Source organism: Actinomadura gamaensis (genome assembly GCF_042652125.1).
GTDB lineage: Bacteria > Actinomycetota > Actinomycetes > Streptosporangiales > Streptosporangiaceae > Spirillospora > Spirillospora gamaensis.
In genome coordinates, this window is sequence record NZ_JBHSIT010000023.1 from 1 (window position 1) to 44,175 (window position 44,175).

The 44,175-nt window shown below is 72.0% G+C and carries 35 protein-coding genes and 1 pseudogene; 19 read left to right on the forward strand and 17 right to left on the reverse strand.

What is annotated here, in order from left to right; genetic code table 11:
• Window positions 1-68 precede the first annotated feature (68 nt).
• Window positions 69-1,070, reverse strand: coding sequence for a hypothetical protein (locus ACFPCY_RS42425; RefSeq protein WP_378265485.1), 1,002 nt, complete (start codon window positions 1,068-1,070; stop codon window positions 69-71).
• A 305-nt stretch (window positions 1,071-1,375) separates the two neighbouring features.
• Here ACFPCY_RS42425 and ACFPCY_RS42430 point away from each other — a divergent pair, with 305 nt between their 5' ends.
• Window positions 1,376-1,591: a helix-turn-helix domain-containing protein gene (locus ACFPCY_RS42430; RefSeq protein ID WP_122197810.1), complete on the forward strand. Its 216-nt coding sequence runs from the start codon at window positions 1,376-1,378 to the stop codon at window positions 1,589-1,591.
• A 365-nt stretch (window positions 1,592-1,956) separates the two neighbouring features.
• On the opposite strand, the gene ACFPCY_RS42435 is transcribed toward ACFPCY_RS42430, so the two are convergent.
• The 4 genes from ACFPCY_RS42435 to ACFPCY_RS42450 all read right to left on the reverse strand — a co-directional run bounded on the left by ACFPCY_RS42435 (window position 1,957) and on the right by ACFPCY_RS42450 (window position 6,780).
• Complete coding sequence (locus tag ACFPCY_RS42435) at window positions 1,957-3,279, reverse strand: DUF2786 domain-containing protein (protein WP_378265487.1); 1,323 nt, start codon at window positions 3,277-3,279, stop codon at window positions 1,957-1,959.
• A 339-nt stretch (window positions 3,280-3,618) separates the two neighbouring features.
• A complete protein-coding gene (locus tag ACFPCY_RS42440; RefSeq protein ID WP_378265489.1) occupies window positions 3,619-3,891 on the reverse strand; it encodes a hypothetical protein in 273 nt (90 codons plus the stop codon).
• Window positions 3,892-4,393: 502 nt separating this feature from the next.
• Entirely contained in the window at window positions 4,394-5,500 is a 1,107-nt protein-coding gene (locus tag ACFPCY_RS42445; protein WP_378265491.1) for a winged helix DNA-binding domain-containing protein, read from the reverse strand.
• 92 nt (window positions 5,501-5,592) lie between these two features.
• Window positions 5,593-6,780, reverse strand: coding sequence for a low temperature requirement protein A (locus tag ACFPCY_RS42450; RefSeq protein ID WP_378265493.1), 1,188 nt, complete (start codon window positions 6,778-6,780; stop codon window positions 5,593-5,595).
• 356 nt (window positions 6,781-7,136) lie between these two features.
• Here ACFPCY_RS42450 and ACFPCY_RS42455 point away from each other — a divergent pair, with 356 nt between their 5' ends.
• The 4 genes from ACFPCY_RS42455 (at window position 7,137) to mctP (ending at window position 11,446) form a co-directional block, all read left to right on the forward strand.
• On the forward strand, window positions 7,137-7,745 hold the full coding sequence (locus tag ACFPCY_RS42455; RefSeq protein WP_378265495.1) for a hypothetical protein: 609 nt from the start codon (window positions 7,137-7,139) through the stop codon (window positions 7,743-7,745).
• 968 nt (window positions 7,746-8,713) lie between these two features.
• Complete coding sequence (locus tag ACFPCY_RS42460; RefSeq protein WP_378265497.1) at window positions 8,714-9,340, forward strand: hypothetical protein; 627 nt, start codon at window positions 8,714-8,716, stop codon at window positions 9,338-9,340.
• Window positions 9,341-9,599: 259 nt separating this feature from the next.
• Entirely contained in the window at window positions 9,600-9,830 is a 231-nt protein-coding gene (locus tag ACFPCY_RS42465) for a DUF3311 domain-containing protein (RefSeq protein ID WP_378265499.1), read from the forward strand.
• Entirely contained in the window at window positions 9,827-11,446 is a 1,620-nt protein-coding gene (mctP, locus tag ACFPCY_RS42470; RefSeq protein WP_378265501.1) for a monocarboxylate uptake permease MctP, read from the forward strand. The genes ACFPCY_RS42465 and mctP overlap by 4 nt, the downstream gene beginning before the upstream one ends.
• Window positions 11,447-11,526: 80 nt before the next feature.
• Here mctP and ACFPCY_RS42475 read toward each other — a convergent pair whose 3' ends face one another.
• Entirely contained in the window at window positions 11,527-12,099 is a 573-nt protein-coding gene (locus ACFPCY_RS42475; RefSeq protein WP_378265503.1) for a TetR/AcrR family transcriptional regulator, read from the reverse strand.
• A 63-nt stretch (window positions 12,100-12,162) separates the two neighbouring features.
• Here ACFPCY_RS42475 and ACFPCY_RS42480 point away from each other — a divergent pair, with 63 nt between their 5' ends.
• Window positions 12,163-13,137 carry an SDR family NAD(P)-dependent oxidoreductase gene (locus ACFPCY_RS42480; protein ID WP_378265505.1) on the forward strand — a complete coding sequence of 325 codons (975 nt, stop codon included), beginning with the start codon at window positions 12,163-12,165 and terminating at the stop codon, window positions 13,135-13,137.
• Window positions 13,138-13,165: 28 nt separating this feature from the next.
• Here ACFPCY_RS42480 and ACFPCY_RS42485 read toward each other — a convergent pair whose 3' ends face one another.
• The 3 genes from ACFPCY_RS42485 to ACFPCY_RS42495 are packed head-to-tail and all read right to left on the reverse strand — an operon-like array spanning window position 13,166 to window position 15,447.
• Window positions 13,166-13,903 carry an SDR family NAD(P)-dependent oxidoreductase gene (locus ACFPCY_RS42485; RefSeq protein WP_378265507.1) on the reverse strand — a complete coding sequence of 246 codons (738 nt, stop codon included), beginning with the start codon at window positions 13,901-13,903 and terminating at the stop codon, window positions 13,166-13,168.
• A 49-nt stretch (window positions 13,904-13,952) separates the two neighbouring features.
• Window positions 13,953-14,705, reverse strand: a complete 753-nt coding sequence (locus ACFPCY_RS42490; RefSeq protein WP_378265509.1) for an SDR family oxidoreductase — start codon at window positions 14,703-14,705, stop codon at window positions 13,953-13,955.
• Between the two features lie 22 nt (window positions 14,706-14,727).
• Window positions 14,728-15,447 carry an SDR family NAD(P)-dependent oxidoreductase gene (locus ACFPCY_RS42495; protein ID WP_378265511.1) on the reverse strand — a complete coding sequence of 240 codons (720 nt, stop codon included), beginning with the start codon at window positions 15,445-15,447 and terminating at the stop codon, window positions 14,728-14,730.
• Window positions 15,448-15,605: 158 nt separating this feature from the next.
• Here ACFPCY_RS42495 and ACFPCY_RS42500 point away from each other — a divergent pair, with 158 nt between their 5' ends.
• Together ACFPCY_RS42500 and ACFPCY_RS42505 are read left to right on the forward strand one after the other, a co-directional pair.
• Window positions 15,606-16,628, forward strand: a complete 1,023-nt coding sequence (locus ACFPCY_RS42500; protein WP_378265513.1) for a sigma-70 family RNA polymerase sigma factor — start codon at window positions 15,606-15,608, stop codon at window positions 16,626-16,628.
• 13 nt (window positions 16,629-16,641) lie between these two features.
• Entirely contained in the window at window positions 16,642-17,580 is a 939-nt protein-coding gene (locus ACFPCY_RS42505; protein WP_378265515.1) for an oxygenase MpaB family protein, read from the forward strand.
• On the opposite strand, the gene ACFPCY_RS42510 is transcribed toward ACFPCY_RS42505, so the two are convergent.
• Window positions 17,561-18,634 carry a phosphotransferase family protein gene (locus tag ACFPCY_RS42510; protein WP_378265517.1) on the reverse strand — a complete coding sequence of 358 codons (1,074 nt, stop codon included), beginning with the start codon at window positions 18,632-18,634 and terminating at the stop codon, window positions 17,561-17,563. The two genes, ACFPCY_RS42505 and ACFPCY_RS42510, sit on opposite strands and share 20 nt — an antisense overlap.
• Window positions 18,635-18,905: 271 nt before the next feature.
• On the opposite strand from ACFPCY_RS42510, the gene ACFPCY_RS42515 reads away from it, so the two are divergent.
• Together ACFPCY_RS42515 and ACFPCY_RS42520 are read left to right on the forward strand one after the other, a co-directional pair.
• The gene (locus ACFPCY_RS42515) at window positions 18,906-20,570 is read left to right on the forward strand and encodes a hypothetical protein (protein ID WP_378265519.1); all 1,665 of its coding nucleotides are present in this window, start codon (window positions 18,906-18,908) and stop codon (window positions 20,568-20,570) included.
• Window positions 20,567-21,769 carry an ARPP-2 domain-containing protein gene (locus ACFPCY_RS42520; RefSeq protein ID WP_378265521.1) on the forward strand — a complete coding sequence of 401 codons (1,203 nt, stop codon included), beginning with the start codon at window positions 20,567-20,569 and terminating at the stop codon, window positions 21,767-21,769. Before ACFPCY_RS42515 ends, ACFPCY_RS42520 begins: the two co-directional genes overlap by 4 nt.
• Window positions 21,770-21,980: 211 nt before the next feature.
• On the opposite strand, the gene ACFPCY_RS42525 is transcribed toward ACFPCY_RS42520, so the two are convergent.
• The gene (locus ACFPCY_RS42525) at window positions 21,981-22,799 is read right to left on the reverse strand and encodes a PIG-L family deacetylase (protein ID WP_378265523.1); all 819 of its coding nucleotides are present in this window, start codon (window positions 22,797-22,799) and stop codon (window positions 21,981-21,983) included.
• Between the two features lie 61 nt (window positions 22,800-22,860).
• The gene (locus ACFPCY_RS42530; protein ID WP_378265525.1) at window positions 22,861-24,432 is read right to left on the reverse strand and encodes an amino acid permease; all 1,572 of its coding nucleotides are present in this window, start codon (window positions 24,430-24,432) and stop codon (window positions 22,861-22,863) included.
• Window positions 24,433-24,580: 148 nt separating this feature from the next.
• Here ACFPCY_RS42530 and ACFPCY_RS42535 point away from each other — a divergent pair, with 148 nt between their 5' ends.
• The 4 genes from ACFPCY_RS42535 (at window position 24,581) to gltX (ending at window position 28,272) form a co-directional block, all read left to right on the forward strand.
• Entirely contained in the window at window positions 24,581-25,075 is a 495-nt protein-coding gene (locus ACFPCY_RS42535) for an HAD domain-containing protein (protein WP_378265527.1), read from the forward strand.
• Window positions 25,076-25,251: 176 nt separating this feature from the next.
• Complete coding sequence (locus ACFPCY_RS42540; RefSeq protein WP_378265529.1) at window positions 25,252-26,013, forward strand: SDR family NAD(P)-dependent oxidoreductase; 762 nt, start codon at window positions 25,252-25,254, stop codon at window positions 26,011-26,013.
• Window positions 26,014-26,205: 192 nt separating this feature from the next.
• Window positions 26,206-26,787, forward strand: a complete 582-nt coding sequence (locus ACFPCY_RS42545) for a TIGR03086 family metal-binding protein (protein ID WP_378265531.1) — start codon at window positions 26,206-26,208, stop codon at window positions 26,785-26,787.
• Window positions 26,788-26,859: 72 nt separating this feature from the next.
• The gene (gene gltX / locus ACFPCY_RS42550) at window positions 26,860-28,272 is read left to right on the forward strand and encodes a glutamate--tRNA ligase (protein WP_378265533.1); all 1,413 of its coding nucleotides are present in this window, start codon (window positions 26,860-26,862) and stop codon (window positions 28,270-28,272) included.
• 413 nt (window positions 28,273-28,685) lie between these two features.
• Here the strand turns inward: gltX and ACFPCY_RS42555 are convergent, their stop codons facing one another.
• The 3 genes and pseudogenes from ACFPCY_RS42555 to ACFPCY_RS42565 all read right to left on the reverse strand — a co-directional run bounded on the left by ACFPCY_RS42555 (window position 28,686) and on the right by ACFPCY_RS42565 (window position 35,222).
• Window positions 28,686-29,660, reverse strand: a complete 975-nt coding sequence (locus ACFPCY_RS42555) for an urease accessory protein UreH domain-containing protein (RefSeq protein WP_378265535.1) — start codon at window positions 29,658-29,660, stop codon at window positions 28,686-28,688.
• Window positions 29,661-30,420: 760 nt separating this feature from the next.
• Window positions 30,421-30,838: pseudogene (locus tag ACFPCY_RS42560) on the reverse strand (response regulator); the annotation flags it as partial.
• Between the two features lie 94 nt (window positions 30,839-30,932).
• Window positions 30,933-35,222, reverse strand: coding sequence for a hybrid sensor histidine kinase/response regulator (locus tag ACFPCY_RS42565; RefSeq protein ID WP_378265537.1), 4,290 nt, complete (start codon window positions 35,220-35,222; stop codon window positions 30,933-30,935).
• 295 nt (window positions 35,223-35,517) lie between these two features.
• Here ACFPCY_RS42565 and ACFPCY_RS42570 point away from each other — a divergent pair, with 295 nt between their 5' ends.
• From ACFPCY_RS42570 to ACFPCY_RS42580, 3 genes are read left to right on the forward strand one after another with little or no spacing between them, the layout of a single operon-like run.
• Entirely contained in the window at window positions 35,518-37,890 is a 2,373-nt protein-coding gene (locus tag ACFPCY_RS42570; protein ID WP_378265539.1) for a SpoIIE family protein phosphatase, read from the forward strand.
• Window positions 37,891-37,920: 30 nt separating this feature from the next.
• Complete coding sequence (locus tag ACFPCY_RS42575) at window positions 37,921-38,247, forward strand: STAS domain-containing protein (protein ID WP_378265541.1); 327 nt, start codon at window positions 37,921-37,923, stop codon at window positions 38,245-38,247.
• Window positions 38,247-38,627: an ATP-binding protein gene (locus ACFPCY_RS42580; RefSeq protein WP_378265543.1), complete on the forward strand. Its 381-nt coding sequence runs from the start codon at window positions 38,247-38,249 to the stop codon at window positions 38,625-38,627. Before ACFPCY_RS42575 ends, ACFPCY_RS42580 begins: the two co-directional genes overlap by 1 nt.
• A 209-nt stretch (window positions 38,628-38,836) precedes the next feature.
• Here ACFPCY_RS42580 and ACFPCY_RS42585 read toward each other — a convergent pair whose 3' ends face one another.
• A complete protein-coding gene (locus ACFPCY_RS42585) occupies window positions 38,837-40,186 on the reverse strand; it encodes a class II 3-deoxy-7-phosphoheptulonate synthase (protein ID WP_378265545.1) in 1,350 nt (449 codons plus the stop codon).
• 220 nt (window positions 40,187-40,406) lie between these two features.
• Window positions 40,407-41,420: a sigma-70 family RNA polymerase sigma factor gene (locus ACFPCY_RS42590; protein ID WP_378265547.1), complete on the reverse strand. Its 1,014-nt coding sequence runs from the start codon at window positions 41,418-41,420 to the stop codon at window positions 40,407-40,409.
• Between the two features lie 132 nt (window positions 41,421-41,552).
• Here ACFPCY_RS42590 and trxA point away from each other — a divergent pair, with 132 nt between their 5' ends.
• Both trxA and ACFPCY_RS42600 read left to right on the forward strand, forming a co-directional pair.
• The gene (gene trxA, locus ACFPCY_RS42595; RefSeq protein ID WP_378265549.1) at window positions 41,553-41,906 is read left to right on the forward strand and encodes a thioredoxin; all 354 of its coding nucleotides are present in this window, start codon (window positions 41,553-41,555) and stop codon (window positions 41,904-41,906) included.
• Between the two features lie 99 nt (window positions 41,907-42,005).
• Window positions 42,006-42,938: a putative RNA methyltransferase gene (locus tag ACFPCY_RS42600; RefSeq protein ID WP_378265551.1), complete on the forward strand. Its 933-nt coding sequence runs from the start codon at window positions 42,006-42,008 to the stop codon at window positions 42,936-42,938.
• Window positions 42,939-44,175: the final 1,237 nt, after the last annotated feature.

The following is a 44,175-nucleotide window of genomic DNA, read 5'->3' on the forward strand; positions in this document are numbered from 1 at the left end:
CGTGCGGTGGGTTGGGGCGGATGGCGGATGGCGTGGTGGATGTCGGGTGGTCTGGGCCGGGGCGTCGGTTAGGCGACCAGGTAGGGGGCTTCGGTTAGGGCTTCGTCGGAGGGGGCTGAGAGGACGTCGCGCATGTCGGGCGGGAGGGTGGGGGAGAGGAGCCAGTCGTTGATCGTGCCCTGGTGGGACGGCGGAGGGCTCACGGTGAGGAGGTGGGGCGTGCGCGGAGTCAGATGGACGGGGAAGGCGGTCGTGGGACGCGGGGAGTGAGGAGAGGCGCCCCAGTAGGCGTCGAAGTCGGTGGCGGTGATGGCGAGGTCGGAGGGCAGGGTTCGGTTGCGGTCGGCGGGGCCGGTGGCCAGCCAGGACCACAGGTCGGTGAGGAGCCGGCGGGCGGTGGCGCGCAGGACGTTCAGGGCGGGGAGGTCGTGCGGGCAGGCGACGTTCGCGATCTCGAGCTCGGGGAGGCCGAAGCGGCGCAGCCCGCGGGTTCTGAGGCGGACGCAGGCGCAGGCGTTGACGCCCTCGGGGTCGAGCTCCGGGTCGGGGGCGGTGCAGCGGCCGTTGGCGCGGTAGGGCGGGAGGACGTCGCCGAGCCACTGGTCGCCCAGGACGAAGCGGGGCCGCTCGGCCGGGCCGGGACGCGGAATGGTGGCGGACGTGGGTGCCCAGAGGACGTGGCCGGTGACCATGTCGGCGACGACGCCCCCGGTCAGGCGCGCGATCGTGTAGGCGGCGGAGCGCGCGACCTGGACGGCGCGCGGCTGGTCGGTGACGGGGGCGCAGGTGGTGACGACGGCGATGCGGGCGGCGGTGTGCAGGGCGGTCTCGGCGCCCGCGTGCTCGGGATCGGGCGCCTTGATCCTGGCGGGATCCCAGCGGTACCAGCGCGCGTCCTCGTTGTCGATCTCCAGCTGCGGGGTGCCGAGCCGGCCGCCCAGATGGTCGGCGAAGGCGCCGTCGGCCTCTTCCTTGACGAGGTTGACCAGGTCGACGGGGAGCCTGGCGGCGGCCACGACGAAGCGGGACGTCGTGGTGGTCGGAACGGGAAACGTAATCATTTCGGCCATGACGGGCGCGTCCTTTCGGGAACGGGTGAGTCGCCTCCAGCGTCCTAGGTGGCCCGCGACCGGCGACAGTGGAACCGCGTTCTGTGGATAACTCCGCAGCGGGGTGGGGATGCTGATCGCTGGGGATTCTCCAACTCCGACACGCCGTCTGCCATCGAATCGACCACGTGTGGTCGAGAACATGGCGAATCGTGCGGAGTGGCGACCGGTTTGCGGGGAATGTGTACGTTGGGGTAGATCATCAGTGCTGTGAACTGCGGGGACGTTCCCCGCCGCGCAGCGCGGTAGTCATCCAGGAGGTATTCGTGACCCGCACACTGTCGAGGGGCACCCGCGTGACCGGTGCCGAGCGCACCAAGCTGGCCGCGGAGCTCGCGCCCCGGTACGCCGCAGGGGAGAGCATTCGGGATCTGGCCGCCGAGACCGGACGGTCCTACGGCTTCATCTACAACGTTCTCAAGGAGGCCGGCGTCCCGCTGCGGGGCCGCGGAGGCAACACCCGGCGTAAGAAGAGCAGCTGAGTCGGGGCTGCTCTACCGATTTCCGAGGACGCAACGTCTTCCCGTGACCTGCCGATGGAGCCAGGCGCGTGGAGTCGCTGCCGTCCCCGCGCGGAGTCGCGGTCGGCCCACGGAAGCGAAGCGACGCCCTACGGGCCCGTGAAACCGCGGATGCGGACGTCGGCCGGTCAGGACGTGCAAGCCGCCTGCCACCTCTGGTCGGGAGGGCGGTCGGCCGACCTCAAGTGAAAAGCCCGTGGCGGCATCGGTGCGTTGTGGCGGACGTGCCGATCGCTCGGGTCCGTCGCCTCGCGGTGGCTTGTGAGGCGATCGGTTGACCGGATGGAAGCGCGCCGAGCGTTGGACGAGGCGCGGCAGGAGCCCGCTCAGCGCGCCTGGGACGGTGTGGTGATCTGGTCGTTGGCGTGGAGGGCGGCCAGGTCGGCGGCGGCGCGGCCGGCGATCCAGCCTTCGTAGTTGGAGACGCGGCGCGTCCGGCCGCGGGTGAGAGCGGGGAAGAGGTCGCTCACCGCCTGGTCCACGGCCTGCTCGCGGGCGGACAGGACCGGAAGGAGGTCCTGGTTCGCGGCGGCCTCCCGCGTGGCGCGAGTGCTGGCGGCGTGAAGGCGTTCGCCGATGCGAGCGGCGTAGGCGTTCAGGAAGGCGTGGCGGAAGGAACGCGTCCGCGAGCGGCCCAGAGTGTCCTGGTGCGAGCCCGCGCGGACCATCGCCGAGGTCGCCTGGACCAGCAGGGACGTATAGAGCATTTCCGTCGCGGCGAGGTCTGCGGGGAAGCCGAGGACCGTGGAGAGGCCCAATTCCCGGTGCCATACGGCGCGACATCGGTTGGCCTCGGCGACGACGGTCAGTAGGACCGCCTTAGGGGACTCGTAGGGCGCGTCCACCGGAATGCGGCAGCCGTCCGGACCGGTCGGACCGTCCTCGGCGGCGGAGAGCAGCGCGTGGTCGATCGAGTGTTTCGTGATGAGTTCCTGGGCGCGGGCGCTGAGCGCCTCGGCCTCCTCTGGGAACTCGGTGGATTCCGCCTTGGCCAGCAGCGCCCGGATTCTGCTCAGCATCCGCTGATCGGTGGCGGCGGAGGAGTTTTGCCTCCGGGACGGCTCGTTCCGGACGGCCGTCCCCGGTAGCGGCCCGATCAGCGCCAGCCGCGGCAGGACGGTCAGCAGGCGCAGCAGCTCCAGCGCGGCGGCCACGCAGGCCGAAAGGGGAACGTCTTCGCGGGCGCGCCAGGTTTCGAGGCGGTCGCTGTCCGCCTCCCACCAGACGTCCGCGCCGAGTGCCTCGAGCTGGGCGCGCCAGCGGGCGTCCACGGTAGCGGCGCTGTAGGTCTGCATTTCGTCGGCGATGGCGTCCACCAGCAGGGAGCGGTGGCGTCCGGCGAGCTCGCGCGCGGAATGGCGGGCCAGGTCGGTGGGCAGCCAGCCGCGTTCCCAGGCGGTCCGGACCGACGCCCGCAGGCGCCGGGTGAGGGCCAGGTCGACGATCCTGGGGTCGTCCGAGAGGCGGGCGAGTCGCTCGACGCACAACGACCAGGCCGTCGCGTCGTCCAGGGCGAGGGCGTTCAGGGCGGCGTCGATCAGCCGCTCGGCCGTGTCCCGCTCCGACGCGGCCCGCGGGTCCGGACCGTCCGGATCGGTCGTCCCGCGTCCGCACGAGTGCGACGCGTACCGCCGCCGCGAATCAGGCACGCCGTGCTCCTCCCCACTCGCTCCTCCTGCATCCTGTCACGAGGCGACCACAGAACGCGCCCACCCCAGGCAGGGGACCGGATTCAGCACCCTCTCGTCTCGATCTTGGATGGCGCGACCCCGGACGACTGTGGCACCCGTCACGTTCCGCGTGTGAAGGGGCGGAACGGGACAGCCGCCCGGGTCGTGCGACCCGGGCGGCTGTGCAGGTGTGGACGGTCGGGGCCTTGCGGATGCGAACGATCGAAACTGTGCGGGTGTGCACGATCGAAACTGTGCAGGTGCGGACGATCAAAATCGTGCGCGTGCGGACGATCGAAACTGCGCGAGGCCGGACGGTCAGGAAGGTGCGGATCCGTCTCCGCGCAGCTCCTCCACCACGACGCTCTGGTATTCGCGGGTGGTGTCCGGGGCGTAGGTGAGCCGGGCGAGCGCGCGGCCCAGCGGGTCGCGGATCTCGAACCGGTAGTGCTCGTGCGGCTGGCCGACGTGGGCGACCGCCTGGTCGTGGCGCAGCCGGCACATCGTGTCGATCTTCTCCAGCGCGATCTCGAGACTTCCGGCCTCGGTGATGCGCCGTGGGGGCTCGCCTGTCTCCCAGATCTCGAACATCGTCGCGTCCTGTCGGCGGTACGGGGTGGGGCGTCGGGCCGGGGCAGGCGGCGCTGGGGGTGTGGGGTGGACGTCCGCGCCGGCGACGGCCGTGGGGCCGCCGGGCGCGGAATCGTGCGTTAGGGGCATGTCAGAACTCGCCAGGAGTCATGGGGCCGGGTCGCGGGGTTGACCCAGACAGCTTGCGCGCAATTCGTGAATCTTTCAATCAGTCCAGGTCTCGGGTTGATCACTATTGGCGGCGGTGTGCGCGCGGGCGGTGACATCGGCGTGCCGGGCGGGCCCTTTCCGCAGGTGGCGGGCGGTCGATAGGGGCGCGGCATTGAACCGAATTCCGTTCGGAGGTGGCCGCGGTGGATTACCGGATCGTTTCGATCGTCCGAGACCACGCGCGCACGCGCGCAGGTGAAGCCGCTCTCCCGGGGACGGACGCACCGTCACCTATGGCGAGCTCGACGACAGGTCCAGCCGCCTGAACCGCGCAGCCGGGCGGCCCAGGCGCTCAACCCTCCGCCGGGGCGGCGACTTCGATCTGCTGATCTGTGGCGTCCGGCTCGGCGAAGCGAAGGAGAGATTCGCCTTCGCTGGTCAGCGCGGTGACCGCCGCGCGGGTGAGTGGCTCGAAAGGGCGCAGCCACAGCGTCGCGGTCTTCCGCTTACGCTCCAGTTCCCAAAGGCCTGCGGCGAAGCCATCCCATAGGAAAACGGCCCGGACGCGCAGATTCTTGGTCGTCAGCAGCGGACGGTAGGCGTCGGCGATGATCCGCCGCCGGTCAGCGTGGGCGAGGACGAGGTTGTCGAACTCGGGCAGGAACCGCGCCGGGACGGGCATGTCCTCGTCCGGGCGCGGCGCCTCGGGGAGATCGAACAGCTCCCGGCCGCGTTCGTCCTGGAACGTCCGGAGCTTGGGCCGCAGCCGTTCCAGCGCCGCCCCGCAGGCCGCCAGCCCCGACCAGGTCTGCGCGTCCGCGGCGGTGGCTGGACCGAAGGCGGCCAGGTAGCGCAGCACCAGCGCCTCGTCGTTCGGGACGTCCGAAATCGGGGTGTCGAGCCAGGTGTCCGCCAGCGTGAAGGACGCCGTACGCGGGAACCCCCAACGATCATCGGTCGGGACCATCGTCAACGGCAGCCACATCCGGACGGCGTATCCGAGCGCCCGGTCGTTGACCTCGGGAAAGTCCTCCTGGAGCAAGGCGCGGATCTCGTTGAACGTGCGGGGGCCGTCCGCGAGGTGACGGCGGGCCGCTTCGAGCACCGCCGGACGGTCGAGACCGGCCGCACGATCACCGAGGACCTTCAACGCCCCGTCCAGCATGGGCTGGAGCGTCGTGCGCAGCGCCGCATAATCGCGCGCTGACATCAGATGCAGCGTCCCGCGCAGGGACGTCGCCCGCACGACGGACCGGTCATGGAGGGCGGCGTGCAGGTCCCGGGCGTGGAAGCCCTCCAGCCGCGACCACAGGCCGAGGAACGGCGGTTTCGGCTCCTGCGCCTGGAGCCCGCCGAGACGCTCGACCGCCCCGGCCACCGGGACGGTCTCGCGCGCCAGCAGCATCTGGCGCGCGAGCGTCGCCCGGTTGAGCGCACGCAGGCTGAGGATTTCGGTCATGGGACGGTCCTTCCACTCGATCGGAGCGACCCCGATTTCGATTGGAGCGACCCTAATGCCGTCCAGGTCCGATCAGGACCTTCGCGGGCGCCTCAGCTCGCGTCCGGCCGGGGCCCCTTCGTACCGTGTGCCCAGATGCTCAACACGATCTGCAGCGCCATCAGGGCGCCGGTGATCGCGACGGCGTGCCCGGACCAGGAGAAGGCGATCGCCAGCAGCCCGATCACCGGCATGCCCCACGTGTACGGCGCGTCCGGCCCGTGCGGGCGCACGAGCAGCCACCACACCACCAGCAGATAACAGAACACCGGGACCGTCAGCGCCAATCCCGCCGTGACGGCCGGGATGTGGGCCTCGTGCGTGGCGCGGGCGGCGTTCACGGCGATCCCCGCGCCGACGGCGGCGCCGGACGCGTAGATCACGTAGTGCCCGTAGCCCCAGGCGATCGACCGGCGCAGGTCGGTGAGCAGGCCGGCCGAGGACATCGAGAAGTACACCCACCACATCCCGAACACGGTCACCAGGCCCCCGGCCGCGATCGTGTACAGCTCGACGGACGCGTCGCCCGCCAGGGCCTCCCGCACCGCGCCGGTGGACGACAGCACCGTCTCGCCCAGCACGATGATCGTCAGGAGCCCGTACCGCTCGGTGATGTGGTGCGGGTGCCAGGTCGTCCGCCCGGCGGACTCGGCCCACGGCGGCACGAGCAGCTCGGCGACGATCCCGGCAGCGATCAGCCAGGGCTGCCAGCTCTCGGGGGCGGCGAACGCCACGACGAGCCAGTAGACCGCGCAGGCTCCCTCGCCGAGGACGAAGCGGCGCATGGTCGTCCGGCGCGCCGGGTCGCCGCCCGAGGCGCGGAGGCGCTGCGACTCCAGGCCCAGCCGCATGATCGCGTAGCCGATCGCCAGCACCCGCAGATCGCGGTCGTCGAACGCGCGCGGGACGCCCGCCGACAGCACCAGCGCGCCCGCCATGACCACCATGGTGGCCAGCCGGTAGTAGGTGTCGTCGGTGTCGTAGGCGGAGGCGAACCAGGCGTAGTTCAGCCACGACCAGTTGATCGCCGCGAAGATCAGCAGGAACGCGAGGACGCCGGAGAGGACGTGGCCCCCGGCGAGCGCGTGCTCCAGCCGCGCGGAGTCCGCGCCGACGGCGACCACGAAGCAGAGGTCGAAGAACAGCTCCAGCGAGGACGCGACCCGGTGCCTCTCGGCCGGGTCGCGGGCCTCCATCCGCCGCCGCCACGGACGGCCGACGATCACGGGTCGCTCGGTCATGAGCGCATCGTAAGGAATCGGTCACCTGCGATCACGGTTCGGCACCCGCCCGCCTGTCGCGTTCCCTCCTGGCCGGATCTTTCCACCCGGCCGCGGTCCGCCGCCGAGAATGATCTCCACCCTCTCCCGGAGTCCGGCGGACCCCGCGCACATGATCAAGTCGGCGCTGGTGGCGGCGGGTGCGGGACGTTCGAACCGGCGCGCAGGGCCCGTCCGGAAGGGGCTGGAACGAGCGGCCGGGACGGCGGTTACGCCAAAAGTTCCGTGAATCTGCACGTGCATCAGATCTTGCACCTGCACGCTATTCCTAGCAGGATTGCGCGGGACCCCCGCACGTGAACTCCCCGGAGATCGCGATGACCGCACACCTGAGCGACAGCGACCGACAGGCGCTCCGCCTCGCCCACGACCTGCGCGAAGAGCTGGCCCGGAACCTTCCGGACCGCAGCGCGGCACCATCGATCTCCCCCTACGTCGACCCCGCCGGACGGCCCAGCGTGCTGGTCCGGCTGGACGACGAGACCGCCCGCGCTCTGATCGCGGTGCTGGGGGACCGGCGGGTGCCACCGGCGCAGGAACCACGCCGAACGGACGGCTCGCTACCCGCCCCGCCTCAAGCGACGGGGCCCCAGCAGACCTACGGCGGCCCCGACCCGCACTATGGCGGCCCTGAACACCCCTCGGCGTCGCCTTTCGCGGCCCAGCCGGGGGTGCACTTCACGGCCCAGCCCGCGGGCGCGATGCCACCCGGCGCGCCGTTCGCGGACGCTCCGGGCATGCCGTCCCCGTTCCACGACGGATCGGTCATGCCGGACCCGTTCGCGGCCGCCCCGTCCGTGAACACGGGCGGTTACCCGGCGCCGGCGCCGGGGGTGAACACCGGCGGCTATCCGACTCCGGCGGTGAACACCGGCGGTTACCCGGCCCCCGCCGTGAACACGGGCGGCTACCCCACCTACCGCTGAGGCCGCGCAGGCCGCAGAACCGCCGAAGCGGCGGACATCGAACGGCCGAAGCCCGAAGGGCCGAAGCGGCAAAGTCAAAAGGCCGCAGAGCCGAAGGGCCGCGGAGCCGAGGGGCCGCAGAGGAACGCGGGCCGCGGAGGTCAAGGCACGGGAAACCCACGCCAAGGAAGCCGGGGCGTGGAGAGAACGCCGGAAACTCGCCGAACCGTAAAGAGAGGGGCGGCGAGTGGTGATGGCCCGGCGAGGGACGGCCGCATGATCGGAAAGGCGATCCCCGGCCACTGAGCGGGGATCGGCGGGGCCGTAGGGCCCGCGAGGAACGGCCGTAGCGCCGGCCACATCGCGCGACGAAGCAAAGCCCGGGAAGGCGGAAGTTTCCCGGGCTTTTGCGTGTTGAGAACCGGACCGGCGCACCGTCGAGGCCGTCCCCACCAGGGGCGACGCCGGGCCGGGGAACCGGCCGGACGATGTGACCCGGCTTACAGTCAGGCAATAGTAAAACGCCGGAAACCCTTGTCCGCAAGGGATCCGGAAAGAAGATCTACCTTTCAAAAGGTAAAGAAGGCCAGGATTTGGCAGAACCATGGTATTGCCACGTATAGTGGTCCATGGCTGCGGGTCAAGGACCATTGACCCGGCCTTTCTGAAGCCGTCACGCCCCGTCCGCCAGACGGGGTCCCCCGGCGCCGGCACGCGGGCGACCATGCAACGTCCGCACAGGTAGAGCCCGAGCGCTCCAGACCGGTGCCCCCCGCACACATCCCGTCCCGCCGTCGCGCGGGTCGTCGACGCGGCCCCCTGATGGGCACGCGCGGATTCTCTCTCCCCGCCGTCGCGGGGGCATTCCAACGCGGGTTCTCCGTCTCCGATGGCTTATCCCGAGCGTCGTCTCGGGGCCGTTTCCCAGTCCCTTCCGGGCTTCCGCCCGGCCGGAAACGGCTGTCCAGTCCACCGAACGAAGGATTTCCATGCAGAAGCGTGCGCTCAACATCGCCGTCACGGCTCTCACCGGTTCGACCCTGGCCGGGTTCCTGGTCGCGGGCGTGGCGATGTCCGGCGACGACACCCCCGAGCGCGGGCAGGTCACCGCCCAGCACTCCCAGGCCGACCTCGAGCTCGCCGCCAAGCAGGGCGACTCGGGCAAGAAGGCCGACAAGAAGGCGTCGGCGCAGAAGAAGGCCGCCCAGACCCGCAAGGCCCAGCCGAAGGCGCTGCTGGCCGGCTCCACCACCGCGTCCTACTTCTGGGACGACGGCTCCGGCGTGAACGGCGACACCGGCGCCCCCGCCGGCGGCGAGCCCATGCAGAAGGGCCTGTTCGCCAGCCCGAGCTGGCCGCTCGGCACCAAGGTCAAGGTCAGCTACAACGGCCGCAGCGTCACCGGCTTCATCGGCGACCGCGGCCCGGGCGAGCCGTCCCGCAGCGGCGTCATGCTCGACCTGGACACCTACACCTTCCGCTACCTGCTCGACGGCGGCAAGCCCGCCAGCAAGTACGAGACCGGCACCGACGCCGGCCACCTGCAGGGCGTCAAGTGGCAGGTCCTCTCCTGGGGCTCCGGCGCCGGTAGCCGGGGCATGCCGTCCGCCATGTGACGACCCGCCCCGGACCGGCCGGCGATGAGCCGAACGGCCACGTGACGAGCGGCGCCGACGCCGACGTCACGTGACGGCCGCCACGGAGCGGCCACAGAGCGCGCCGAAGGGCGTTCCACCGACGATCGGTCGGCGGAACGCCCTTCGCGCGTTCCCGGGTGATGCCGAGGACTGGTTTCGGACGGCCCGAACCTTCAGGATGGCGGATGCGCGCGTTCCCCCCTGGCGCGCGCCGTTCCCCCAACGGAGGTTGTCACCCGTGACCGAACCGCCCTCCACCGGACCGGGCCTCGCCGGCAAGATCGTCGCCGGTGTGCTGCTCGTCCTGCCGTTCCCCGTCTACCTGGCCGTCCCGTCCTACGCCAAGATCACCCCGCGGCTCGCGGGCTTCCCGTTCTTCTACTGGTGGCAGCTGGTCTGGGTGGTGCTGACCGCCGCCTGCATCGGCACGGCCCACCTGCTGACCCGGCGGAGGGGCGGCGCGCGGTGAAGGACGTCAAGGGCATCGAGCTGACGATCTTCGTCTTCTTCTTCGCGGCCGTCACCGTCGTCGGGTTCGCCGCCGCCCGCTGGCGGCGCGGCCAGACCCTCATGCACCTGGACGAGTGGGGCCTCGGCGGACGCAGCTTCGGCACCTTCGTCACCTGGTTCCTGCTCGGCGGGGACCTCTACACCGCCTACACCTTCGTCGCCGTGCCCGCCGCCGTCTTCGCGGGCGGGGCGATGGGCTACTGGTCGGTCCCGTACGCCGCGATCGCCTACCCGATCGTCTTCCTGGTCGGACCGAGGCTGTGGTCGGTGTCACACCGCCACGGCTATGTCACCACCGCCGACTTCGTGCGCGGACGGTTCGGCTCGCGGGGTCTCGGCCTGGCGGTGGCGCTGACCGGGATCCTGGCGATGATGCCGTACATCGCGCTGCAGCTCGTCGGCATCCAGGCGGTGCTGACCGTGATGGGCGTCACCGGCTCCGGCCTCGCCCGGGACCTGCCGCTGTTCATCGCCTTCGCGCTGCTCGCCGCCTACACCTACACCTCCGGCCTGCGCGCCCCCGCGCTGATCTCCTTCGTCAAGGACACGCTGATCTACCTGACGATCATCGTGGCGGTGCTGTACATCCCGTCCAAGATCGGTGGATGGGGGCACATCTTCGACGCCTCGCAGGCGTCGCTGGCCAAGCCGAACCCGGCGACCGGCAAGCCGTCCGGCTCGCTGATCACCACCAACATGACGCACTGGGCGTACGGGACGCTCGCCCTCGGCTCCTCGCTCGCCCTGTTCATCTACCCCCACACCGTCACCGGCGCGCTCGCGGCCGGACGGCGCGACGTGATCCGCCGGAACGCGGCGCTGCTGCCCGCCTACTCGCTCGTCCTCGGCTTCCTCGCCCTGCTCGGCTACATGGCGCGCGCCACGCCCGAGGTGGCGCAGGGCGTCGCCAAGGCCAAGAACCCGCAGCTCGCGGTGCCGCTGCTGTTCGACCACGCCTTCCCGCAGTGGTTCACCGGGCTGGCGTTCGCCGCGATCGGCGTCGGCGCGCTGGTCCCGGCCGCGATCATGTCGATCGCCGCGTCGAACCTGTTCACCCGCAACGTCTACACCGCCTTCCTGCGCCCGGACGCCTCGCCGGCCGAGGAGACCCGCGTGTCGCAGCTCGTCTCGCTGCTGGTCAAGATCGGCGCGCTGGTGTTCGTCCTCGGCTTTGACAAGTCGCTGGCGATCAACCTCCAGCTGCTCGGCGGGATCTGGGTCGTCCAGACCTTCCCGGCCCTCGCGATCGGCGTGTTCACCCGCTGGTTCCACCGGTGGGCGCTGCTGGCGGGCTGGGCGGTCGGCATGGTCTACGGCACCTGGACGGCCTACGGCACCTCGTCCCCGACGCAGAAGCACTTCGGCCAGTCGATCGCCGACATCCCGTTCGTCGGCCACACCGGCTACATCGCCCTCACCGCGTTCGTGTTCAACATCGCCGTCGCCGCCGTCCTGACCGTCCTGTTCCGACTCCTCGCCCTCCCGGACGGCACCGACGAAACCGCCTCCTCCGACTACACGGCCGACGCCCCCGAACCTCCCGCCCGGGAGCGAAAGACCCTAGAGGGCGTCTGACACGAGTGTCGGCAACACCGGCTACCGGTGTTGCCGACACTCCTCCCTCCAGGCCACTCGCGTCCACCTCGCCCTCGGGCCTAGGGGAGGAGGAGGTCGATGGCGGTCTTCAGGCGGGCCAGGTAGGCGTCGCGGGAGGCGACCTGGTGCTTGAGTCCGATGGAAGTGCTGATCAGTGTCTGGGCGATGGCGGCGGCGGGTTTCGGTCCTGATTCGGCGGCGATCGCGTCCGTGATCAGGGCTTCGAAGCGTTGCGGCGCGGTCCTGGCGGTGTCTCCGAGCAGGTCGGGGTTGGCCTCGATGACCGCTGCGACGTCGCTTGTCAGCGGGCCGATGTAGCGGGCCGTCCAGTGGTCGAACGCTTCGGCGAGGCGCTCACGGAGCGGGCGGTCGGTGCCGGCCAGGGCCTGCTCGGCCGCTTCGAGGTCCCGGGTCAGAGCCTGGTCGACCGCGGCGCGGAAGAGGGCCTCCTTCGAGGAGAAAAGGAAATAGAGCCCGGGGCGGGAGATGCGTGCCGCCCGCGCCACCTCCTCCATCGAGGTCTTGCGGTAGCCGAAGCGCGCGAACGTGGCCATGGCGGAGGCCAGGACCATGGCGCGGCGGTCGGTGTCGGCGCCCGTGGACGGGGAGTGGCCGGGCTCGGGGCTGCTCATGGGTCGAGCATACGAAGGCGGAGCTGACTATACAAATGTTGTTCAGTGCGTATAGTCGGCGTCATGAGCGAGCTGATCTCCACCCCCTTCACCGCCTCCAGCACCGCCGACGACGTGCTGCGAGGAGTCGATCTCACCGGCGTCCGCGTGATCGTGACGGGCGCCTCGTCCGGACTCGGGATCGAGACGGCTCGGGCGCTGACCGCCGCCGGGGCGGAGGTGACGCTCGCCGTCCGCAACACCGTGGCGGGTGAGGCCGTCGCCGGAATGATCGAGAAATCGACGGGACGAGTCAGGCCCCGGGTCATCCGGCTCGACCTCGCCGACCAGGCGTCCGTCCGACGGTTCATCGACGGGTGGGACGGCCCGCTTCACCTGCTGATCAACAACGCGGGGGTCGTCACCGGTGGTCTCGAACGGACCCGTGAGGGCTGGGAGTTGCAGTTCGCGACGAACCATCTCGGCCACCACGCCCTGGCCACGGGATTGCACGACGCCCTGGCGCGGGGAGCGTCCGACCGCGACGGAGCACGGATCGTCTCGGTCAGCTCGACGGCGCACATGCGTTCCGGCATCGACTTCGACGACCTCCATTTCGAGCGTCGCGCCTATGACCCGCAGATCGCGTACGCCCAGGCGAAGACGGCGAACTCCCTCTTCGCCGTCGAGGCGACCCGCCGGTGGGCGTCCGATGGCATCGTCGCCAACGCGGTGAACCCCGGCGGTGTCGCGACGGGGCTCCAGCGCGACTTCACGCCGGAACAGAAGAAGTCGCTCGACGCCGCCGAGGCCGCCGGGATCTTCACCTACAAGACGGTCGGGCAGGGAGCCGCCACCAGCATCGTCGCGGCCGTGGCCCCGGAGTTCGCGCACTCCGGAGGCCACTACCTCGACGACGGGCGGGAGGCTTACACCGTGCCGGACGACGCCGACCTCGCGCAGCACCCGCACGGCGTCAAGCAATGGGCGCTCGACCCGGCCACCGCCGAGCGCCTGTGGACCGTCTCGTCCGACCTGCTCGGTCATGCCCTCGCCTGACGCGGTGGCCGGCGCTGCGACTGAAGGGTCAGAAGACACCTCCGTTCACAGAAATGTCCTGGCCGGTGATGTAGGAGGCGTCGGGCGAGGCGAGGAACGCGACGACAGCGGCGACCTCCTCGGCCTGCCCGAGGCGCTTCATGGGGGTGGCGGCGGCGATCTGACGCATGCGTTCGGCCTGCTCCGGTGGGAGGTGGGGCGTGGGCAGGTCGATCGCGCCCGGACTGACGGTGTTGACGCGGATTCCCCTGGGCGCGAGTTCGGCCGCCGCGGTGCGGGTGATGGCGTGCAATGCGGCCTTGGAGGCGGTGTAGGCGGCGGTCCCGGGGCGCCGCCAGGCCGGTTCGACCGGGGCCAGACCGCAGAGGACGACCGCGGCCCCCTCGTTGAGGTGCCGCGTCGCCTTCTGCAGGGTGAAGAACGCCCCTTTCGTGTTGGTGCCGAAGAGCTCGTCGAAGGAGGCCTCCGTCACCTCCTCCAAGGGCTGGAACCGCTTGAGCCCCGCGTTGATGAACAGCACGTCGATGCCGCCGAGTGCCTGCGCGATGGTGGCGTACATCGTGTCGACCTGCTCCGGGTGCGCGACATCGGCGCGAACGGGCAGGACGCCGTCTCCGATCGCGGTGGCCGCGTGGCGGAGACGGCGTTCGTCCCGTCCGACGATGGCGACTCGGGCGCCCTCCTGATGGAGCCGCTGGGCGGCGGCCAGTCCGATGCCGCTGCTTCCGCCGGTCACGATGGCCACCTGATGGTCGAATCTGCCCATCTGCCCACTCCTTTCTTGACGAAGGCCGAGTGACTCGGCGGCGCGTGGCTCACTGGGGCGGTAGTGCCCGCAGGCCGTCGTCGGTGAGCAGGTATCCGGCGGAGATGGCCGCCGGATCGGCCCGGGCCAGCTCGACCAGGGCGTCTCCGGCGGATTCGGGGGTCAGCGGGACGCCGAGCCGGGCGATGAATTCCGGCTCGGGAATGCCGTCGCGGGCCGCGTAGGCCCGGATTCCCTGTCGGCCCACGTCTCCGAACGGCGTCATTCCCGGCAGGACGGTGGTGACGGTGATGCCCAGGCCGGCGCGCCGCGACTCGTCCCGCGCGTACGCGGCCATGAATCGCTGGGTGGCCTTGGCCCCGGCGTATCCTCCGCTGAGCGGTGAACCCTTGACGGCCGCGCCACTGCTGACGACCACGACCAGGCTGCCGGGCGGCAGCGGCTTCAGGAGCGCCGCGCGGAGCCACCCGAACGCGATCCTGACGTCGCCGTGCCAGTTCACCGAGAACGTCTCCCACGTCTGCTCCTGGAGCGGACGCATCACCGGGACGGCGCCCGCGACGAGGACGAGAATCTCCGGTTCGTACCGCTCCACCAGGCGAAACGCGACCTTCTCGTCGGCCGCGTCCGCGATCTCGGTCCGGACGTCGGGGGTCGCGCCGGCCAGCTCGGCGAGGTCGTCGCCGGTGCGGGCGACGGCGATCACGGAGCCGTCCGCCTCGGCGAACGCTCGGGCGATCCCGCGCCCGAGGCCGCGGCCGGCGCCCACGACGACGACGGTCTTGCCAGGAATCCCATTCATGAACGGTCCGTCCTTCCCGTTGTCAGTCCTGCGCCGCGGAGATGAGCGCCGCGTTCTCGCGTTCGAGCGCCTTGCTCACGCCGCCGGCCCAGCCCTCCGCGTACGCCTGCGAGAAGACGTCGGGGAAGATGTCCTCGTCGTCCTTCTCCACCCCGTCGAAGAGGGCTCGGGCGACCGACTCCGGCGACGCCTTCGGGATCGGGAGGTCGCGCACCATGTCGGTGTCCACGGGGCCGGCGAGGACGGCGTGGACGTCCACGCCCCGACCGGCGAGGGTGGCGCGCAGGGACTGCGTCATGGAGAGCGCGGCGGCCTTGGAGATCGCGTAGCCGGGGCTGGGCGGCAACGCCGCCAGCGCGGCCATCGACACCACGTTGACGATCGCGCCGCGCGCCTCGATGAGGCGGGGGAGGAACGCGTGGGTGACGTCGTAGGGGCCGAAGAGGTTCACCGCGAGGTACCGCTCCAGAGCGGCCCGATCGGCGAGGGCCTCGTAGCCGCCCACCCCCGCGTTGTTGACGAGGACGTCGAGCGAGGTCACCGCTTCGGCCGCGGCGGTGACCTGTGCGGCGTCGGTGACGTCCAGGGGGAGGGGAGTGACGCGCGGGTCCGGGTGGGCCAGAGGCTGCCGCGTACCCGCGTAGACCCGCTCGGCGCCCCTGCTGAGGGCCTCGTCGACCAGTGCCTTCCCGAGGCCGCGGTTGGCTCCGGTCACCAGGATGGTCTTGTCCGCGAGGATCATGGGTTCTCCAGTCAGGTGAATGCGAACTGTCGACGGTGCAGACACCCGGACTCCGAGAAATCGGGCGGGCGCGGAGCGCCCAGTTCGCGGCCCGGCCGGTGTCACGACACGGAGGAGGCCGCCGGACGGCGGCCCGGCGCCAGAAGGGGTGACGAGACGTGACGGCGAGCGACCTGATCGAGAGGGCACGGGCCGGGGACGGGGAGGCGTTCCGGCGGCTGACCGAGCCGCACCGCGCGGAGCTGCACCGGCACTGCTACCGGATGCTCGGCTCGTTCCAGGACGCCGAGGACGTGCTGCAGGACACGCTGCTCGCGGCGTGGCGCGGCCTCGACCGCTTCGAGGGGCGCTCGTCCGTCCGCACCTGGCTGTACCGCATCGCGACCAACCGGTGCCTCAACGCGTTCCGGGCGGCCGGCCGGCGTCCGGCGAGGGAGTGGGACGTGCCCGAGATCGAACCTCCGGAGCCGACCCGGCGTGGCGAGGTGGTGTGGCTCCAGCCGTACCCCGAGGCGCTCATCGAACCCGCGGCCGCCATGCCGCTCGGGCCCGAGGCCCGCTACGAGCAGACCGAGTCCATCTCGCTGGCTTTCATCACGGCGCTCCAGATCCTTCCCGCCCGCCAGCGCGCCGTTCTGATCCTGCGCGAGGTGCTCGGGTACCCGGCCACCGAGGTCGCCGAGATGCTCGATTCGTCCGTGGAATCGGTGAACAGCGCCCTCAAGCGGGCCCGCGCCACGCTGCAACGGCGGCTCCCGGACAGGGACGGCGATTCGCCGCCTGCGCCCGCCTCGCCCGCCGAACAGGCACTCGTGGCCAAGTTCGCCCGCGCCTACGAATCCAGCGACATAGACGCCCTCGTCGCGCTGCTCACCGACGACGTCCGCGTCTCCATGCCGCCCATGCCCCTCGAATACCTCGGCCGTGCAGCCGTCACCGGCTTCTACAACGCGCTCATGGGCGCCGACCGCAGGTACCACCTGGTGCCCACGCGGGCGAACGGCCAACCGGCGTTCGGGACCTATCTGCGGGCTTCGACCGACGGCATACGGCGCGGAACCGGACTTCTCGTCCTGACGCTCGCCGGCGACCGGATCGGCGCCGTGACCCGCTTCGACAACAGCGTCCTCCCGTGGTTCGGGCTTCCGCGGTCCCTTCCCTTTCAGGACGGCGTGCGGTAAGTATGTGCTTACTATGGTGGACACCTCGACGCTCATCGTGCGCGGACCGGAGACCGTCACCTGGCGGGTCGTGCTCGACCCGCTGATGATGGTCGCGGGCGTCCGCGCGCTCATGCTCCAGGCGCTCCAGCCGACCACGATGCGCGGCGTCTGGCAGAACTCCGACTTCCTGGAGGAGCCGCTCGAACGGCTCTTCAACACGGCGCACTTCGTCACCGTCACCGCGCTCGGCACCCCCGAGCAGGCCGACGCGCTCGGCGCGCGGGTCCGCGGCGTCCACCGGGCGCTGCGGATCAAGGACCCGGACACCGGCCGCACCCACCGCGTGGACGAGCCGGAGCTGCTCCTCTGGGTGCACTGCGCCGAGGTGTCGTCGTATCTGGAGGTCATCGAGCGCGGCGGGGTGCGGCTCACGCCCGCCGAGCGCGACCGGTACTACGACGAGCAGCGGCGGACGGCCACCTACGTGGGCCTCCACGAGGAGGACGTGCCGGGCAGCGTCGCCGAGATGTCCGCCTACTTCGACCGGGCCCGCGCCGAGCTGGATCTGCGGGTGATCCCGGAATCCCGCGCCACGATGCGGTTCCTGCTCTGGCCGAAGATGCCGCGCAAGCTGCGCATGCTCGCGCCGTTCAAGCCGCTGTGGGTGCCGGTCGGAATGCTCGCCTACTACACGCTGCCGCGCTGGGCGAGGGACGAGTACCGGACGCTTCCGGAGGTCCCCGGCGTCCAGCCCCTGGTCACGATCGGCCTGAAGGCCGGCCGGTTCCTGGTCGGGCTGATCCCCGAGAAGATCACCGGACGGCCGTTCAAGCCCGAGACCCGCGAGCTGATGGCGGACCTGCCGCGCCGCCTGGCCGAATCGGGCGTCCGGCCGCAGCGGAGGCTCCAGAAGATCCGAGTCGCTGAGGTCGCCGAGGGAAGCCCTGGGCTCAGGCCTGGTCGGCGATGAAGCCTTCGGCGCGGCGGAACAGGCCCAGGGTGATCGAGTGCAGCAGGTCGCCGGTCTCCTTCGGGGCCTTCCCGGCGCAGGCCCGCGCGTGCGTGCCCTCCAGGACGATGCCGAGCTTGAAGCAGGCGAGCACCGCGTACCAGGTGATCGACGACAGGTCCCGTCCGGCGACGGCCTCGGGCCGCTCGGCGTAGGCCGCGACCAGTTCGGCGGCGGACGGCAGCCCCCCGGCCGTGCCGAGCGGCCCGGCGAGCAGGGCGCTCTCGTCGGCGCGGTCGGGCCAGGTGGCGAGCAGCCAGCCGAGGTCCAGCAGCGGATCGCCGACGGTGCACATCTCCCAGTCGACGATCGCCGCGACGTCCGGGCCGTCGAAGGAGTACATCAGGTTGGCGAGGTGGTAGTCGCCGTGCATGATCCCGGGACGCCAGGCCGCCGGGCGGTGCTCGTCGAGCCAGCCGGCGACCGCCTCCAGGCCGGGGATCTCCGGGCCGGGGTAGCCGTCCAGGGACGAGTAGGACTCCAGCTCGGACGTCCAGCGCGGCACCTGCCGCTCCAGGAAGCCGTCCGGCCTGCCGAAGTCGGCGAGGCCGACGGCCTCGTGGTCCACCGCGCCCAGCGCGGACAGCGACCGCGCCGCCGACAGGCCCATCTCGCGGCGGATCGCGGCGTCACCGGCGTGCGGATCCGGCAGCGTGACCGTGGCGTTGAAGCCCTCGACCGGCGTCATCAGGTAGAACACCGCGCCGCCGAGGACGGTCTCGTCCGGGCAGGACGCGATGACCCTCGGCGCCGGGACGCCGGTGCCGTCCAGGGCGGTCAGCACGCGGGCCTCCCGCCGCAGCACGTCGTTGGTGCGGGCGCGCAGGTGCTTCGGCCCGCGCCGGAGCACGTAGTCGCGTCCGCCGCGGCGGAACCGGACCAGGATGTTCTGCGTGCCGCCGCTGAGCGGGGCGACGTCCTCGAACGGGCCGCCGGGCAGGCCCTGCCCGTCCATCCACGCGCCGAGGACGTCGAAGTCCACGACGGCGCGGTCGATCTGCTCGGGCTGCGGCACGGTCCGGTTCCTTCCCACGGTCGTCTACCGGAGAGTAACAGCGCGTTCGCGCCGCCCGGCGGCCGGGTGGCGGCCGGGCACCGACCGGGTGCCGCCGGGTGGCGGCGCCCCTCCCGATCGCCCGATATCCGCGTGAAGCGGGCGGCCGGGCGGTGCTACGGTCGCCGTGCCGGCCGCGGGACTCCGGCGCGACTTCCGGAAACCGCCTCTTAAGCGATCATTCGCTGTCCGCGCCCCCACGCCCCGGCCGGCACACCGACCCTGGAGCGCCATGACCGAGACGATCGCCGACCTGGTCGCGTGCGAGGACGTGCTGACCTTCGTCAACGCCGCGATCACCGGGACCGGCCGGCGCGAGTTCCACCACGACGCGGCCGAGCAGCGGCTCTCCCTCGGCTTCCTGCACGCCTACATGCGCGAGAACTACCGCGACCTCTACGCGGCCACCCTCGCGCTGGACGTCAACGACCACAACGCGGCACTGATCATCCGCGGCCTGCTGGGCACGCCGCACGCCGTGGACGCGGCGCGCCGCCGCCTGGAGAGCCGCCTGGTCGCGCGCAAGCTGGAACTGCTGCCGCCGCAGCGCGTGTACCGCCTGTTCCGCGCCCTGCGCCACGACCGCGTCAACAACCGCCGGACCCGCGCGATCATCCGGGACTGGCTGCTCGCCCGTCCCGACCTCGCGTTCGACGCGGTCAAGTACCGGGGCGCGCTGAAGGACGCCGTCCGGCACGCCCACCTCGACGCGCGCGCCCTCGTCCCGAACGCTTCCGAGCACGTCCGGGACGAGATCGGCCGGCTGTTCCACGGCTCGACCGGCCGGCCGTTCGTGACGCCGATCTTCGAGACGTGGCGGCAGGCGCACTACGCCCAGAAGGCGGTCTACGAGCTGCCGTTCACGGTCGCCGAGGGGTTCGCCGCCAGGCACGGCATCCCGCGCAAGCGCTTCCTGGAACGGGCCGAGCAGAGCATGACCCGGCTGGAACGCCTCCGGCTCCAGAACCACGCGGGCGCGAACAAGGCCAGGATCGACATCGACCTCGCCTCGGTGCCGCTGACCCGCCTGGCCACCTACGTGCTGTCCCTGCCGCTGGACGAGCGGTCGAAGCGCCGCGCCGAGCTCACCGGCGCCCTGCGCGCCGCCGCCCGCCGCGCGGCCGGACCCGACGCCGGAACGTGGGGACGCGTCGCCGCCGTCCTGGACGACAGCTTCTCCACGGTCGGCTCGGCGGAGAAGCGGCGGCGCCCGCTGGCCGTCGCGCTCGGCGGCCACTACCTGCTGGAGGCCCTCGCGGGGGAGTACGTCCCGCTCTGGACGTCCGGCCGCACCGACCCGCTGCTGCTGTACCCGTTCGGCCCGACACCGCTCGGCACCCGCCTGCTGGACGCCCTCGGCGCCGCGCCCGACCGCCTCGTCATCGTCTCGGACGGCTTCGACAACGCCCCGCCCGGCCTGGCCGCCGAGGTCCTGCGCGTGTGGCGGACGCGGCTCGACCCGGACCGCCGCGTGTCGATCACGCACCTCAACCCCGTCTACGACGCCGACGGGTTCGACGTGCGGCGGCTCGTCCCGACCGTCCCGACGGCGGGCGTCCGCGACGCCGAGGACCTGCTCACCCTCGTCGAGCTGGCCCGTTTCGCCGAGGGCCGCGTCGGCCTGCCCGAGCTCCGCGCGCACCTGGACGCGCGCGTTGCCCGCTTCCTGAACGCTCCAGGCGGCCGGGCCGCGAACGCCGGCGCCAAGCCGCCGCGTGCGACGCAGACGGAGACTCAAACGCCGAGCGAGACGGACGCGCAGAGCGAGACGGAGACGGAGACGCAGGCGGAGACGGACGCGCAGAGCGAGACGGAGACGCGGGCGGAGACGGAGACGCAGAGGGAGACGGGGATGCAGAGGGAGACGGGGATGCAGACGGGGGCGGAGACGCCGTGAACGCCGACCTGCCGCCCGACCCCGCCTGGGACGTCGCGCTCTGGCGCGGCCCCGGCTGGATCCGCGAGGCCGGGCTCGTCACCCTGCCCGCGCAGACCTGGAACTCGGTCCGGCTCGTCCCGCTCGCCCGGGACGAGCCGATCGAGGGACTCCGGCTCGACCGCCGCGCCTACGACGAACCGTCCATCGTGGACGTCGGCGACCGCACCCACTACATCTCCTACATCCCGCACGCCTTCGTCGCCCACTGGGAGGAGGACGCGGCGACCGCCTCCTACGGCACGCGCCTGCTCGCCCGCGACGACAAGGGGACGGGACCGTCCGGAATGCCGATCCGCGTGCGCCGCCGGATGGCGCGCCGCCTCGCGGGCGACCGGCTGCGCTTCCTGCCGCTGCACCTGGCCGTCGAGGGCTACCTCGCGCTGCATTTCGGCGGCCCGGAGATCGCATGGGAGGAATGGTCGCGGCGGGCGCTGGCGTCCGGGCTGTCCCCGCGGGAGGAGCGCGCCTACCTCGGCGCGTCCGTCCCGGACCTGGCCGACGCGCTGCGGATCTTCGAGATGCACCCCGGCCAGTGCGGCGTGCTCGTCTACGTGGCGGACGCCCTGGCCGCGGCGTTCGTCGTCCCGCATCCGGACGACTACCGCGCCCTGCACCCGACCCTGGTCGAGGACCTGTTCGGCGAGCTGATCTACCAGTACGGGCTGCTGCGGCTGCCCGTCGAGGACCTGGTCGCGCCGATCGACGCGTCCGCCGTCCGGACCCTGGCCGACCTGCGCGCGCAGGCCGAGCGGCGGATGCGCGACTGGGCCGACTTCCACGACGGGGTGATGGCCGAGGAGGTCTTCGCCCCGGGCAGCCGGTTCGAGGACGTGCGGCGGATCAGCGGGGCGAGGCTCTCCCGGTTCCTGCCGCCGTTCACGCCCGGACGCCCCAACCACATCGGCGAGACCATCGTCGTGGGGGAGGACGAGGACGCGCGGCTCGCCTACCTCAAGACGTTCCGGCTGTCCGAAAAGCAGGTCCGGCGCGGCTACCTGCTGACCCGGCTCGCCGCGAACGGCTGGCGGCTCGCCGACACGGCCGCCGAGTTCGGCGTCGGCGAGCCCGCGTTCGCGCTGCGGCTCGAACGCGCCGGGTTCGGCCACCTGCTGCGCCAGGACGTCCTCGACCGGTACCGCGCTGCGGCGCGGCGCTGACGAACCAACCCTCGCCGCGCACTCGCCCCGCGCGACGCCAGCGCCCGGCGCCACGACATCGCCCCGCGCGACGCCAGCGTCCGCGCCACGCCAGTGCCCGCGCGACGCCAGCGCCCGCGGGACATCGGCCGGCGCCACGGCGGCCCGGGCCGCGAGGGCGGACCGGGCCGGACGAGATGTCCGAGCGAGATGTCCGAAGCGGAGTGGTGACTCAGTCGCGCAGGCCCGCGAACAGGTCGTTCTCGGGAAGGGCGGCGTCCACCCGGCTGTACCGGCGGACGAACGACTCGGAGCCGAACACCACGCTCTGCATCTCGTCGGGGAGGCGCAGCAGGAAGATGTTCTCGCCCTGGCTGGCGTGCGCCTCCAGGGCCTTGCGCTTGCGCTGGGCGTGCGCCGACACGTCCACCACGGTCGTGATCAGCTCGTCCGGGGTGCCGAAGTCGTCCGGGGGCTCGCCCTCGCCGAGGTCGAGCCCGGCCTTCTTCGCCTCCTCGAACATCTTCTGGATGCCCGAGCGCGGCACCGCCATCTCGTAGAACTTGCGCGGGATGCCGGTGCTCTCGGCCGCCGCGACGGCGATGCGGTGCGCCTGGATGTGGTCCGGGTGGCCGTAGTTGCCGTTGTCGTCGTAGGTGACCACGACGTCCGGACGGTACTGCTCCATCAGCTCGGCGAGCCGGGCCGCCGCGTCCTCGACCGGGATGTTGGCGAACGCGCGCGGGTCGTCGTTGGTCGACCAGCCCACCATGCCCGAGTCGCGGTAGCCGAGCAGCTCCACGTGCTCGATGCCGAGGATGGACGTCGACTCGCGCAGCTCGGCCAGCCGGACCCGTGCCACGCCCTCGGCGTCGTGCCCCTCGTCCTGCGGCTTCAGCCCGCCCGCGTCGTCGCCCTGCTCGCCGTTGGTGCAGGTCACCAGGACGGCGCGGTGGCCCTCGGCGGCGGCCTGCGCCAGCACGCCGCCCGTCCCGAGCACCTCGTCGTCGGGATGGGCGTGAACCGCCATCAGGGTCAGTCGGTGCTCCATCGTGCGGATTCTCCTCGTCGTCGAGCGTGCCGCCCTGCCCGGAGACCGGGCGGCATCCACTCTACGAGCGGCCGGTGACAGAACCGTCGCCGCTCCCGGCGCCGCCGCCGTTCTCTGCCGCCGCGTTCACCCGGCGCCGCACGCAGAACCAGCCGATCACGAGCGCCGCCACGATCACCGGGATGGCGAGCACCGTCCGGTGCCCCTCGCCGTCGTAGTCGAACCACATCAGCACCACGACCGCGGCGAGGAAGGCCAGCGTGACGATCTCGGTGACCGGGGAGCCGGGCAGCCGGTAGGACGGCCGGGTCAGCTCGCCGCGCTCGCACGCCCGCACGAACAGCAGGTGCGAGACCATGATCATCGCCCAGGTGGCGAGGATGGCGATCGCGGCGAGGTTCAGCACGATCTCGAACGCGTCCTTGGGCACCCAGGCGTTCAGGCCGACGCCGAGCACGCAGACGGCCGAGGTCATCAGGATGCCGCCGTACGGCACCTGGTGCTTGCTCATCCGGGTGGTGAACCGCGGGGCCGAGCCGGCGGCGCCCAGCGAGCGCAGGATCCGGCCGGTGGAGTACAGCCCGGAGTTCAGGCTGGACAGCGCGGCGGTCAGCACGATCAGGTTCATCACGTCGCCCGCCGCGGGCACGCCCAGCTTGGACAGCACGGTGACGAACGGGCTGACGCCGTCCTGGTACACGTTGTACGGCAGCAGCATCGCCAGGAGCACGACGGAGCCGACGTAGAACAGCAGGATCCGCCAGACGATCGAGTTGATCGCCTTCGGCATGATCTTCTCGGGGTTCTCCGTCTCGCCCGCCGCGACGCCGACCAGCTCGGTGGAGGCGTAGGCGAACACCACGCCCTGGATGACCACCAGCATCGGCAGCACGCCCTTGGGGAAGATCCCGCCGTGGTCGAACATCAGGCCCGGCCCGGACGCGTAGCCGCCGACCTTGTGCCCGGTGACGAGCAGGCCGATCCCGATGAGCAGGAAGACGACCAGCGCGGCGACCTTGACGATGGACGCCCAGAACTCGAACTCGCCGAAGAAGCGGACCGAGACGAGGTTCACGGTCAGCACGACGGTGAGGGCGACCAGCGCCAGCACCCACTGCGGGATGGTGGTGAACGCCTTCCAGTAGTGCAGGTAGAGCGCGATGGCGGTGATGTCGACGATGCCGGTGGTACCCCAGTTGAGGAAGTGCATCCACCCGGCGACGTACGCGCCCTTCTCGCCCATGAACTCGCGCGAGTACGACACGAACGAGCCCGAGGACGGCCGGTGCAGCACCAGCTCGCCGAGCGCGCGGACCACCATGAAGGCGAAGAAGCCGCAGACCGCGTAGGCGATGGCCAGGGACGGCCCGGCGTTGTGCAGCCGCCCGCCCGCGCCGAGGAACAGCCCGGTCCCGATCGCCCCGCCGATGGCGATCATGTTGACGTGGCGGGTCTTCAGGCTCTTGCGGTAGCCCTCGTCGCCCGCGTCCACCACCTTGCCCGCGCCGGTGGCCGACGTCCCGGTGGCCGACGTCCCGGTGGACGGCGCCGCGGCGGGCGACGCGCCCGCGGGAGGCGGCGCGGCGGCCGATGTCCCGGTGGGGGAGGGCGCCCGGAGATCCTGCTCGCTCACGCTTCGCTGCCGCCTTTCCACGGTTGGTGCTCGGTCAGGGCCCGGTGCAGTTTCGGTCAACTGTCCGAAACTGTCAAAACGTTGCCCCAAAAGTGGGTCAACTAACGAGATCTGGATCACGCGGCACCGCGCGTCGTACCGTGCGGGCATGGGATCCCCGCTGGTGCTGGTGGACGTCGACGGCGTGCTGAACCCCTTCCGCAAGCCGCACCGGCAGTTCCGCCGCCATCGCGTCATGCCGGAAGGGCGGCTCCTCCGCGTCCTGCTGGACGTCCGGCACGGACGGATGCTCCTCGACCTCGCCGCCGAGACCGGTGCCGAACTGGTCTGGGCGACCTACTGGCAGGACGAGGCGAACGAGTGGATCGGTCCCCGCATCGGGCTGCCGGAACTCCCGTTCGTCCCGCTCCCGCCCTTCCCCGGCATCGAGGAGGGGCGCAGCTTCGGCGCATGGAAGGCCCGCCACGTCGCCGCCTGGACAGGTGGCCGGCCCTTCGTCTGGTTCGAGGACGAGCCGGACGCCGCCGCGTCCCTCGCCGCCGAGCCGGGCGTCGGCGACCACCTGCTCGTCGGCGTCGATCCTGTGACGGGACTCACCGCCGAGCACATCGAGGAGGCCGCCGCCTGGCTGTCCGGTCGCTGACGGCCGCCCGGCGGCGGCCGGCCGCCGTCCGTCCCGGTGCCCGCCCGCCGTTCGCCTGCCGTCCGTCCGCTGTCACCGGGTGATCGCGGGCCCGGGTGCGGTTTGCATCAGCGGGCACTTACGCGAAACTCCCTCGCCTGGGCAGGATGAGAGCGCCATCCAGCAGAAGGAGAATCATGAGTGCTCTCGCCGGACGCGTCGCCCTGGTCACCGGAGGAAGCCGAGGCATCGGCAAGGCCATCGCGCTCGCCCTGGCCGAGGACGGCGCGACGGTGGCCATCGCCTACCGCCGCGACGAGGACGCCGCGCGCAAGACCGTGTCCGCTCTCGCCGAACTCGGCGTGGAGAGCCGCGCCTACCGGGCCTCGGTCGACGCCCAGGACGACTGCGAACGGCTCGCAGGCGACATCGCCGCCGACTTCGGTCGCCTCGACATCCTCGTCCACAGCGCCGGGATCGCCAGCCGGGGCAACAGCGTCGCCGACACCGACCCGGCCGAGGTCGTCCGGCTGATGAACGTGCACGCGATCGGCCCGCACCACCTCACCCGGGCACTGATCCCGCTGCTGCGCGCCGCGGACCGCGCCGACGTGGTCTTCGTGTCGAGCGTGATCACCGGCATCTATCCGCCTTTCAGCGCGCCCTACGCCATGGGCAAGGCCGCCATGGAGGCCCTCGCGCACACGCTCGCCAAGGAGGAGCGCGCCAACGGCATGCACGTCAACATCGTCGCGCCCGGACTCGTGGACACCGACATGGGACAACGGCTCGTGCGCGCCACCATGGGCGTCGAGGACATCCATCAGCAGGACGCCATGTCCCCGTACGGCCACGTCTGCTCGCCCGAAGAAGTGGCGAGCGTCGTGCGGTTCCTCGTTTCGGACGGCGCCTCCTACGTCACCGACCAGCGCGTCGTCGTGGACGGCGGCACCTTCTGATCCCGGCCCGCCGATCCGGACGCTGAGCCCGCCGCACTGAACCCGCCGCGCTGAGCCCGGCGCGCTGAGCCCGGCGCGCTGAGCCCGGCGCGCTGAGCCCGGCGCGCTGCGCAGGTCCGGCGCGCCGATCCTGACGCGTTTTTCCAAGACGCGGACGGCTCCGGTGCCTACGGTCTCCCCATGGTCGAACAAATGAGCGAAGGGCGGTCCTGGTTCGGGCCCGCGACCGAGGCGGTCGCGGCGCTCGTCCGGGCCGTCCCACAAGATCGTCTGGACGCCGCGACGCCCTGCTCCGGCTGGGACGTCCGCACCCTCGTCAACCACGTGATCCTCTGGAACGGGCGGGCCGAGGCCGCCGCCGCCAAGCAGCGGCCGTCCGGCCCGGCGGAGGACCACGACTTCACCGCCGAGCCCGGCTGGGCCGACCGGTTCGCCGAGCAGGCGGCGGCCACCGCCCGGGCGTGGCAGGATCCGGCCGCCTGGACCGGCTCCACCAGCCTCACGGGAGCCGAGCCGGGCATGCCCGCGCCGACGATCGGCTCGATGATGGTCGTCGAGTGCGTCCTGCACGGATGGGACCTCGCCACCGCGGTCGGCCTGGACGCCGGCTTCGCCCCGGGCCTGGTCGAGTTCTGCTACGACGGCCTCGTCCGCATCGCCGACATGGGACGCCAGTACGGCGCGTTCGGCCCGGAGGTCGCCGTCCCCGAGGACGCGCCGCTGCTGGACCGGCTCCTCGGCCTGTCCGGCCGCGATCCCTCCTGGAAGCCCTGATCCACGATCGGAGGCCGCGGCGCGCGCGGGTCCCGGCGCGAGCGGGGGCCGGAGCGCTCTACGCTTGGAGGCATGTCTTCCGCGTCTTCGATCCGAGTACGTTTCGCGCCCTCGCCCACCGGCATGTTCCACGTGGGCGGGGCCCGGTCCGCCCTGTTCAACTGGGCGATGGCCAAGCAGTCCGGGGGGACGCTCGTGCTGCGGATCGAGGACACCGACGCCTCGCGCAACAGCCCCGAGTGGACCGAGGGGATCATCCGCGCGCTGGCGTGGCTCGGCATGGACGGCGGCGAGTACGAGGGCCCGTACTTCCAGTCCGCCAACGCCGACAAGCACGCCGAGGCCGCCGCGACGCTCCGCGAGCAGGGCCGCGCCTACTACTGCGACTGCACCCGCGAGCAGATCGTCGAGCGCACCGGCGACTCCCACAAGGGCTACGACGGCTTCTGCCGCGACCGCGGGCTGGAGCCCGGCCCCGGCCGCGCGCTGCGGTTCCGCACGCCGGACGAGGGCGAGACCGTCGTGGTCGACCTCCTGCGCGGCAAGCCGGTCTTCAAGAACTCCGCCCTGGAGGACTTCGTCATCGCCCGCGCCGACGGCTCGGTCACGTTCCTGCTGGCCAACAGCGTGGACGACATGAGCCAGGGCATCACGCACGTGGTCCGCGGCGAGGAGCACCTGTCCAACGCGCCCAAGCAGCAGTTGCTGTGGGAGGCCCTCGGCGGCACTCCGCCGGTGTGGGCGCACGTCCCGGTGATCGTGAACGAGAAGCGGCAGAAGCTGTCCAAGCGCCGCGACAAGGTCGCGCTGGAGGACTACCGCGACGAGGGCTACCTCGCCGAGGCCATGCGCAACTACCTGATGCTGCTCGGCTGGGCCCCGTCCGGCGACCGCGAGATCGTCCCGTGGGACGTGATCGTGGACGAGTTCCGCATCGAGGACGTCAACACCTCGCCCGCGTTCTTCGACGTCAAGAAACTGCGCGCGCTCAACGGCGACTACATCCGGATGCTGCCGGTGGAGAAGTTCGTCGCCGCGTGCCTGCCGTTCCTCGAGCGCGTCCCGTTCGAGGTCGACATGTCGGTGTTCGACCAGCTCGCTCCGCTCGCGCAGACCCGCGTCGCGGTGCTGTCGGAGATCGGCCAGATGATCGACTTCGCCTTCCTGCCGGAGCCGCCGTACGACGAGCAGTCCTGGAAGAAGGCCATGAAGGAGCCCGCCGCGCAGATCCTCGCGGACGCCGCCGAGGCGTACCGGGACGCGCCGTGGCGCGCCGACGAGCTGAAGGACCGGCTCGAGGCGGTCGGCGCCGCGCACGGCCTGAAGCTCGGCAAGACGCAGGCTCCGGTGCGCGTCGCGGTCACCGGCCGCACCGTCGGCCTCCCGCTGTTCGAGTCCCTGGAGATCCTCGGCCGCGAGAGGACGCTGGAGCGCATCGCCGCCGCCCGCACCAAGCTCGCCGCCGAAACCCCCTCGCCCGAGTAACCCCGCCCGGACACCGCCCACGCGCGTGCACGCCGCCGTGCGCGTGCCCCGGACGCGCGGGTGAGCACCGCCTGTGCGCGCGTGCGCCGGACGCGCGGGTGAGCACCGTCTGTGCGCGCGTGCGCCGGACGTGCGGGTGAGCGCCGCCTGTGCGCGCGTGCGCCGGACGTGCGGGTGAGCACCGTCTGTGCGCGTGAGCGCCGGACGCGCGGGTGAGCGCCGCTGGCGTGAGCGCCGCGTGCGGGCGGCGCTCACGCATGTGCACAGGCGCCGGATGTGCGCCGGGAGCAGATGAGGGCGTGGACGCGGGCTCGGACAGGGGCGTGTCGGCGCGGGGGCGGGCGCGGGACTGCAGGGGCGCGGGCGGGCGGCGGGCGTGGGGCATGCGGGCGTGGGCTGGAGGTCCCGCCGGGCTACTGGAAGGTGATCTCGCCGGGGGAGTGGCCGGACGCGCACACGTAGCGCAGCCGACCCGGCGCCGGCGCGCCCAGATCGACGCGCGTCTCGCCGGTGACGGGGAGCACCACGTCCCGGTTGCGGCTCGGGATCGTGAACGCCCTCGTATGCCCGTGCGTGTTCCGCGTGCGCAGCACGAGCACGGTGTGGACGCCCGCGCGCGCCGTCAGCGCCGACGGACGGTATCCCTCGTCCAGCGCCCACACCGTCACCCACTGCGTCCCGGACGCGTCGGTGGACACGAAGCGCGCGGACGCGGCCGCCGTGGCCCCGCCGCCGCCGTCCGGCATCCAACCGCCCAGGCGCAGCCCGGACAGCAGCGTCCAGCCCGCGAGCGCGACCAGCGTCACGGCCACCAGCGCGGCGAGCCGTCCGCGTAGCAGCGTCAGCGTGCGGGCGACGGTCACGCCGATCAGGCCGAACAGCGGCGCGGTGCCGAGCACGAACCCGGACATCACGGCCGCGCCGCCCGACGGTGACCGCGACGACACCGCGAGCAGCTCGGCCGTCAGCGTCAGCGCACATGGCAGGAGCAGCGTTGCGGCGCCCAGCACGATCGGCCGGTGCGTTCCGGACGGCGCCGCGCAGTGGCCGTCCGCGCCGCCCTTCGGAGCCCGCCGCAGCAGCCTGCGCGCCAGCCGGAAGTCCAGCAGGTCGAGGGCGAAGAGCATCAGCAGCACCGCCGCCCCGATGAGCAGGATCGCCCTGGTCCGCGGTCCCGGCTCCACCGCCCCGCCGGCCAGGCCGAGCAGGGCGCCCAGCGCGGCGTGCGTGACGAGCTTGGCCGACAGGAACACCGCCACCGGACGGACCGGTCCGGCCTCCCCGCGCACCGCCCCGGTCAGCAGACCCAGCTGGACGGTCGCGCAGCTCGTCCCGCCGGCGACGAGGCCGGTGCCGAATCCAGTAACGAACAGCGCGGCAGCATTCATCACCTCACCTCCGGAGCGGGACAGTTCCCGCGTGGGCCGGTGCCAACGCGTTACCGGAAGCGAGCAGACCGTAACCGCGCCGCGATCGCGCCCGCCCTCCCACGCCTATGGACGCCCGCCCCATCCCGCCCCGACCAGCGCCCGGCAGCCGCTGAAGCAAAGCCGCGACGGCCCGCGAACCATCCGCAACCGGGCGTGCGGCACCCGCTCTGCGCGCTTCGAACGGATTAGGTGCTGGCCGAAACCTCGACCGACGCGAAGGCCGCCCGGCATGTCAAGGCGCGGTCGGCGACCGCACAGGGCCGAGCTGCGCGGACAACCTCCGGACAACCTCCGGACAACCTCCGGACAACCTCCGGACAGGCTCCGGGCAGGCTCCGCGGGGGTCAGTGGCCGCGGGAGTTCGAGCCCGCCGTGGAGTTGTTCTCGGAGGACGGATCGTCGGCGGCGGCCTCGCTCTGCGCGCCGGAGTTCCTGTCGGGCTCCGTCCGCGGCTGGGAAGGCCGGCCGGCCGGGATGTCGGAGACGGAGAACAGCGGCGTGCCCGGCGTGGTGGCCGGCGGGATGCCGGGCGCGGAGGCCGGGGTCGCGTTGAGCGCGATGGCCGCGTCGGCGAGGTCGCGTTCGAGCTCCTCGACCTCGGCGCGCAGCTCGTCCGGGACCTGGTCGCGGAGGCGGGCGACGCGTTCGCGCGCGACGGCGATCCGCTGGACGGCCGGGCCGGGCGACGGCGTGGCGCGCAGCTGCGCGGCCTGGTCGCGCAGCAGCGCCGCCTGCTCCCTGAGCTGGCGGTTCTTGTTGTGCAGCTCGACGAACACCGAGACCTTGGCGCGCAGCACCCACGGGTCGAACGGCTTGGAGATGAAGTCGACCGCGCCCGCCGCGTAGCCGCGGAAGGCGTAGTCGGGGTCGCTGTCCACCGCGGTGAGGAAGATGATCGGCAGATCGCGGGTCTTCTTGCGCCGCTTGATGTCGCGGGCCGTCTCGAACCCGTCCATGCCGGGCATGATCACGTCCAGCAGGATCACCGCGTACTCGTCGGTGAGCAGCGCCTTCAGGGCCTCCTCGCCCGAGCGCGCCCGGACCAGGTCCTGGTCGAGCGAGCTGAGGATCGCCTCGAGCGCGACCAGGTTCTCGTCCCGGTCGTCCACGAGCAGGATCTTCGCCTTGTCGTCCACGCGTTGCCTTCCCTTTGCGGGGCTGCTGTTCGGGCGCGGCGCCCGCCGGCGTCCCCGGTGCGGGGCCGCGCGGCGGGCGCCCGGGGACGCGGTGTCAGCCGATGACCGAGCGGCCGAGCCAGACCCGCATGACCTCGAGCAGGCGGTCCACGTCCACCGGCTTCGGTATGTAGTCCGACGCGCCCGCCGCGAGGCTCCGCTCCCGGTCGCCCTTCATCACCTTGGCCGTGATCACGATGATCGGCAAGTCGGCGAACTGCGGCATCTCGCGGATGGCGGCCGTGGTGGCGTATCCGTCGAGACCCGGCATCATCACATCCATCAGGACGAGAGCGACGTCCGGATTGCGGTGCAGCAGGTCGATTCCGGCCTGCCCGTCCTCGGCGTAGAACACCTCCATCCCGTACCCCTCCAGCACGCTGGTGAGGGCGAAGACGTTGCGCACGTCGTCGTCGACGATGAGCACCTTGCGGCCCGCGAGGATGGTGTCGGTGAAGTCGGCGGGCGGTTCGGACAGCAGCCCCGAGATCGCCGCGCCGCCGTCGTCGCCGGGCGCGCCGTCCGCGTTGCCGGCCGCGGCGACCGCCGCCGCCGCGGAGGCGCTCGCCGGATCGGCCGCCGTGAGCGACGGGACCAGCAGGTCCGGGGCGGACGCGCCGTCCCCGCCGCCGTTGGCCAGCGCCGGGTCGGCGGAGGCCAGCTCCGGCGCGGGCGAGGCCGTGCCCTCCAGCGGGACGGCCGGACGCCGCCGTCCGTCCGGCTCGGAGTAGTGCGCGGGCAGGTACAGCGTGAACACGCTGCCCTTGCCCGGCTCGCTGCGGACCTGGATCTCGCCGCCGAGCAGCCGGGCGATGTTCCGGCTGATCGACAGGCCGAGGCCGGTGCCGCCGTAGCGCCGGTTGGTGGTGCCGTCCGCCTGGGTGAACGGCTCGAAGATCACCTGGAGCTTGTCCGCGCTCACCCCGATGCCGGTGTCGATCACGCGGAAGGCCAGCACGTCCGGGGTCTGCCAGAGCGAGGCGAGCGCGAAGTCGGTGTCGCCGGCGGGCTCGATGACCAGCCGCACCTGCCCCTCGGCGGTGAACTTCACCGCGTTGGACAGCAGGTTCCGCAGCACCTGCTGGAGCCGCTGCTCGTCGGTGAACAGCGTCTCCGGGACGCCCTCCGCGACCTCCACGCCGAAGTCGAGGCCCTTGTCGAGCGACAGGGGCCGGAACGTCGCCTCCACGTAGTCGACCAGCGCCGACACCGGCAGCCGCTGCGGGTGCAGCTCCATCTTGCCCGCCTCGACCTTGGCCAGGTCGAGGATGTCGTTGATCAGCTCCAGCAGGTCGGTGCCGGAGTCGTGGATCGTGCGGGAGAACTCGACCTGCTTGTCGGTGAGGTTGCCGCCGGGGTTCTCCGACAGCAGCTTGGCCAGCACGAGCAGGCTGTTCAGCGGGGTGCGCAGCTCGTGCGACATGTTCGCCAGGAACTCCGACTTGTACCGCGAGGACACCGCGAGCTGCTCGGCGCGCTCCTCCAGCGTCCGGCGGGCCTGCTCGATCTGGAAGTTCTGGATCTCGATCGCCCGGTTCTGCTGGGCCAGCAGCGCCGCCTTCTCCTCCAGTTCGGTGTTGGAGTGCCGCAGCTCGCCCTGCTGCCGCTGGAGCTCGTCCGAGCGCTCCTGGAGCTCCTGGGCGAGCCGCTGCGACTCGGTCAGCAGCGCCTCGGTGCGGGTGTTGGCCCGGATCGCGTTCAGCGTCACCCCGATCGTCTCGATCAGCTGGGTGAAGAACGCGAGGTGGACGTCGGTGAACCGGGAGAACGAGGCCAGCTCGATCGCGCCGAGCACCTCGTCCTCGAACACGATCGGCAGCACGATGACGTTCACCGGGGACGCCTCGCCGAGCCCGGAGCCGATCTTGACGTAGTCGGCCGGGGCGCCGTCGATCAGGACCGTCCGGCGTTCCAGCGCGGCCTGCCCGACCAGGCCCTCGCCGGGCTGGAACCGCACGTCGCGCAGCCGGTCGCGGGGGATGCCGTACCCGGCGATCAGCACCAGCTCGCGCTCGCCCGGCTGCCCCTCGGCGAGGTAGAACGCGCCGTACTGGGCGCTGGCGGTCGGGGTCAGCTCGTTCATGATCAGGTTGGCGACCTGGTACAGGTCGCGGTGGCCCTGCATGAGCCCGCCGATCCGGGCCAGGTTGGTCTTGAGCCAGTCCTGCTCCTCGTTCGCGCGGGTCGTCTCGCGCAGCGTCGCGACCATCAGGTTCACGTTGTCGGACAGCTCGGCGACCTCGCCGCGCGCCTCCACCGTGATCGTCCGGGTCAGGTCGCCGCGCGCCACCGCGCTCGCCACCTCGCCGATCGCCCGGACCTGGGTGGTCAGGTTGGACGCCAGCTCGTTCACGCTCTCGGTCAGCCGCTTCCAGGTGCCGGACACGCCCTCGACCTCGGCCTGGCCGCCGAGGCGACCCTCGGTGCCGACCTCGCGGGCGACGCGGGTGACCTCCGAGGCGAACGAGGACAGCGTGTCGACCATCGTGTTCAGCGTCGTCTTCAGCGACAGGATCTCGCCCTGCGCGTCCACGTCGATCCGCTTGGTCAGGTCGCCGTCGGCCACCGCCGTCGCGACCTGCGCGATGTTGCGGACCTGGTAGGTCAGGTTGGACGCCATCCCGTTGACGTTGTCGGTCAGGTCCTTCCACATGCCGCCCGCGCCGGGCACGCTCGCCTGGCCGCCGAGGCGTCCCTCGGTGCCGACCTCGCGGGCGACGCGGGTGACCTCGTTGGCGAAGGCCGACAGGGTGTCGACCATGGTGTTGATGGTGTCCTTGAGCTGGAGGATCTCGCCCTGCGCGTCGACGCCGATCTTCTTGGTCAGGTCGCCGTGCGCGACCGCCGTGGTGACCTGGGCGATCCCGCGCACCTGGACGGTCAGGTTGTTCGCCATCGAGTTGACGTTGTCGGTGAGGTCCTTCCAGATCCCCGACACGCCGTGCACCTTCGCCTGGCCGCCGAGGCGTCCCTCGGTGCCGACCTCGCGGGCGACGCGGGTGACCTCGTTGGCGAAGGCCGACAGGGTGTCGACCATGGTGTTGATGGTGTCCTTGAGCTGGAGGATCTCGCCCTGCGCGTCCACGGTGATCTTCTTGGTCAGGTCGCCCTCCGCGACCGCCGTCGTCACCTGCGCGATGTTGCGGACCTGGTAGGTCAGGTTGGACGCCATGCCGTTGACGTTGCTGGTCAGGTCCTTCCAGACGCCGCTCACGCCCGGCACCCGCGCCTGGCCGCCGAGGCGTCCCTCGGTGCCGACCTCGCGGGCGACGCGGGTCACCTCGTCGGCGAACGCCGAGAGCGTGTCGACCATCTGGTTCACCGTGGACTTCAGCTGGAGGATCTCGCCCTGCGCGCCGGCGGTGACCTTCTTGGTCAGGTCGCCCTCGGCCACCGCCGTGGTGACCTGCGCGATGTTGCGGACCTGGCTGGTCAGGTTGTTCGCCATCGCGTTCACGTTGTCGGTGAGGTCCTTCCAGACCCCCGACACGCCGTGCACCTTCGCCTGGCCGCCCAGCTGCCCCTCGGTGCCGACCTCGCGGGCGACGCGGGTCACCTCGTCGGCGAACGCCGAGAGCGTGTCGACCATCTGGTTCACGGTGAGCTTCAGCTCCTGGAGCTCACCGGCCGCCTCGACGGTCACCTTCCGGGTCAGGTCGCCGCGCGCCACCGCCGTCGTCACCTCGGCGATGTCGCGGACCTGGCTGGTCAGCCGGTCGGCCATCACGTTCACCGCGGCGTTGACGTCGCGCCAGCGGCCGGACATGCCGCGCGCGGACGCCTTGCCGCCCAGCCGCCCCTCGGTGCCGACCTCCCGGGCGAACTGGGTGACCTCCCAGGTGAACTGGTCGAGCAGCTCGACCATCGCGTTCACCGACTTGGCCATGCGCAGCAGCTCGCCCCGCATCGGGCGGCCCCCGGCGCGCAGCTCGACCCGCTGGTTCAGGTCGCCCTTGGCGACCGCCTCCACGACCTTGTACATGCCGGTGGCGAGGTCGGTCAGCTTGTCGAGGATGGCGTTGGAGTCCTCGATCGCGCCCGCCCAGGAGCCGCGCAGCGTGCCCGGCGTGAGCCGGCCCCGCATCTGCCCGTCGCGGCCGATCTCCCGGCGCACCCGGGCCAGCCCGGAGGCGACCTGGTGGCCGTTGTCGCGGATCTGGTCGACTATCGCGAGCGCCTCGGCGACCGCCCCGTCGCCCGTGACCTCCACGGGCGTGCGGAGCCTGCCGTCCCGGACCGCCGCCAGGGCGCGCAGCAGCGGCTCCAGGTCGGCGTCGCTGTATCGCGGGGAGGTGTCGCGTGAGACACCGTCTCCCGGTCGGCTTCGCGTGGCGCTACGGGGCATCAGTCCATCCTCCTGGCCGACGGGTGCCCGCTGGCTCGGGCGCCTCGTCAGGCCCGCATCTGTACTTTACGTCGCCACAGGCCCGGCGGCTGCGCACCAGGGCCGTCCACCTCGGCGAGGCCGGTCCGCGACGCCGGTCCGCGATGCCGCCGGGGACGACCTCACCCGCCCCCCGCGGGCTTCGTGTTACGGTCTGTCCCGGCGTGAGCACGGCGGACGGCGCCGGTGTCCGGCTGGTTGAGCCAGTCTGTCACGGCGGCCAGACTCAGAAGCGACGACGAGCGAGGGACGGCAGTTGGAGCGGCACAGGGCGGTGGCCACCTTCCCGTCCGCTGCGGCCTCCGTGGCGGACGCGCGCCGCTTCGTCCAGCGGACCCTGCGCGAGTGGGGCATGGCCGACGCCGTGGACGACGCGGTGCTCGCGACCAGCGAACTCGCCACCAACGCGGTCGCCTACGCGGGCACCGCCTTCGACGTGACCTGCACGCTCACCGACGACGAGATCCTCATCGAGGTCCGCGACCGGCACCCCACGCGGACGCCGGTGATGCCCGGGGTCACCGCCGCCAGCGGGCGCGGCCTCCCCTCGATCGCCCGGCTCGCCGCGTCCTGGGGCGTCGACTACGACCACGAGAGCAAGGGCATCTGGTTCCGCCTGCCCAGGCCCGGGCTCGAACCGGAGCCCGAGGAACCGCCGACCGACGACTTCGCGCGCCGTCCGGGATTTCCGGCCCGGCCGGAGGGCGCGGCCGGAGAGACCGTGATCCCGGGCGCGCCGGGCGGCCGGCTCGGCGCCGACTCCGGCTGGAGCGTCCCGGAATCCGATTCGGCTTCGATCCGCGGCAACGCGTCCGACGCCGGCGGAACGGGCGCGGACCGGACGAAGCGTCCGGGCGGAGCGAACCGCTCGGTGGGCGTCCGCACCAGGGCCCGCGCCGGCGGACGCGCCGCGGCACCCCTTGGACGGCGCTCAGAGCCCCCCGCGCTGCCCGCGGCGAGCGACCGGCTCCTGCGCACCCCGGCGGGCGTCGAGTCGCTTGAGGACGCCCTCACCTCCGTACGCGACCTGCTCGACGCCGAGGGCGCGGCCGTCCTGCTCACCGAACGCGACGGCACCCTCGTCGTCGCCGCGTCCGCCGGGCTCACCACCGAACCCGGCCCGGACGAGCTGTCGGTCGTCAACCTCGGCCCCGACGCCCGCGCCGGATCGCCCTGGATCGCCAGCGACGCGTCCGACCCGGTCGCCGCCGCGCTCCGCGCCCGCTCCATGGCCGCCGCGCCCCTGGAGAACCAGGGCCGCCTCACCGGCCTGGTCGTCGCCGTCTCCGCCGAACCGGGCCGGTTCGAGCCCGCCGACGGCGCCCGGCTCGGCCGGATCGCCGAGGAGATGGCCCTCTCCCTGGAGAAGGCCCGCGTCGGCGAGCTGGAACGGTCCTGGCGCGGCTGGCTCAGCTTCGTCGCCGAGGCCAGCGACCTGCTCGCCGGGACCCTCGACCAGGAGCGCACCATGGCCCTGGTCGCCCAGCTCGTGGTGCCCCGCCTGGCCACCTGGTGCGCCGTCTACACCGACAGCGACGCCGGACCGCCCGCCCTCGCCTACGTCTGGCACGCCGACGAGACCCGCGCCGACGCGCTGCGCGACCAGCTCGACAACGTCGCGCAGGGCCCCCGCCCCGACGCGCCCGGCCCCTGGTACGGCCTCGCCGACGCCACCGGCCCCGAGGCCGGGGGCACCGTCCACGCCTTCCCGCTGGTCGCCCGCGGCCGCCGCATCGGCGCCCTCGTCATCGGACGCCCGGCGGGCGACCGGTTCCCGCGCAGCGCCATCGAGCTCGCCGAGGAGCTGAGCCGCCGCGCGGCCCTGGCCGTCGACAACGCCCGCCTCTACTCGGCGCAGACCGCCATGAGCAGCGCCCTCCAGCGCAGCCTCCTCCCGCCCGGCGTGCCCGACATCCCCGGCCTGGAGGTCGCGGTCGTGTACGAGCCCGCGGGGGAGGGCAGCGAGGTCGGCGGCGACTTCTACGACGTGTTCGAATGCCCCGAACGGCAGGGCGGACCGGGCGGGCCGCCCGTCCCCGGCCCCGTGGACCGCTGGCGGTTCGCGATCGGCGACGTGTGCGGCACCGGCCCGCAGGCCGCCGCCGTGACCGGCCTCGCCCGGCACGCGCTGCGCATCCTCGCCGCCGAGGAACTGCCCGTCCCCGGCGTGCTGGCCCGGCTGAACCGGCTGATCCTCGGCGAGGGCGAGCGCGGACGGCTGCTCACCCTGCTGCACGGCGAGATCACCCCGCGGCCCCGCCGCGACGGCGTGACGATCGGGCTGACCAGCGCCGGGCACCCGCCGCCGCTCATCCTCGACCCGGACGGGACGGTCCACGAGGTCGGCACCGCGCAGCCGCTGCTCGGCGTGTTCGACGGCGTCGACTTCCACGCCGACACCGTCGAACTGCACCGCGGGCAGGTCCTGCTGTGCGTCACCGACGGGGTGACCGAGCGGCGGCACGGCGGACGGCTGCTCGGCGACGACGGCGGCCTGGAGCGGCTCCTCGCGGGCTGCACCGGGCTGAGCGCGGGCGCGGTCGCCGCCCGGATCCAGCGGGCGGTCCGCGACTTCGGGCCCGAACCGTCCAACGACGACGTCGCGCTCATCGTCCTACGCGCGTCATGATGGGAACGGCTATCGGTAAGGTGGTGTGGCGTGGGGCTTGCCTTGCACACGACACGGGGTGAAGGCCGCGCGACGGTGTCGGCGCGCGGCTCCATCGACCTGCACTCCTCCGACGAGCTGCGGGCTCGCCTGACCGAGTTGCTCGACACCGGTGAACGCGCGGTGGTGGTGGATCTCGCCGCCGTCGACTTCTGCGACTCGTCCGGCCTGAACGTGCTCGTGCGCGCCTACAAGCACGCGCGCGCCCAGAACGCGACGCTCACGGTCACCGGCGCCTACGGCCGCGTGGAGAACGTCCTGCGGACCACCGGGCTCGACCGCTTCCTTCTCGGCGACGCCGAAGAAGGGGTCGGCTGATGTCCGGTGCCGTGACCGAGACCACACTGCGCGCGGCCCCGCAGACGGAGGCCGTCGAGTACGCGCGCCGCCTGGCCGCGCGCACGATGCGCACGTGGGCGCTCATGGAGCGCGAGGAACTCGTCACCGCCATCGTCGCCGAACTGGTCGCCAACGCCGTCCGGCACGCCGGGACGGCCTTGGAGCTGCGCCTCCAGCGCGGCGCCGGACGCATCCGCGTAGAGGTCCGCGACCGCGCGAGCCAGATGCCGCGCCTGACCGTCCCCGGCCCGCTGGACGAGTCGCACCGCGGCCTGTTCATCGTCGACCGCTTCTCCACCGCCTGGGGCGCCGAACCCGTCACCGGCGGCAAGGTCGTCTGGGCCGAAGTAGCTCTATGAATTGAGCCTCCGGCAGCTCTATGAATTGAGCCTCCGGTTCCGAGCGGCTCGCCTGGCGGCTCGCCTCTCGGCCCGGATGCTCGTGCGAACGCGGCGTCGCTTCGCGATCAACCGCTCGGAGGCTCGCCTTCGGCTTCGCCCCCGAGCGGTTGCCAACGCGTTCGCGTGCGGGGTCCGGTCCTTGCTGGGGCGTCCGGTCGGGACCCCGGTCAGGAGCTCTTGCGGTAGAGCTCGGCCACCATGAACGCCAGGTCGAGGGACTGGCCGCGGTTGAGGCGCGGGTCGCAGGCCGTCTCGTAGCGCTGGTGCAGGTCCGACTCGTCGATCTCGTCGCCGCCGCCGACGCACTCGGTCACGTCGTCGCCGGTGAACTCGATGTGGATGCCGCCCGGGTGGGTGCCGAGCGAGCGGTGCACCGCGAAGAACCCGGCCACCTCGTCCAGCACGTCGGTCACCCGGCGCGTCTTGTGCCCGGACGGGGCCTCGAAGGTGTTGCCGTGCATCGGGTCGCACACCCACGCGACGGGGGAGCCGTTGCGGGTCACCTTCTCCACCAGCGGCGGCAGCGCGTCCCTGATCTTGTCCGCGCCCATCCGCGTGATGAACGTCAGCCGGCCCGGCTGACCGGACGGGTTCAGCCGCTCCATCAGCGCCAGGGCGTCGTCCGCCGTCGTGGTCGGGCCGAGCTTCACCCCGATCGGATTGTGGATGCGGCTCAGGAAGTCCACGTGCGCGCCGTCGAGCTGCCGGGTGCGCTCGCCCAGCCACAGGAAGTGCGCCGACACGTCGTACGGGGAACCCGTGCGGCTGTCGATGCGGGTCAGCGCGCGCTCGTACTCCAGGATCAGCGCCTCGTGGCTGGAGTAGAACTCCACGCCGTGGAACTCGTCCGGATTCGCGCCGCACGCCTTCATGAACGTCAGCGCCCGGTCGATCTCGCCCGCGAGCTGCTCGTAGCGGCGGCCCGCCGGGCTCTGCGCCACGAAGTCCTGGTTCCAGGCGTGCACCTGCCGCAGGTCGGCGTAGCCGCCCTTGGTGAACGCCCGGCACAGGTTCAGCGTGACCGAGGACGAGTAGTACGCCTGCAGCAGCCTGCGCGGGTCGTTGCGGCGCGCCCCGGGCGAGAAGTCCAGGCCGTTGACCGCGTCCCCCCGGTAGGCGGGCAGCTCCACGCCGTCGCGCACCTCCACCGGCTTGGACCGCGGCTTGGCGAACTGGCCCGCCATCCGCCCGATCTTCACGACCGGGACGCTCGCGGCGTAGGTGAGCACGACCGCCATCTGGAGCAGGGTCTTCAGCTTGTTGCGGACGTCGTCGGCGGTCGAGCCGGCGAACGTCTCCGCGCAGTCGCCGCCCTGCAACACGAACGCGCGTCCGTGCGCCACCTCGGCGAGCCTGTCCCTGAGCTGGTCGCACTCGCCCGCGAAGACGAGCGGGGGCTGCTTGGCGAGTTCGGCGGCCACGGCCCCGACCTCCGCCGGGTCGTCCCATGTCGGCTGCTGCAGTGCCGGGAGGCCGCGCCAGGCGTCCAGCTCCCCCGTGACGCTTGATGTACTCACGGTCGACAAGGCTATGGCACACGAGGCGTACCGGCACTAGCAGGACGGCGTACTCGGCATCGGTCCAATGCGCCGGACGGGACGGCCCGTCCAGAAACGCGAACGCCGCCGCGGAAAATCGCGACGGCGTCCGGCAGGGTCTTCGGGCCTGGGCTGCGGCGTCCGGGCTGCGGGGGACGGCGCCCGCTCGGGCGACCCGGCCGCCGGGCGGGGCGGCGGGTCAGGCGGCCCGGCTGCGGGAGCGCGGATCGACCGCGTGGGGGAGCGGACGATCTCCGGCGGCGGTGAGGGTGCGGGCCGCGAGGGGCTCGTGCTCGCTCGCCATCTGCCGCAGCCGCCGCAGCGACCGGTCGGTGATCTGCCGCACCCGGTTGTGGCTCAGCCCGTACCGCGCGCCGATCTGCGCGTACGACAGCGGCTGGCCGTTGTCCATCCCGAACCGCGCGCGCAGGATCGCCGACTCGCGCTCGGGCAGGCGCTCCAGCATGCGGCCGAGGCCCTCCAGGTCGTCCAGCGCCATGACCTCGGCCTCGGGCGTCACGGCCTCCGGATCCTCCAGGAGGTCGCCCATGGCGGTCTCGCCGGCGTCGTCGACGGTCGCGTCCAGGCTGGCCGGGTCGCGCCGCCAGCGCAGCAGCTCCTCCACGTGCTCGGTCTCGGCGCCCACGGCCTGAGCCAGCTCCTCGCGGCTCGGCTCGCGGCCGAGCTCGCGGCTGAGCTGCCGCTCCGCGCGGCGCAGCCGGGACAGCTCCTCCTCCACGTGGACGGGAAGCCGAATCGTGCGCGCGGTGTGGCTCAGCCCGCGCCCGATGGCCTGCCGGATCCACCAGGTCGCGTAGGTCGAGAACTTGAATCCACGCCGGTAGTCGAACTTCTCCACCGCGCGCATCAGCCCGAGGTTGCCCTCCTGGATGAGGTCGATGAGCGGTAGCGAATCGGTCGGGTACTTGCGGGCGATGGACACGACGAGACGGAGGTTGGCCTCGACGAAGCGCTGCTTGGCGCGCAGCCCCGCCTCGACCAGCGCCTCCAGCTCCTCGCGCGAGGTGCCGGAGGGGATGCGGTCCTCCTCGAGGAGCTGCTCGGCGTAGAGCCCGCCCTCGATCGCCTTCGCCAGATCGACCTCCTCCACCGCGTCCAGTAGCGGGGTACGGCCGATCCGGTCGAGATACGCCCCGACGAGGTCCTTGTCGGGGGTGTCGACCCTGTCGCCCTTGTTACGGGTTGCAGCCATCCTGACCCTTCTTCGGTGCGATCTCCCTAGGAGGAGAACGCTAATTACCGTCCTGTGATTCCCAACTTGGGAATACTTCGGTTGCGTACGCCGCTCTACCTGTCCTGATACCCGTACCGAGGAGAAAACGACATGGCGACGGTCACACTGACCGCGGAGAACTTCGACGAGGTCGCGAAGAGCGACGGTGTCGTGCTGGTCGACTTCTGGGCGTCGTGGTGCGGGCCGTGCCGCATGTTCGCCCCGGTCTTCGAGAAGTCGGCCGAGAAGCACCAGGACATCGTCCACGCCAAGGTCGACACCGAGGCCGAGCAGGAGCTGTCGCAGCGCTTCGGGATCTCCTCGATCCCCACGCTGATGGCGATCCGGGACGGCGTGATCGTCTTCGCCGAGCCGGGCGCGCTGCCCGAGCAGGCGCTCGAGAGCATCATCCAGCAGGTCAGGGACTTGGACATGGAGGATGTACGCCGCCGCCTCCAGGCCTGACGCCCTTCCTCTCCGGCCTGACGCTCACGGCGAAGGCCCGACGACGCGACGCCTCCTCCGGCCGTCCCGCAGAGGGCGGCCGGAACGCGCACGCGCGCGATGCACGATGATGGACGGGTGCTGGCCGACGTCGTCGAATACCTCATCTGCCCGGTGTGCGGGGATCCTCTCGCTCAGGACGACCGAGGGCTGCGCTGCCCGAGCCGCCACAGTTTCGATGTCGCCAGGCAGGGCTACGCGAACCTGCTTCCCGGGAACGCCCGTCCTGGCACCGCCGACACCCCTGAGATGGTGCGCGCGCGGGAAGAGTTCCTGACAGCGGGACACTTCTCCCCGATGGCCGACGCTCTCCGGCGTCTCGTGGCGGCGACGCTGCAAGATTCCGGCACGCGCGACGGCTGTCTTCTGGACGCGGGTGCGGGAACGGGTTACTACCTGAAGGCCGTCCTGGACGCACCCGAGGTCGAGAAGACCGCCGGGCTCGCTCTGGACATCTCCAAGCACGCCGCACGGCGAGCGGCTCGCGCGCACCCGCGCATCGGCGCGATCGTCGCCGACCTCTGGCGACCGCTTCCGGTGGCGGACGGCGCCGCGATCGCCGTACTGAACGTCTTCGCGCCTCGAAACGCGGCCGAGTTCCACCGCGTCCTTCGGGCGGACGGGCCGCTGGTCGTCGTCACGCCGTCCAGCCGGCACCTGGGACCGCTCGTGGACGCGCTCGGCCTCCTCAAGGTGGACGACCAGAAATCGGAGCGCACCGACGCCGCGCTCGCCGACCACTTCGCCTTGGTCACGCGCGAGGAACTGGAGTTCGAAGCGTCACTCACGCACGAGGAGATCCTCACCCTCGTGGGCATGGGCCCGAGCGCCCACCACATCGCGACGGACACCCTCGCGGCGAGAGTCAGCGAGCTGCCCGACCCGTACCCGGCGCCGCTGTCGTTCGTGCTCTCGCACTTCCGGCCCAAGCCCTCACCCGGACGGCCGGACCGGATACCTCCAGAAGCACCTGCGGGACGTCCCCAGGAGTGAGCCGAGGGCGCACGTCGGGCGCGTCCACGACTTCGTACATGAACGAGACCGCGGCCGAGCGAACCGACGCGTCGAGCAGGACACGCTGCAACGCCTGACCCGCGCGCACCCACGAGTCCGGCCGATCGCCTCGCGTACTCATTACCGCTCGACGGACGGGACTCCCGGGTTCGGCGGAGAGCACGTCCCACCTCACGCCCTCAAGACGTGCCGCCTCAGCAAGGCCGGTGAGCAACAAGGGGGACGGTGTTCCCACCGCACCGGGCCGACGCCCCGGAGACGGTCGCATGGTCGCCGCGTAGAGGAGCCGTTCGGCACGGGAGGTGCGATGACTGCGCACGAGCCGCACACGCGCGAGCAGAGTCGGCTCTTCGGGGTCAGGGACGAGACGAACGACCGCCCCGTGACCGAGCTGCGCGGCGGCCAGCCTCAGGTTCATCAGCGCCGCGCCGCAGGCGATGTGAAGACCTCGGCCGCGCGGATCGTCCATGGCTTGGAAGAGGGCTGGATCGGCGTGCACCTCGATCCCGCCGTCGGACGGGCAGAACCGCCAGGCCCGCAGATCGTGGATCGAAGGGCCCACGGTCGCGGCGACGACGAGCCGTTCCGTCGACGACCGTCCGCCTGTCGGTCCGCTCGTGGGGAGGAACGGGTACATGTGGCGCTCCCTCCTGCCACCCGGACGAGGTGAGCGGAACCGTACCGCACGCCGACCTGGGGATCCCAGGGGAGATGTCCGGTTCGCCGCCGCTGATTTGACCATGTCGAGGACGGCTCCTAAAGTTGGGAACACCCCGAGGGGATGCGGGACGCCGAGACCGGCGGACGGCCCCGGGGAACCGGATCGGAAAATCGGTTCGAGCCAGTCTCGGACTGATGTACGATGGTCCGGTCAGCCTGGAACGGGATGCAGAACGCCGAAACGGCGGTCGGCCCGGTGGGCGACTCACGAGGAATCAACGTCAGCCGACTTCGGTCCGGCCGATGTTCGACGCCCGTGAACCGGTGAAACTGGAGAGTCGGAAACGCTCGAACGAGCCGATTTGACTCCCGAGGGAAGCCGGGTAAGTTTGAAGGGTTGCCCCGGAGCGAGGCCCGCGGAGGCGGGTGGAGCGCGGTGGGTGTCCGTTTCTTGAGAACTCAACAGCGTGTTAAAAGCCAGTGCCTTTATAGATCAGGCGATGCGCCTGGTCACCCCGTGGCCCTGACCGGAAGGTCGGGGTGGGGATTTCTTTGA

What these genes read in the sequence shown, in the direction of transcription:
- ACFPCY_RS42425 (WP_378265485.1), bottom strand. Translation starts at nt 1,070, where the DNA reads ATGGCCGAAATGATTACGTTTCCCGTTCCGACCACCACGACGTCCCGC.
- ACFPCY_RS42440 (WP_378265489.1), bottom strand. Translation starts at nt 3,891, where the DNA reads ATGTTCGAGATCTGGGAGACAGGCGAGCCCCCACGGCGCATCACCGAG.
- ACFPCY_RS42445 (WP_378265491.1), bottom strand. Translation starts at nt 5,500, where the DNA reads ATGACCGAAATCCTCAGCCTGCGTGCGCTCAACCGGGCGACGCTCGCG.
- ACFPCY_RS42450 (WP_378265493.1), bottom strand. Translation starts at nt 6,780, where the DNA reads ATGACCGAGCGACCCGTGATCGTCGGCCGTCCGTGGCGGCGGCGGATG.
- ACFPCY_RS42455 (WP_378265495.1), top strand. Translation starts at nt 7,137, where the DNA reads ATGACCGCACACCTGAGCGACAGCGACCGACAGGCGCTCCGCCTCGCC.
- ACFPCY_RS42460 (WP_378265497.1), top strand. Translation starts at nt 8,714, where the DNA reads ATGCAGAAGCGTGCGCTCAACATCGCCGTCACGGCTCTCACCGGTTCG.
- ACFPCY_RS42475 (WP_378265503.1), bottom strand. Translation starts at nt 12,099, where the DNA reads ATGAGCAGCCCCGAGCCCGGCCACTCCCCGTCCACGGGCGCCGACACC.
- ACFPCY_RS42480 (WP_378265505.1), top strand. Translation starts at nt 12,163, where the DNA reads ATGAGCGAGCTGATCTCCACCCCCTTCACCGCCTCCAGCACCGCCGAC.
- ACFPCY_RS42485 (WP_378265507.1), bottom strand. Translation starts at nt 13,903, where the DNA reads ATGGGCAGATTCGACCATCAGGTGGCCATCGTGACCGGCGGAAGCAGC.
- ACFPCY_RS42490 (WP_378265509.1), bottom strand. Translation starts at nt 14,705, where the DNA reads ATGAATGGGATTCCTGGCAAGACCGTCGTCGTCGTGGGCGCCGGCCGC.
- ACFPCY_RS42495 (WP_378265511.1), bottom strand. Translation starts at nt 15,447, where the DNA reads ATGATCCTCGCGGACAAGACCATCCTGGTGACCGGAGCCAACCGCGGC.
- ACFPCY_RS42505 (WP_378265515.1), top strand. Translation starts at nt 16,642, where the DNA reads ATGGTGGACACCTCGACGCTCATCGTGCGCGGACCGGAGACCGTCACC.
- ACFPCY_RS42515 (WP_378265519.1), top strand. Translation starts at nt 18,906, where the DNA reads ATGACCGAGACGATCGCCGACCTGGTCGCGTGCGAGGACGTGCTGACC.
- ACFPCY_RS42525 (WP_378265523.1), bottom strand. Translation starts at nt 22,799, where the DNA reads ATGGAGCACCGACTGACCCTGATGGCGGTTCACGCCCATCCCGACGAC.
- ACFPCY_RS42535 (WP_378265527.1), top strand. Translation starts at nt 24,581, where the DNA reads ATGGGATCCCCGCTGGTGCTGGTGGACGTCGACGGCGTGCTGAACCCC.
- ACFPCY_RS42540 (WP_378265529.1), top strand. Translation starts at nt 25,252, where the DNA reads ATGAGTGCTCTCGCCGGACGCGTCGCCCTGGTCACCGGAGGAAGCCGA.
- ACFPCY_RS42545 (WP_378265531.1), top strand. Translation starts at nt 26,206, where the DNA reads ATGAGCGAAGGGCGGTCCTGGTTCGGGCCCGCGACCGAGGCGGTCGCG.
- gltX (WP_378265533.1), top strand. Translation starts at nt 26,860, where the DNA reads ATGTCTTCCGCGTCTTCGATCCGAGTACGTTTCGCGCCCTCGCCCACC.
- ACFPCY_RS42555 (WP_378265535.1), bottom strand. Translation starts at nt 29,660, where the DNA reads ATGAATGCTGCCGCGCTGTTCGTTACTGGATTCGGCACCGGCCTCGTC.
- ACFPCY_RS42565 (WP_378265537.1), bottom strand. Translation starts at nt 35,222, where the DNA reads ATGCCCCGTAGCGCCACGCGAAGCCGACCGGGAGACGGTGTCTCACGC.
- ACFPCY_RS42580 (WP_378265543.1), top strand. Translation starts at nt 38,247, where the DNA reads ATGTCCGGTGCCGTGACCGAGACCACACTGCGCGCGGCCCCGCAGACG.
- ACFPCY_RS42590 (WP_378265547.1), bottom strand. Translation starts at nt 41,420, where the DNA reads ATGGCTGCAACCCGTAACAAGGGCGACAGGGTCGACACCCCCGACAAG.
- trxA (WP_378265549.1), top strand. Translation starts at nt 41,553, where the DNA reads ATGGCGACGGTCACACTGACCGCGGAGAACTTCGACGAGGTCGCGAAG.
- ACFPCY_RS42600 (WP_378265551.1), top strand. Translation starts at nt 42,006, where the DNA reads ATGCACGATGATGGACGGGTGCTGGCCGACGTCGTCGAATACCTCATC.